We start from the raw sequence: 57671 nt of genomic DNA on the forward strand, positions 1-57671 counted from the left end.
TCCGCCGAAACGCCCTCCACAAGGGAAAGTAACCACCCACCCCCCACAGCACCACCAAACAACCACACCACACCCAAGACCACCCTGCCCAAAAAACGGTCAAAACACGAGGGGCCACCCCCGAACCTCGGGGGTGGCCGTCGTCGTGTTCGCGCATCCGGTCAGGCCGCCCGCCGCCGCCGGGGCGGTGTGCGCGCTGGCCGGTTGAACAACGCGCCCACGATCTCGCGTTGCTCATCGGTCAGCGGTGGCATCCGTTCCACGTTGGCGATCACGTGCGCCATCAACGCCTCGTTACGCAGGACCGCGCGTAACGCCGCCACCTCCTCATCGTCGTCGTCGCGGGGTGCGGACATCGCCGCGAGCCGGGCTTGCATGATCGCCCGGTCCGCCGCTGACACGCCCGGCGTCGCCGGTCGCGTCGGTGCTCGGTTCGTTGTGGTGGAGGGGTGTCGGGCCAGCGGTGACGTCCCCCGTGCGTGGGGCTGGCCGGTCGGGGTGTCGGTGGGGGCGGGGTCGCTGTCCGGCTTCGCCGCGCTGTTCAGCGTCCCCCGGTCGCCTGATGGGCGACGGCGCGGGTCAGGTGTCGTCTGGCTTGTGGCCATCGTCCTCCACAGTTGATTCCGCTGGTTTCCGGTGTGCTGCGGTCATGACTTCTTGCCCTTCCGTGAATTGAGAATGACGCGGAGGCGTTACCACCCGCGCTACCCGTAACCTCGGTGACAGCCGTTTCCGGCACGAGGCGGTACGGGACATTAAGGCCCGGCACGAGCCGGGAAATAGGGTGTGAGGAAGTCAACAGATTCGTTGTTGGTCGTTCAGGTCGAGGCGTTACCACGCCCTCGGAGGCGTTACCGCCGCCGGTTGACGCTACGGGGCTACCGGTAGCGCTCCACCGGGTCGAGCAACAGCGTTACCAGCACGGCAGCACCGATCCGGCCCCGTCACCCGAGCGGATCGGCGGTACCCGCGACACGCCCGCGAGGCTATCCGCGACTCGTTCTATGTTGTACCGTTGCGTATCGCTTGGTCCGCGACCCGTAGCGGCATTACGGTGACCATCCCCGTATTGCCGGGTCGGCTGAGCAAGTTGTAGTACCGGTTACCGGATCTGCGTACGCGCGTTTCGGCGCGTAGCAAGATATGGCGATTGCTTATCAATCTCGACCGGGCGCGGTCGAGATTCCGGGCGGCGAGCGCTGTCAGGGGTCGTCGGTTGTCTTGGCGAGTAGTGCGGTGATGAGGTCGGTCAGGGGGGTGGTGGTGTGGCGTTGGTGGTGGGGTAGGCGTTCGTGGTGGTGGCAGCCGGGGCAGTCGGAGGTGTCGTTGGTGGGGATGGTGAGTCGGCAGCGGGCGCAGGCGGTGAGGTGTTCGTTGTCGAAGGCGGTGGCGAGGGTGGTGCGGTCGGTGCGTTGGCGTTGCCACCACGACAGGTTGTTCCACTGGGTGCTGGTCTGCTGGTCGCGCCACTGTGGGTACGTCGGTAGTGGTGTGTGGTCGCGGTGGTGGTCGGGTGGTTGCCAGTCGCGCCATACCTGGGCTTGGGCTTGCTCGCGGGTGGGGGATTGGTCGAGGCGGTGGTGTTCGGTGGGGGTGAGGAGGCGGTGTCCGGCGAGGCAGGCAGCCGCCTCGTACCAGGCGGGTCGGTCGCCGTGGGTGGTGATCAGGTGGGCGAGGTGACGAACCTGGTGGGACCAGGCCATGTGGTGCAGCGTGGTGAGGGTCGCGCGGAGGGTACTGGTGGTGTCGTCGTCGGGGTGTGGGTTGTTCTGTGCCCAGGCGGCGACGGTGGTGAGGATCGTGTCGGTGTCGAGGTCGGGTGTGAACGGGCCGGCGCGGCGGGTGCGCGAATCCAGGAGGTAGCCGACGAGGTCGACGGCGGCGGGGCCGAGGAGCGGTCCGAGTTGTCTCAGCCGGTGGTGCAGCCGGCCGATCGTGTACTCCCGGTGCCGGCGGTCAGCGGCGTCCCGCTGGCGCTGGTAGGCGGGTTGGGCGGCGGCGCTGACGGTGGCGCGTTCGGTGAGGATGGCGGTGAGGGTCGTCTCGGCGGCTTCCGGGTCGGTAAGGGTCCAGACATGCTCGGCGGCGGTGCGGGCGGGGTCGCGGACGAGGCCGTTCGCGGCGATGACGAGCCGGGCGTGTTCGGCGATGAGGGCTTCGTCGTCCATCACGCGCCGGTAGTGGGCGGGTGTGTCGTCCTTGAGGTGGCGGGCGGTGGTGCGGGTGAAGGTGACGGCCCGGTGGGCGGTGGTGGTGAACAGCAGCAGGGGTGGGCAGTGCGGGAACCGGGTACGCCATGCCTCGTCGCGGGCGTAGGCGCGGTAGCGGTCGAGTTTGGCTCTGAGTTGGGTGTGGGTCATTGAGGCGAGGTCGATCTCGATGAACGCCGCGGTCGTCTGTCCGTCGGGGAGGGTGGCCTGGTAGACGGCATCGGGGGTGAGGCGCTTGGCGGTGGTGCCACCCCATGCGGAGGTGCGGCCTTCCCATTCCTGCCAGCCGGCCCGGTCGGTGGCCCACCCGGTCATGGTCAGCCCGGCGGGTGGGCCGTGGTCGCGTAGGGCGAGCCATACCTCGGTGATCGTGGCCGAGTGGGCGCTGAACATGGCCGAGGGACGGCGGCCGTCACCGGGAGCGGTGCCGGTGACCAGGCGGGCACCGGCGGGGCGCAGCCACCAGTGATGCGGTGCGCTACCGGTCTGCCGTCCGGGCCGGTCGTAGTCGACCAACCCGGCGGCACGGAGTTGTTCGAGCCGGTACAACACCGTCCGCGCCGGGGTGCCCGTGGCGCGGGCGGCCTGGTCGGTGGTCATGACCCGGTGGTCGTTGAGTAGGAGCAGAAGGGTTTCGCTGGGGCCGCCGGAGGCCCGCAGCCGGTGGGACACACCGGAGGACATCAGCCTTGGTCCTTTCGCTGTAGCGCTGATATAGCGCCCCTGGGGGAAAGAGATGACATATGTCAGTCGCCGGTCCCGCAATGACCGACGAGGCAGGGTTGACCTGCGTGTTCACGGCCTGTTGGGTTGCCGATCGGGTGCAGAGCAATCCGCAACCCCTGACAGACCGGGAAGAGGTGACACGAGCGTCAACCCCCACGGAGTTGACTTCTGTCAGAACCTGCACCAGGGCAAAACGCTCGAAGATTGCTGTTCAATAACGAAACATGCTGCTCAATACTCAATCGGACACGCCTCCCAGTCGACGCCTTCTGTCAGGCCGGGCCAGCGACAGCGCCCGCCCGGCCTGACAACCCCCACCTCCACCCCGACGACCATCACCCGAGACCGCGCGGTCGGGCTGTTGGGCGGAGCCGGGGGCGGGCTATCGGGTGGACAACAGGTGGCCTCCCGACCGTGCCGCAACGTCTCACCCTCATAGAGGGATTACAAAATCAGGCCGCCGATTGGAAACCTGCAGGCGAACAACCCCGATGCCCAGCAGCAGAACGGGCAATATTGGCACATACGTCCGATTGCCTAGGCAGGGACGGCTGCCAGTGCACACGCGTCGCAACCGACCTGCGCAGGGTGCTGAGTCATCCGGCCACCAAACGTGCGGATCCGGTCGATTGGAGCGCGCTCTCGATGAGGCTTTCTCACCCTGAGTAGCGCTTGGCTTAAACGCCGTGCAGGACGAGCATGATCAAACCGATCATCGCCGTTCCTCAATCTCGGGCACCCATGTCGGTCGACTGGGATCGACATCATTCGCCCAATCGTCTGCCGAGTAACCATTCCCACGGCGGATTGATCTCCGCGTTTCCCGAAACGAGGAGATCGAGGCGCATCGAGTTTAGTAGCCTCTTCTCCAGTTCAAAATACCGCTGCTGCCCCTCCTGGAATGCATCGCTACCGTGCCCCTTATAGCTTATCCAGGCGACCTCACGCACTTTACCGAGAGAATTGTGCGCTACTGATGCCACCTCCGCCGACGCATAGAGGCTCAGTTCATAGAGCTTCGGAAAGGCCGACTCTCCCCATGAATTAGGCAACGGCTCTCCACCTTCGAACGCGTTCTCCCGAGCCTTCCGCCATAGAGTGCTCAACTCTTCGTAGAACTTTGCGTAAGCCTCTCTGCGGTGTTCGAAGGTTCGCGCTTGGTCATCTCGCGCCCAACGTTCGCGTTCACGCTCACGTTCCCGTTCGTATGCGACCTTTTCGCGGTGAGCCGTATGCCGCTGTGTGAGCAGCACACCTCCCACTCCCGCAGCAACCGTCCCGAAGAAGCCCATCGCTGCAACGAGAAGTGGCACCCACAGTGGCGTCTGCATGCGTTCATGGTGCGGCACTGCCGCCGACCTCGACCAACCGCACCAAGCCCTCGCAACCGGTCACCGTCCAGATCGCGTCGGCGGCGCTGGACGCCTTGCGCAACAGGTCAAGGGTGGTGGACCCCACGGTCACCGGCAACGGCGCGGCGGCCAAGTCACGACGCAGCTCGGCCTCACGTCCGGCGCTGGAGCACAGGACCAGGACTGCGGTCACCGGAACCCCACGCGGGGCGTGCCGATAGCCCGCCAGGTCGACAGCCGGCGACAACCCTGGACTCCCGAACAGCGGAGTCCCCCCGTCGTGGTCGACGTGCACCACGAACCGCACCGCCAACCCGTCCTCGATCCACACGCCGAACGCGCTCGGCGCCACATCCGCCACGCCATGCTCCCGCAGCCACACCGCCGCCTCCAACGCCCGCCGCCACCGAAACAGCTCACCCTGCCCCCGCACCCGGGCATCCGCCACGAGACCAACGAAGAAGTCGTTCACCACAGCCAGGTCCGCACCCGGACGACCCAACGCCACCGGCACCGACCGACCCGCCTCCCGCAACCGTGCCGTCAACGCCTCCGCACCGGCCGCGCTCAGCTCGTAGAACGCCAGATGACTCGGATCGTCGTCATGCACGAACCGCCACACCACACCCGCCCGCACCAGGACACCCAAGTGACGGGCAGCGGCAGGGCGGCTGCCGAACATCAACGTCGCGACCTGCCCCGTGTGCAGCACCCCGTGCTCGGCCAGCAACGACAGCAACGCCCAATGTCGCCGCCCCAACCCGTGCAACCACACATCACCCGACCGCCGGGGCGGCGGGCTGAACTCGCTCTCGTCCGGCCCAACCACGTACCGACGCGCCACACCCAACCGCCCCCTTCCCGCAGCTTCAGAGCTTCAAGTCTCGACGCTGCGCGAGCGCGGCAACCACTCCCGGAACTGGCTACGCACCCCTAATACTGATCAGAAAGCGCTTTCCAGGTGTCCGCTGTTCACCAGATCAACCGAAAAGGCGAGCCACAAAAGTGGCATAGCCGGCGAAAGAGAATCGCTTGCGACCGAGTTGCAGCTGAGCCTTAATAGTAAACTATCGATGCGATGGGGTTCGCTTGCCTTGATGGGCGAGGCGGGGAACGTTCGGCTTCTGCCGAGCGTGCACCTCGCCCCGAGCCGCCTCGCCGGCACGCCGAGGATCCGAGAGGCAGCCGGGTGGGCTGCCTCTCGCCAACGTTGCGAACCTGCGCCGGGTGCGACCACACCATCTACTCGGCCGGGGTCGGACCCCTGTCGAGCTGGAGGCTACCGGTCATCTTGGAGGTTGCTCGCCAGGTTGGTTATGGTGGTGAATTCATCCGAGCCTAGTTGCTGGCAGGCGTCGAGGAACTGGGCCGCGAAGGTGGTGAAGGCTTCGTTGATCTCACCGCTGTCGTGGAGGAAGTCCCACCAGTGGAAGGTGATCACTCCCATCCCTGCTGGTCCGGCAACGCTCATGACGGACGACGCTAGATCGCGCGGGTTGGTACGGGACATATCCCTGGCAGCCACCGACGCAGTCTGGTACAGAACCATCGCGGGACCGGCGGGGTAGCGGGGGCGGCGTCGCTTCGCCTCAGCTCGATGATCCGGGGAGGTGGGGTCGAGGCCGTGAGCGGCGACTTCGTGGTTCATCAGCGCGCGGCTGAGGTGGAACCCTTCGGCCGTGTAACGCGCCACCACTACTTCATCGATGAAGTTGTGCGGTGGGATGAGTGTTGATGTACCGAACTCGGTGCGGAAGGCGTGCAGAACGTTCGAAAGCATGTCCGCCCGCCGCTGGCTTGGGGCGATGAGTTCCGGCGTTCCGGGTCCGTGGGCCGTGACATGGTCGGCATGCGTGAGACCGTGTACGGCGACCTCCGCTTTGCCGAGGCTGATACGGCGGTGGAGGTACGCACGAAGGTGAGGGCTCGCCAACGAATGCCGCGTAAATCCGCGCGCTTCTCGGCGTGTCGCTGTGTCGCCGAGACATCCAGGGGCAGGGTAAGGAACTACCCCCAGCACTACTGGTCGCTCGCGCCATACCCGTTGGTCGAGCGTAGCGAGAAGGCGCTGTGGTGTGCCGTCGTGGATGTCGTCCAGCCGTAGGCAGATTGTGGCCATAGTGCCTCGCAGGATGTGAGTGGTCGAGGTGGGATTGACCTAGCTCGCTGCCAGGGTGAGGTTGGGCTGCTGGGCGTGAAGGAATTGGGCGAGAGCGGCGATGCGCAGAAGCGGTGTCAAGTCCGGGGGCGGAAGAGGCTCGTCGCTGAGTAGCCGGGAGACGGCGTCGCGGACTGCGGTGTGCAGGGGCGAGTCGTCGATCACCGAGTCGTGCAGGAGACGGTCGCCGCGGTGAGCGGTGATCCGGTGCTGGTTGCGGTCGAGTTGCCAGCCGTCCGGCGCGGTGACGGGGTCGAGGTGCGCGACGAATCTGGTTTGCCCGGCGTGAACCGTGATGTGGCGGTGCCGGTCGTCTGTCGGCCGGCGGCCTCGGCTCCACCGGTTGTGGCCGAGCGGGCTGGTTCGGGGGGTGCTGCCGAGGATGACGGTTGAGCCGGTGATGGTTGAGGCGAGTTCGATGCTTACGTGGTGGCCTTCGGCCGCGATGGTCGTTCGCTCCGTGAGCGCGGAGACGAACATGCGCGGGTCGTAGGTGGCGGTCAGTTCGGAGCGGTGCGGGTCGCCCGCGAGGTATGCGGCCCAGACGTTGACGGGCAGGAACTGGCGTAGTGCGGTGAGCATATGCAGCCACTCGTAGCCGAGCACCCCGTAGGAGCGGTCGACGAACCGTCCGCGTGAGATGTCGACGGTGCGGTCCTTGCTGAACGTGACACCGATGTGGTTGATCTTTGCGTCGGGTTCAAGCTCGCCGACGATCTGCCGCAACGCGTCGAGGGCTCGGCTGTGTCGGTACTGGTCGACGAGGACCAGCCGGGCGTTGCGGTGGCTGGCCAGCAGTGCGGTCAGTTCGGCAATTTCGTGGCCTTGGCAGGCGGGCTTTTCCAGTAGCACCCGTGCTTGCGGATCACGGTCCAGGATCGATCGGAGGACCGGAAGGTGGTCGGCGGTGGGGCAGCACACCGACCATAGGGCGACGGCTGACGCGACGGCGTCGGGCAACTCCTCGACGCCGGTGGTGAAACTGCGGAAGTCTTTGGGAAGATCTTGGTGCTTGGGGTCGAGGATGGTGAGCGACGCGCCCGCTTCAGCGAGGATCTCCGCGTGTAGGCGTCCCGCGACGCCGTAGCCGACGACGCAGGCCCGCAGTCCGCCGACGCCGTGCGCGGTGCCGGCGACCTCGGTCCCGGTCTGGGTGTCGGCGGTGGGTCCGGCGAGGTAGGTGTCGTAGTACGCCTCGTAGAGACCGCTGCCTCGCGCGATGTCGTTGACGATCTCGACGTGCACGCCGGGCGTGAGTTGGTCGGCGTTTCGGCATAGCCATCCGGCGGCGATCAAGGTGCCAGCGCGGTATGCGTCGTAGCCCTGGTTGGGGATGGCGTCGGCTTCGTACAGGTTGAGCGAGCGGCCGTCGCCGAGCACGGTGACGTGGCGGCCGTCGTCGAGGCGGTATCTGCGACCGACGCCCGGGATGAGCGTCGCCTGTCTGTCGTACTGGGGCGTGGCGAGCAGGCTGAAGTCTCTGGTGGCGAACGGTGCGAGGAACACCTCGTCTGGTATGAGAGTCAGGTCGGTGGCGGTGATGGCGTCGCTGCCGGTGGTACCGATGACGAGGAACGGCGGAGCGGCCGTCAGCGCGTCGCTGACGCGGCGGTGGGTGGGATAGCCGGCTTCGGCGGCGGTGATAAGGGAGAGCGGATCGGTGTCGACGATGTGGACCTGCGCGCCTTGGCCGCGCAGGCTGTCAGAGAGGCGCGAACCAAGCTCGCCGAACCCGATGACAAGCACCCGACGTCCGCTGAGCTTGTGGGCGGGAAGCAGTGCCCGCAGGCGGCGCGCGCAGGATTCGGCGATCTCGGGGTATCCGAGGCGCGTCTTGAGTTCGGAGCGGGCGAGGTTGAGCACCGGGATCGCCAGCGGGCCAGCGGCGCCGATGCGCTTGAGCCCGGACACGGTCAGCTCGATGGCGGCGTCGACGCGGCGGGCGGCATCGCCGCCGCCGTACCCCTGGGCGATGAGCCCGCCGTCGTCGATGACGAGCACTCGCAGTCCGACTGCGTGGGCGTCGTCGATGAAGGCATCGACTGTGGCTCGCGCGGCTGCCAGTTCGGTTTCGTGGCCGGCGGGCGCGTTGATGGCGGTGTTGTCCAGGACGCCGCTGGCGATGCCGTGGGCGAGCAGGGTGGCGTGGACTCGGTCGCGTCGGTGGGTGCGGTCACCTTTGGCCAGGGCGTAGATCCGGTGCGCCGGGATTCCGGCGCGGTGGATGCCGAGCAGGAATCCGAGCGTGTTCTCGACGTAGTGATCCCGGAAGATCAGGGCCCATCCGTCGACACCGAGATCGCTGGTGGCGTACCGGCCGATGAGTGGTAGGTGAGCGCGGATGCGGTCCAGTTCGCTGCCGCTGTGGCGGCGCAACCGTAGCGTCAGATCGTTGACCAGGCTGGTTTTCGTTGCTTCGTCGGCGCGACAGTCGAGCAGGATTTCAAGGTGCCTATCGGGCTCCAGGTTGTGGGCCTGGGTGTCCGGGAGCGGCGGTCGGTGGGCGTGCCAGCGGACGGTGAGAGCCACTGACTGGTCCTGGCGGAAGACGAGGGCTGTGTCAGGGTGCGGGTACGTGACCGACAGGCCGTGCGCGGCGGCGATCTGCCCCAGCGCTGCGCGTAGCCCGTCCGGGGTTATCGGGCCGTGTAGGACGTGCCAGTTCAGGTCGGGCGGGGGGTTCTCGGCGGTCATCTTGTCCCTCACTGTGAGGAGATACGCGGCGTCAGCGGTTCGAGATGATGTCGTGGAGGAGGGCATCGGTGTCCGCCTGGTGGTCGAGCAGGACCCTTACCGCCTGGTGGCGTAGGAGCCAGAACTCGTCGAGGGCGTCCTGGAACAGGCCCGGCTTGAGGTAGTGCTGCTTGACCCCGTACAGACTGGTGAGTAGTTGCAGCAGCGCGACCCGGGCGCAGGCGTGGATATCGTCGTCGGCCACCGTGGGGTTGGCCCGTACGTAGGCTTCGATCAGCGTTCGTGCGGTGGCGGGCCAGTCCGTCGTGGTGGCGACCGTGTTGGGGTAGAACGCCACCCGGCCGACCTCGTAGGCGACGAAGAAGGGGTCCGGCGGTCGGAAGTCGATCACGGCGGAAAGCCGGTCGCCGTCGAAGATCAGGTTCACCGGGCTGTAGTCGCCGTGAAGGACTTGGGTGGTGAGTTTGGGTAGCTCCCCTATGAGCCGGGGAATCGTGCCGATGGAGTCTCGTCGTTCGGCGAGCGTGCTGACGGCCTGGGCATCGAAGGGGTCCGTCGGCCCTGTCGCCATGCGTGCCTTGGCGATGTCGGAGAGACGGTCGATGGTCGCTGCCATGTCGGCGAGGTCGACGGCCAGCCAGTTCTGCGCCTGCGGCGATGGTCCCGTACTGGCGGGCAGGGTCGCGAAGGCGGCGTGGACGCGACCGAGAGTCGCGCCAGCGGCCCGCGCCTGGCCGACTGTCAGGTTAGTGGTGACGACGGCTCCAGGCACCCACTCCCACACCGACAGCGCATACGGGGAGCTGGTGTCGATGGGGTCTCCGGCGTGATTGCGGAGCAGCCCGGCGACGGGCGTGCCGTGGCGCTCGGCGAGCGCCGACAGCTCGATGGCATCGGCTTCGCCGGCCAGGTCGGAACCGGGTGGGTAGTTCTTGACGAAGACGTCACGGCCGGCGCAGGTAGCTCGGTAGTTGGTCGTTCCCTGCCCGATGGGTAGTTGGACCAGGCGTTCCGGCACGATCCCGTAGCGGCGTTCGAGAACGTCGGCGATCGTGGGTATGGGCTCGGTCATCGGCGGGGCTCCTCTTGTCGTGTGTTGGTGTGCTGGGCTCCGGACGCCGCCGGGTCGGGTGGCTCCTGCGGCAGCAGTTCTTCGGCGAGCGTGTGGTAGATCTGGCCGATGCGTCTCCATCGATGGGCTGAGGCGCTTGGCGGCCTGTGTGCCGTTGGTGTGCCTGCTTGGCCTGGTGCCAAGAGCGCGGCCTCGGCTGCGGCCAGCGCGGGGCCGAGGTCACTCCCGGCTGGTGCGAGCCATCGGTGACGACCTCGGGTGATCTCCTCGATGGCGGGTAGGTCGGGGGCTATTACCGGCACCTGATAGCAGGTGGCGGTGGTGACGGAGCTGGGGTGCAGGACCTCGGCGAAGAAGCCGTAGTCGCCATCGGTTCGGTAGGGGCAGACAGCGGCGTCGGCGGCGGCGTAGAGGTGACCGACCTGCTCAGGCGGCACCCGGTGTGGAGACCAGATGACTCGACCGCCGGCATTGGCGACGACGCGACCGAGGTCGGCTGAGATCGCTGGGTCGCGGCTGGCACCGACGATGACCAGGCGTGCGCGGCTGGTGTGGGCGAGAAAGGTCGCGGCGGTGGCGGGTACGTCCTTGTATCCGGTGATGTGACCCAGAAGCAGGAACGCCGGCAGCTCGCCACGCATGTGATCGACCAACGTGGCGACTGCGCCGCTCGGGGGAAGCTCGCTGTCGTCCAGCCCTGCCCAACCGACCATGCGCACGTCCGCACTGGTGCGGGAGCGCAGCCAAGTGCTGTCTGTGTGCGTGTGGCACAGCACGATGTCGGCGAGGTCGAGAACACCTCGGGTCACGGTGTCATCGGTGTCCGTCACCGCGTCGCCGTCGATCGGCTTGAGGTTGTGGACCGTCCAGACCACGCGCCAGCCGGCCCGCCGCAGCCCGGCCAGTCGGGCCAGCAACTCGGCGGCGGCCCGTGGTGTGCGTGCACCCTGAGACGCGTCGTGGTAAAGCCGCTTGAGCCGGTGCAGGTTGAGCACTCCGGGCGGCTGCATTGCACTCACGCTGGGGATGTCCGGACGGAAGGTCAACGGCAGTGCCGGAGGGGCGTAACGGTGCAGGTGAGCGAAGTACGGGCTCGGCCAACGCGGGTAGTCCGTGACGATGACCCATTGGGGAGATGGCACGGTCGGTGTAGGCGTCACGGGTTCGCCTCCACCCTTGAGCACCACCAGGCGACGGCGCGGCGATACCGGGCCAGGCAGCTCTGCGGGCTGCGATCGGCACCGGTCCACTCGTACGCAATCTCGGCCCGGTTGTCGTCGTTCCCGTGCCCGAACGCCTGCGCCACGATCCGGAGGCCAGCACTGGGCACGTCATCGCCGCTCTCGCTGATGTGAACGGCGCGGGTGTGCGGTACGAGGGCAGACACCCGAGCGGCGAGGTCGTCGGGACGGTCCGAACATCGCCACGCCTCGTGGACCTGAGCCGTGTCCATCAGCAGGCCGAGCCACGGGGCTCGGCCGAGGTGCGCCGCCATCGACGCGACCGCTTGCGCCGTGAACCACTTCGGATCGTGTAGTTCGATCAGGGTCGTCAGCCCGTATCGGGCGGTGAGGTCCGGCACCGTGAGGTCGACCCACTGCCGCTGGTCGAGAGCACGCTTGGCCAGCAGTCGAATCGCGGGTGCTCCCAGCACGGCGGCGGCGTGGCCCAGCAGGTCAAGCTCGGCGCTGGCCTGCTGGTACGCCTGCGTGCCCGGCCGAGTGAAGTCGGCCAGGTCAAGATCAGCGGTGACGACGGTGATCGGCACGTTCACCTGGAGGCAACAACGCGCCCACCGAGTAAGGGTTGCCGTGTCTTGCCTGCCCAGGTCGAAGCCACGCGGGCCGCCGCGCAAGTGCAGAAACGGAACCTCGTGCGTGACCGCGAGCGCGAGTAGATCCTCTAGATCGATGCTGCGGATTCCGATGCTGTAGAGGCCGACAGCCGTCGGCGTCGACCTGGTCACGACCACTCCAGGATCACAAACGGTGCGGTCGGTCGCCGGCTGCTGGCCAGCGCGGCGTAGAAAGGAACGGCCTGCTCGCCGGGAATCCTGTTGAACCAGCCCGGCACGGAATCGATGTCGACCGTGGTGGTCACCTTACGCAGTACGGCCGCGAATGCCGCTTGCCTCGCCTGGTCGCGGTGACCAGCGAGTTCATGCATTCCCACCACCGCAGCCCCACGTCGGTGCACAGCGGTAGCCGACAGGGCCTCCTCGCCGTCCGAGGTGCCCAACAGGCCAAGGAACCCGCCCGGTGCGACCATCGCGAACGCCCGCCCTGCGCGCCCGGTGCAGTCGATCACGAAGGACTGCGTCTCGGCACCGGGCGAGTCTGCCAGGATGGTCACGCCTGGCAGAACTGCCGCAGCCGGCAGCGGATGCCGCGTCACCACCACCACACGGGCCACGCCTCGGTTTTTCAGCTCCAGTATGCAGCCGAGGGCGACCGGCCCGCCGCCCACGACAACGGCGGGCTCCGGGGGGCGGTGGTGCGACACCCAGCGGCTCAGCCCAAGGGCCGCCATCACCTGAAACCGGGCAACCGCGACGTGCTCCGGTCTGGTCGCCTGCGGAATCGGAAGCGCGCGGTGGTCGTCGGACCGGGTGGCGGCACCGTGAGGCACGGGTGCCAACCGCTTCTCACCGTCCAGCGAGTCGACGACGGTCATGTACCCGGCGGCATACTCGCCTCCGAGCGCTGTGGCGAGTAGGCGCCGCAGTTCGGTGCCAGGGCTGACCACGCTGTACCGTGCCGCGAACCAACCCGGCCGCGTAGGCAGAGGCGGTGCGAGGATGGCGGCACCTCGCCGGAAGACGATCCGGGCACCCACACCGTCCGGACCAATCATGGCCACTGCTCCAGCAGGCCGGGCAGTTCGGCCAGGTGGGCGATGACCGGAACGCCCTCGGGCAGATTCGGCGGCGGCTCGTCGCACACCAGGACAGCCCGCATCCCGAAGGCACGCGGACCGATGACGTCCTTGTCGAGAGTGTCGCCAACGAACAGGACTGACTCCGGCGCGACTCCGGCCGCCTCAGCGACCGCCGCATAGAAGCGAGGGTCGGGCTTGGGAATGCCGATGTCGCTGGACAGCACAAGGGCATCGAAGCAGTCCGCCAAGCCGGCGGTGGCAAGCGTACGCCGTCGGTAGGCGATCGGGCGTTGGGTGTTGCAGGCGAGGACGAGCCGCCACCGAGCGCGGTGAAGTGTCCAGACGACATCGGCGGCACGCGGATCGACGACAGCGTCGGGCACCGTCTCCCATAGCGCGTCAACCACCTCGGCGAGATTTGGCACATCAGCACCCACACGCCGCCAGGCGGCGGCGAGGATCGAGTCCCACGGTGTCTGGACACCTCGCCGGTACGCTGCCTTCGCCTCGGCCCGCGCTTCCTCGACCGCGGTGCCGAGCCCGGCAGGAATCGGCCAACCAAGCCGCCCCTCCAACGCCGCCACCACGTCGCGTCCACGCGGCGATGCCCCTGGAGTCGCCAACGTGCCGCCGAAATCCAGCGCCACCGTCGCCACCCTTAGCTCACCCACTACTGGTCCTCCTCACATGCAATGGCATTGACCGCAGTCGCCATACCGCTGGGCTCGCCACGCACCCACCAACAACGGACAGTGGATGCGAGCCGACGCACCAGCCGCAGCCGGCGGCGGGCCAACTCGGAACCCTCCAACAGCGATAACGGGTCCGCCGCCGCATCGTCGAGGATCTTGTCCAGCAGGTGGCCACTCGCCCGGTACAGCGCGTTCGCGGCCACCTGCTCCCCACAGGGAATCGGTGGTGACCCGAGGACGCCACCATCAACGTCCACCATCACGATGCCCGCAAGCCTCGACATCACATCGCCACTGTCACCAGGCAGGCTCACCGCGAGATCAACCCGCTCGCCGTCCACCTCACCAAGAGCAAGGATGGGAAACCACCGCGCGATCGTAGATCGCCGAACCACGTACGCGCGGGTTCCGCCAACGACATCAAAAAAGCCCCGATCATTCAGCCTGACGAGGCAGGTGTCTCCCGCGACGGGAGACCACCCCATCGACATGATCATGGCCAGCCCAGTGAGGCTCTTTCCCGCACCGTAGCCGCCGATCAAAAGAAATGCCTGTCCCGCCTTCTGCAATGCCACACCATGCAAGCTCAGCGTGTCATTGGAAAGGTGCTCAACGTGGAACCTGGCGTTGATAGTGCGACGTACGTCGTCCCGCGTTATCGCGTCAGGGAGTATGAGCGCCGCAACCTCGTCATCCGCTCCAATCGACCCGCCGCGCGCGGCGGGAATCTGCGCCAACAAGGTGGGCCACCACAGGCCCATATGTGGCGGACCTGCTACCGACAGCCGTCTGCTCCCGCTGCGAACAACCCACCTGGCGGTCACGGCGCACCCCCCATGATCCAGGGGATGTGGACGGCGAGAGCAGCCCAAACAGGCAGCGACGGCAATCGCGACATGTCCGGAATGCTGAGCCCGACCACCACGACACCGGCGTCACGGAGCCCAGCGAGCAAGCCAACCGGCGCAGTCTTCGTCGACCACGGCGTCTGGGCTGCCGGCCCAGCAACACCCAGAAGGTCGAGCATCATCAACCGCTGAGCGGGTATCTGAGCGGCAGCCGCCAACACTGACCCGAGTCGATCCGCGTTGATCTTTCCATCCACCCTCAGCCCATATGGTCCCGAGCAGGCGGCGTCGGTTGAACTGACCACGACGACCGCGCCCACCCTCGTAGGTCCGGCCCGCTCGACATCGAACATTGCCGCGTACTCAGGCGGACTGACCACCAAGCGGTGACGTCGAGAACCACCCGCAAGGCTGTCCAACGCCGCTCCGATGGAAGCCCTCTCACGCGCTGCCGTATCTACCAGTTCCGCCGGGATGCTGACCCGGGTCGGCCAGCCGACCGCGATCACTCCGTCAGAGCGGGGATGGAGGAGAACAAGATCATCAGACAAGAACTTGGCAGACAACTCGACAGAAGCCCGGTGCGCCAGCGTCGACTTGCCTCCACGCGAACCAGCCAGGAAGACCACCGCCCGAGGACCGACGTCTGTATCAACGCTCACCGCCGCAGCGTGCATCAGGTGCCAACCATCCGCGAGCAGTCGCGTACCAAAGAACATGCGACCGACCCAGTCCGGCCATCGCCGACTCGGCCCATCCCCGAACGGCAGAAGCACTCGCGTTCGCCGGGACTGCGCATCCACCTCGATAAAAGTCTCAGCGCAGCCCTTGCGATAGCGGCCAGCGAGAACAAGGAGACCGCTGGCCACCTCGACAATCTCCAGCCGCCGGCCGACGTCGGGCCAGCCGTAGACAGGATTCCCCCTGTGCCGACGACCAGCGTCGGCTGGACCGGAAGTGATGTGAACCGACCAACCAGGCTCCGCGCCCCTTGCCTCCGCAGCCGAACACGGCGGAACCAACACCGCCAAAGCGTCATCTGCCATGTGCTGCGCATCGGCTGTAACCCGCAGGCGATGCCCCGCAAGAACCACATCAACATGCGCACCCGACTGCGGGGGAGGCACAGCCGCGCTGGCCGGTAACGTAGCCATCGTGCTCCTCACTGGACGAACGATAATGGTGCGCGAGCCTATGCTGCGTCCACCCGTTTCTGTTCGTTGAAACGGCGGGCCACCCTTCTACCTGGGCCGTTTCTGGGTGTCAGAATGCCGGGTGCCTCCGGTGCGGAGGGCGAATCGGGCTGGCCCTGGCTGGGCTCGCGGGGTCGGCGTGCGCGTGAGTATCGGGGGTGTCGAGGAGTAGTCGGAAGCGGGCTGTGGAGTTGGTGTCGGCGAGGGTGAGGGCTTGATCCAGCAGCGACTGTGCCGCGAGCCTCGGCGGCGCGGGGGCGGTCCGGTGTTCCCAGTCGGCGACGGTCGTCATGGTCACGCCGAGGTGCTCGGCGAACGCGCGCACGCTCATCCGTAGCGCCTCGCGTAACGCGCGGACCTCCCGCCCGGTCCATCGGCCGACGACCGCCGGCCCGCACCCCACACATGCCGCCCAACCTGCCGACACGTCGGGAGCGAGCGGGACCGGCGGCATCCCGAACTGCTGGCGTTCCTGGTCGCGCGCGCGAGCGTTCTGTGCGTGGAGGCTCCGCACGAGCGCGTCCAACTGATCGAACAGGGACAGCAGGGCTCCGCGTGCGCCGAGGGCGACGTCGGCGTTGTACCAGAAGATGCGGGTGGTGTTGTCCCGACCGGCCTCAACGCCGGCGATCGCGCTTCGCGAGTAGCGGATGAGCTTGGCAAGATCGGCCTGCCTCAGCCCGACAGTCTTACGCCGCCGGGCCAGGTGCCGGCCGAGGTTCCTGCGCGCGTCGTCTATGTGATCCCGGGTGATCTCACCGGCCGCGCCGAGACGGCGCGGTGGAGGAGGAGCATGACGCGCCATCGGCTTCTGCCGTGCGAGTTGGGTAACCGCCATCGCTAACGCGCCCGTCGTGCGGCGAGCGAGTACACCCGCGCACCGCCGTCCACGCTCGGCCAGCTAGCCGGAGCCGGGGCACGATAGGCGGGTCCGGAGACGACTGGTTCGACCAGCAGCTCGACCGGTCCGGCCACGACAGCGACGCAGACGGGTGGCCCGCCGTGACACACCACCGTGATCGTCGCGCCCGCGTTCACACTCACCTGCACCACCGCCGCCGCCCCGGCCGACGCGACCGGAAGCCCTTCACCCGCACCGTCAAGCGCGCCCTCCGACAGGGTGGCGACACCAGGCGGCACGCCCGGGGAAGAGCCGGTCGTTGCGGTATCGGACGCGCCGGTAGGCGGGGCCAGCTCCGTCGGGGGCGTGTCAGCATCGCTGGCGTGTCCCTTGATGATGAAGAAGCCGAGTTCGGTATCCGTGGCCCTGCCCAGCACCGCGCGCAACGCCTGGCGGTAGTGCGCGGAGGGCCACCGGGTCTGGCCGCGTTCAAGGTTGCCGATGTAGTGGCCGGCGACGGCGACCATGCGCCCCGCATGGTCGTACAGGTATGCGTTGACCGCCTCGGCCAACTCCTGCCGCGACATCGGCCGACCCGATCCACTCGGGGAACGCAGCGCCAGCCGCGCCGCACGGAGCAGGTCGTTCGGCCCCGGACGATACGCCACTATGTGAATCCGTTCCTGGTCTGCAACCACATCGACGGGGACGCTGGCGAGACGAGTTCTCGGTCGCGCCCCACAGCGGTTTGCCGGCCGTGACGCCTCAACGCCGCCGATGCGCGATGGTGGTGCGGGTCGGTCGCCGGTCCGCGATCGGAAGGCGCGAACGCCGCCAAGCGGTCCGCTAGACTCCGCCGCCACGGTTGACACCTCAACCCGCCGCTCGCGCCGACAGCCAATCGAAGCCGCCTCGACCGGCACCAATCAACTCCGGCCGCGTCGCACCGGGCTGACGCCGAGGTAGACGGGCCGACAGCAGGAACACCTTGGTGGCCGCCTCGTTCTCCGTGCACGGGCCGAGCACCTTGCAGGCGACACACCGCCCGTCGCCACTGGACACCGCGTGCCTGTCGAGCGCTGCCTGTGCATGATCGATCCGGTCACCGCCGTGGTATGTCGTCATGTCACGTCCTTATCCGACCGTGGGGAGGAGAGGGCGTGTCGCTTGGTGTGTTCTGGTGAAGCCTCGCCAGCGCGGCCATTCGACACGCCCCTCCTGATCACCGCCCACCACGGAGATCCGTTGTCACGTAGCGGGAGGGCATCCATCGAGCTGCACCCCGACAGAGGGGCGCTCGCAGCCCGCCGCGCGCACCGGCACGGCGAACCTATTCCCATACGACCCGGCCCAGTTCGATCGCGTCGCACTTCTAGGATGGACGGCAAGTGACCGAATGGCAAGATGCCAAACCGTACATGCCATTGGGTCTATTGCCTGCCGAGTCGATCGCGCGGCACACTGACGAGGTCAGACCCGCTGTCGAAGGAGATGCACCATGGCCGCGTCAACAAGCCCAACGCTTCGGCGGCGGCGCCTCGCCAGCGAGCTACGACGCCTGCGGGAGCAGGCGAAACTCACCTGCGACGAGGTCGGCGCACGGATCGGCTGCACCGGCAGCCGGATCAGCCGCATCGAGAATGGAAGGCTCGGCATCCGTCCTGGCGACGTCCACGAACTTCTGGAGATCTACCAGGTCGCGGGCGCTCTTCACGATCAACTGGTCCAGCTCGCGCGGGAGGCCCGTAAGCGGGGCTGGTGGCAGGCGTACAACGACGTGCTCACCGACGAGATGAAGACGTTCGTCGGGCTGGAGGCCGAAGCGACCTCGATCATGAACTACGAGGCCCACTACATCCCCGGCCTTCTCCAAACCGAGGCGTACGCCCGTGAACTCTTCCTCGCCTGGCGTCCCAGCGTCACCGCTGACGCGGTCGAGCGACTGACCCGAGTTCGCATGGCACGCCAGGAGGTTCTTGCCAAGAGCGACCGCCCAGCCCTGTGGGCGGTCCTCGACGAGGCCGTACTCCAACGCACAGTCGGCGGACCGGGCGTGATGCGTGAACAGCTGCACCACCTCCTCACGCTCAGTGAGCACGGGCAGGTGACGCTCCAGATCTTTCCGTTCCGCTCCGGGGCCTACCACCCCATGGGCAGCGGGTTCATCGTCTTCGAGTTCCCCGAGCCGCAAGATCAGCCGATCGTCTACCTGGAGAACCTCGCTGGCGGCCTGTACTTGGAAGACCCGGCCGAGGTAGCGCAATGTATCGTGGGCTTCAACCACCTACGCGCGAACGCCCTACCCGACCACGAGTCGGCCGCGCTCATCGCGCAGGTGGCGAAAAGCCTGTAGCGAGCCGAGAGGAAGGCGCGGGATGAGCCCCGACCTGACTAGCGCCATCTGGCGCAAGAGCACCAAGAGTAACGGTCAGAACGCCTGCGTCGAGGTCGCCACCGTCGACCGCGCCGTCGCGGTCCGTGACTCCAAGGACCCGGCTGGCCCGGTCCTGATCTTCAACCACCATGACTGGACCAGCTTCATCACCACCACCAGGGCACGCCCCACCGACGTCGCCTGACGGCAACTCGGCACCAGCGCGGCTCCACGGTGGGGAGTCGCTTTTTGCATATAAGGACGAGATCAAAGCGGGTCTGCGTGCGGGCAGCGCGTGGGGTTGGGTGGGTACTGCCGTATCCACCCAACCGCGCACGGACTGCAAGACACCTCGTCTGAGGTTCAGGCCACCTCGCCCGTACGGCAGAGAAGCTTGAGTTCGTCGAGGGTCAGCTCCTGGGTCCGGTCGGCAGCTTTGCTGCTTGTCCAGTTGAGCACGTGGGTGCCAGGTAGGTCGTTCGATGTTCCCGGTGTGATGTCGTATCCGTCCGACCCGATGATCTTTTCGATCATGCTGGCGAGTTCAGTCGGGCCTCCGCCGCCGTAACCCACGTTGTACCCGTTGCCTTCTTCCTCGGGGAGGAAGTGCAAGACGCCGTGATCAGTGCGGACCCAGAACACCTCCGCCTCACGATCGATGATCAACGACTGGAGGCGTTGCCCGTCAGGCAAGCCGAGCGGTGCGTACGTGTTGTGCGTCCAGTGCTCGATGTTGCCGCTGACCGTGCGGTAGTGGTTCGCGGCCACCGGCAGCCCGGTGACCGGATCGCGGGAGGTCTGCCAGCACAGGCAGCCGGCACCACCGACTGCCGACGGCGACTCGGGATCGTCATAGACGCAGTCGTGCCACAGCCTGGGAGCATCGTCGGGGCCGACGAGTGTGACGTGGAGAGCGTCAGGGGCGCAGGAGACCAGTCTGTTCATCCACTCGGCCGCGTAGGGGCTGCTGGAGGTGCATAGGCTCTGCGAGGCATTGCAGGCGCTGCCCACCATTCCCGGTTCCAGGTAGAGCACGAAGTGCCAGTAGCCCCGTTCCTCGTTGTAGGTCGGTTGCAGATCGTTGGGCTGGTAGGGCATCGAGGGATGGTTTCCTTCCTGACCGCTGCTGATCAAGGCGTGGCAGAAGTGCTCGCGTCAGCCCTTCGGGCGGGCCGGACGCCTCGGCCACCATCGGCGGTGACCGCACCATCACTCTATGGCTCGTGTCGATGGCTCGTTGATGGCGGATGGTGTAGCGCGGCGGCGATGCGTCGGCCACCCCGGTGAAGATCCTCTTTCTGAAGACTGCGACCCGTTGCTACGGAGCTGCGCCCGCCGTCCGTGCACAACCGCAACAGCACCAAGCGAGGCGTCCCCCTCCTCTCGAAGGATCTTCAACAGCAGGGATGCGCGGGCGTTGGACACGCCGTGTCCGTCGTCGCGCATCGCGTCGGCCAGCCCGTCACGCGACAGCGACCGGCCTTCCCGCGCCAGCGCGGATCGGGCCGCCCGCGCCGCCGGAATGAGGTGAGCGACCGCCCGCATCTCGGCCGATGCGGGCGCGTTGCCGGACTCGGCCGACTGGACCGAGGTCGAGCCGGCCCCGGGCGCGGACGGGCCGTCCGCGCCCGTCCACCCGTCCGCTGTCGGCCCGGACGACGGTCCCCGGTCCGGGGCTGCCCCCCGGACCGTCCCCGGGACGGACGGACGATCAGCGGACGGCCGCTGATCGTCCCGGACCATCCGTTGATCACTTTCGCCATGGTCGATCATGCTGAACAGAAGCTTCACCGACACGAGCATCGACAGCGCCGGCCACCCCGCCAACGCCTTACCGATCGGATCGTGACCGCCGACCGCGACGTTCGCCGCGAGGCTGGCCACGGTGCCGACTACGAGCGCCACCCACGGAACCCAGCCCGTTGGGCGACCGGCGCGACGCTGCGCCACCAGGTACAGACTGGCGACGATCTCCAGACCATCCACGCTGATGGGAAACGCGTACGCCTTCCAACCGGTCTGACCGTGCTCGATGGCAAGTTCGGTCATATGCGCGAACGAGATCGCCCCCGCCACGACGGCCAACCCGGCGACCGTCAGCCCGGTCAACACACGCAACGCCTTGTCCGTACGGTTGCTCACGGCGTCACCCCCTCACCCGAGGGAGCCGGCATCGCGAGCACGAACGCCGCTGCCAGTAGCAGATTCGCCCCGGACCGTGAACACCCTGGGCAAGTCCTGGTGGGGCCATAGGCAACTGCCCATTCCGGGCAGAAGCTATCGAAAGAACCGGGAAAAAATGTGTCACATTCCGGGATGGGGCTTACCGACTCCGGCCGTACCCGACAGGGTCATCGTGGTGGTCGACTCGCCGGACCCGGGCGTGCCGCTGCCGCATCCGGCGTCGAGCTGGGCGAGCTGGGCGGCCCGCCCGACGAAGCCGGGCAGCGCCGGGGGCAGTTGACGCGGCACCGGGAGCCGGGCCGTCGGCGTACCGGCCCGGGTGCCGCCGGCCCTGGCCCGGACGGCCACCCGCCCGGCCCGGCCCGCGGGTGGATGGTCCGGATTCGTGTGCCGGCGGCGCTCCTCGACCCGGTCCCGCGCGGTGGCCAGCGCCCCCTGCTCGGCGGGGGTGGCCCCGAGCAGCCGGATCAGGATGTCGAACCGCTCCGGCGGAGGCAGGACGTTGCCGGCGAAATACTCCCCGATGACCCCGCGCGACCAGCCGGTCTTCGCCGCCAACTGCCGGTACGTCAGCGGGGTCTCGCCCTGCTGCCGGGCCTCCCGGCGGCGCAGTTGGCGCAGCAGCCCGGCCAACTCCTGCACCGTCCGCGCCTCGGCGTCCACCGGGGACACCCATCCCGGACGAGTCGTCCCGGGCGTCACCTGCCGAACGCCCGAAGGTACCCGTTGGTCCGACATGCGGCCTCCACCCCCCGGTCATCCCGTCACCCCGGATGCCGACACGGGGAGGGTAGAACCGGCCGCGCGACGCCCGGTAGGTCACCGCCCGATGTATGACAGTTCCCTGTCGAGCCGGTTTCACCGACCGCTGTCCGATCGCGGTCGGTCCGGCGGTGTCCGACGGTGTCCGACGGTGTCCAGGATGCGCCGCCGGAACCCTCGAACCCTGCCAGTGTCCCCAGGGCGGGGCTGAGGCCCACGCCACGAAACCCGGGGAAAGGAATAACCCATGAATCGTCCACACCCGACCGTACGGCGGTCGGCAGGGGTGCTGCGTCGCGTCGCCGTCGCCGCGTTCGGCGTCACGATGCTCGTCGCCGGGGTGACCGCCACGCCGGCCACCGCCGCACCCGGCACCGCCGCGCCGGGAGGCAAGGCGGCCACCGCCGGCTCGTTCGTCGACAGCACGCCGGTGCCCGGCGGCTTCGCCTCCTGGGCGGAACTGCTCGAACTGCAGCAGCGGATGAACACCGCCGCCGCCCGGATCACGAACGTGGCGCAGCGCAGCGTGAACTCCGGCTTCGCCGGGGTCGTCGCCGATCCCACCACCCGGCAGTTGCAGGTCTACTGGAAGGGCGAGCCGCCGGCCAGCCTGGTGGCCACCAGTCGGGCCACCGTCGCGACCCGGGTGCTGCCCGCCGCGTACTCCCGCCGGGAGCTGATGGCCGCAGCCACCCGGCTGCGGGCCACGGCCGGTGACAAGATCACCACGGTCGGGCCCCGCGCCGACGGCGCCGGCCTGCTCGTCGGTACGCAGAGCGGGCTGCTCGGCGCGGCGAGCCTCGCCGGCGTCCCGGTGACCGTGCAGACCGGCGTCGCCGCCGCGCCAGCCACCCGATGGGACGACACCGCGCCGTGGTGGGGCGGCGCCGCGTGGCGCAACACCTCCACCGGTGGCGGCTGCTCGACCGGCTTCGGGGTCTTCCAGGGCGGGGTGGCGCGGGTGCTCTCCGCCGCGCACTGTGCCAACCTCAACGTCCTCGCGACCGACCCGACCGGGCAGACGATCGGCATCGTGGGCACCCGCAACACCGGCACCGACACCCTGCTCCTCGCGGGCAGCTCGGGCGGCCGGGTCTTCAACAACAGCACCGACGCGGCCGGCGCGGTGGTCAGCGAGTTCAGCAACCAGGTGATCGGCGCGTCGGCCAGCCAGGTCGGCAACTTCGTGTGCACCTCCGGCGCGTACTCCGGAACCCGCTGCTCGATCCAGGTCAAGGCCCGGGACCTGTGCATCAACGTACGCAACTTCGGCACGGTCTGCGGCCAGGTGCAGGCGGAGAACACCACCCACACCAACGCGGTCGGTCAGGGCGACAGCGGCGGCCCGGTGGAGATCGTCAACGCGGCGAACACCCTCCAGGTCTGGGCCACCGGCACCAACACCGCCATCGACGACACCAACACGGCGACGGCCTGCACCGGTTACGTGACCACCGGTCGGACCTGCGCCTGGCGGATGTACTACGAGGACATCTTCTCCGGCCTGGCCGGCGTCGGCGCCTCGGGCGTCGTCCTCGGCTGACGACCCTCGGCGTCCGCCGATCGACCCGACGGCCGGGTCGGTGCGCACTGCGCGCACCGGCCCGGCCGTCCCTCCTGTGCCGGCCGGCTCCCGCGGCCCGGGTCCGTCCGCCCGGTCACGGCAGGGCGGCGAGACCGATCAGGTTGCCCTCCGGGTCGGTGAGGTGACCGACCACGAGACCGGCGGCGTTGCGCTCGGGGCCCATGACCCGCTTGCCCCCGAGGCTCTCCGCCCGTTGCAGGGCTGCCTCCACGTCCGGCACGTTGACATAGAAGACGACGTGGCTGTCGAAGCCCGGTCCGCCTCCGATGCCGCCGGGTATCCGCTGCCCGGTCTCGTCGGTGGCGTCCATGAAGCCGTACCGGCCCGCCTCGGAGACCGTCGGCGCGACCGGGCCACCGGTCTCGAACTGCCACCCGAACAGTTCACCGAAGTAACCCCGGAGCAGCTCCGGATCCTTGCCGATGATCTCGAAGTGAACTACCGGGTTGCCCATCGTCTCGACCGGTCCTCTCCGCTCCACCATCCGACCTGCACACTCACCGTAGCCACGTCAGTTGCTAAAAACAACCATATGGTCCTACCTTGGCATCGAGTCGTACGGGGAGGACACCATGCCGACCAACCGCAGTTATGGCGACGGATGCGGGATCGCCCGCGCCCTCGACGTCGTCGGGGAGCGTTGGGCGCTACTCGTCGTACGGGAACTGATCCTCGGCCCGCAACGCTTCACCGACCTGCAACAGAGCCTCGCCTCGGCCAGCAGCAACCTGGTCGCCGACCGACTCCGGGAGCTCACCGAACGGGGCGTCGTCCGGCGGCACCGGCTGCCACCGCCGGCCGCCTCCTGGGTCTACGAACTCACCGACTGGGGACGGCGACTGGAACCCATCGTCATCGCCCTCGGCGAATGGGGGTTGCTCGCACCGTTCCCGCCCCGGCCCGTCGTGGGCGCCACCTCGGTGCTGCTGTTCCTGCGCGGAACCGGCCGCCCCGATCCCGGCGACCCGCCCTCGACCGGTCGGGTCGAGCTGACCGGACGGGTCTGGACCGTCCGCACCGCCACCGGCCGGATCGGGATCGAACAGGGCGGGCCACCCGCGCCGGACTTCGACCTCCGGACCGATCCGGCGACCCTCAACGCGGCGCTACACGAACCGGACATCCTCGACGTCGCCCTGGGCGACGGCCGTGCCACGGTCACCGGCGACCGCGTCGCCCTCGATCGACTGCTGCACTCGGTCGCCCGCCAACCACCCGCCACCGAATAGCCGGCGGGTGCGTCCCGACGCCCCGCCCCGTGCCCGAGCAGGAAAGATCACGCTGAGGACCGATCTCGGAAGTTTCGAATATCCCGAACCCGGCTGACCCACTGTCGGCCGGGGTGGCGGCTGATCATCGACGACCCGGTCCGCCGACACCGCCGACAGGCAGCGGGAACCCGCCAACGGGTGGCCAATCTTTGCGACGAAGTTTCGGGAAAATTTCGGAAAGTCGTTGACAGGTACAGGATCGACGCCCTACCGTCGCCATCGACGGCATTCAATGCCGTCGACACCACCCCACCGCGACCTGTCCCCCGGTTCCACTGGACGACTCCGCGTGGTGACACACACCAGAATGACCGGCTGCCGTACCTGGCCACCGCCAGCCCGCCGGTACGCACCGCGTCGCTGGCTCCCGCCAGCTGTCACGAGGAGGAACACCTACATGACCGACACCTCGACCAGACCGAAGAGGCGCAGCCGCCTGCGGCTGTTCCTCGGTGCCGCGTGCGCCGTAGCGCTCGCCGTCAGCGGCACGGTCCTCGCCGCGCCGAACGCGGCGTTCGCCGAAGCCGACCGGACCCTCACCTCGAACCTCACCGGCACGCACAACGGCTACTTCTTCTCGTTCTGGAAGGACAACGGCAACGCCAGCATGACGCTGCGCGCCGACGGCCGGTACTCCAGCAGCTGGGACAGGAGCACCAACAACTGGGTCGGCGGCAAGGGTTGGGCCACCGGCACCCGCCGGACGGTCAGCTACTCGGGCACCTACAACCCGGGCAACAACAACACCTACCTCGCCCTGTACGGCTGGACGCGCAACCCGCTGATCGAGTACTACGTGGTGGAGAACTTCGGCAGCTACAACCCGAGCAGCGGCGCCACCCGGCTGGGCACGGTGACCACCGACGGCGGCACCTACGACATCCTGCGCAGCCTGCGGACCAACGCCCCGTCGATCGACGGCATCCAGACGTTCTACCAGTACTGGAGCGTCCGCCAGCAGAAGCGCAGCAGCGGCACCATCACCACCGCCAACCACTTCGACGCCTGGGCGCCCGCCGGCCTGAACCTCGGCACCAACCACAGCTACCAGATCATGGCGACCGAGGGCTACCAGAGCAGCGGAAGCTCCGACATCACCGTCCGGGAGGGCGGCGGGAGCAACCCCACCCCCACCACCGGTCCGACGACCCCGCCCGCAAACGGCAACTGCACCGCGGTGCTGTCGGCCGCCGAGCAGTGGGGTGACCGGTTCAACCTGAACGTCGCGGTCAGCGGCACCAACAACTGGGTCGTCAGCCTCGGGTTGAACGGCGGCCAGAGCCTGCAGAACAGCTGGAACGCCTCGGTCAGCGGCACGACCGGCACCGTCACCGCCAGACCGAACGGCAACGGCAACAACTTCGGGATCACGATCATGGCGAACGGCAACTGGACCTGGCCGACAGTCACCTGCCAGACCGGCTGACGTCGGCAACCAGCTCACAACCACGCGGGTGGCGCGGTGGCCGGGGCCACCGCGCCACCCGCGCCACTTCTCCCGGCACATGACGTGGTGGAGCACCCACATTGCTTGACAGTCGTCGATGTTAACGTGAACACTTCTTCGTGACGAAGAGGTGAACAGACCTGTCGGCCCAGCACCCGTTCCGGCCTTCTTTCGACCCCGCGCGCCCGGCCGCCATTGCGGTCGATCCGATTACCGAAAGTGGACTCGTTCTCCTCATGGTGGTCGCCGGCAGCGCGGCCCAGCGTCGCGGGCTGGGCCAACCAATCGAAGGAGGTTTCGATGACGAAGGTGGATCCCCTGCCGCGGACGGCTTCGCGGCGGCGTGGTTGGCGGGCGGTGGTCACCGGCGCGGCGGCGGTGACGCTCGCGGGGGCGGCGACGATGGTCGGGCTGCCGTCGGCGTCGGCGGCGACCGTGGACACGTCGGCGTCGTACGTGTTCGTGAACCGGCACAGCGGCAAGGCGATGGACCTCTATGACTGGTCGACGGCGGAGAACGCGCCGGTGAACCAGTGGACGCGTAACGACCTCGCGGTGCAACAGTGGCAGTTCGTCGATGCCGGTGGCGGATACTACAAGGTACGGTCGCGGCACAGCGGGAAGGTGCTGGAGCTGCCGAACGCCACCGACGGCACCCAGCTGGTCCAGACCACCGACCGGGGGTCGACCACCCAGCAGTTCCGGTTACAGGACTCCGACGGTGGGTTCGTACGGTTCGTGAACCGGCACTCGAACAAGGTCATCGACGTGTGGGAACGGTCGACGGCCGACGGCGGCCGGTTGGCGGGGTACACCAATCTCGACGGCACCAACCAGCAGTGGCAGTTGGTGCGGCTCGGCGGTGGCACACCCACCACCACGCCACCGGCCTACCCGCAGCCCGGCACGGTCTCCGGAGACATCGGCGTCCACGACCCGACCGTGGTCAAGCGACCTGACGGCACCTACCTCGTCGCGCACACCGGTGACGACATCACGCTGAAGACCTCCACCGACCGGGTCACCTTCCGCAACGCCGGCACCGTCTTCCCCAACGGCGCGTCGTGGACCACCACGTACACCGGTGGCGCACGCAACCTGTGGGCGCCGGACCTGTCGTACCGCAACGGCCGCTACTACCTGTACTACTCGGCGTCGACCTTCGGCTCCAACCGTTCGGCGATCTTCCTGGCCACCAGCACCACCGGCGCATCCGGAAGCTGGACCAACGAGGGTCTCGTCGTCGAGTCGCGGACGTCGGACAACTTCAACGCGATCGACCCGAACCTCATGGTCGACGACCAGGGCCGCTGGTGGCTCAGCTTCGGCTCGTTCTGGTCCGGGGTCAAGTCGATCCAGATCGACCCGAGCACCGGACGTCGACTCGGCACCTCGATGCAGAGCCTCGCCAACTACAGCCCTGGCATCGAAGCACCCGTCATGGTCAAGCGCGGCGCCTGGTACTACCTGTACGTCTCGTTCGACCGCTGCTGCCAGGGGGCCAGCAGCACCTACCGCGTCATGGTCGGCCGGTCGGCGAGTCCGACCGGACCGTTCGTCGACCGCGCCGGCAAGGACATGCTCTCGGGCGGGGCCACCCAGGTCCTCGCCTCGCACGACAGCATCCACGGCCCCGGTCACCAGGCACTCCTCGCCGACACCGACGGCGATGTCCTGTTCTACCACTACTACGCCGACAACGGCGTGTCGCTACTCGGCATCAACCGCATCGGTTACGACGCCGCTGCCTGGCCCTACGTGTACTGATTCCACCCGTCCCGGTGGGCACGCGGGTGCCCACCGGGACGGGTCGAGCGCGGGCGACCTCCGGGGCAGGGCGTGGACGGGCCGTCGACCCAGCCGCCACCGGCGTGGCGGCGGCGCGGGTCGACGGCCCCCGGCATCACCCCCGAGGGGTGTCGGTCAGCCCGGCAGGACCACCTGCGCCGGGGCCGACCGGTGGGTGGTGGTGCCGTCACCCAACTGCCCGGACATGTTGTTGCCCCAGCACCACAGGCCACCGTCGGTGCGCACGTCGCAGCTGTGGTAGCTGACGGCCAGGCTGTCCGTCCAGGTGGTGGCGGTGCCGACCCGGATCGGGGCGGACCGGTGGGTGGTGGTGCCGTCACCCAACTGCCCGAACGCGTTGTTGCCCCAGCACCACAGGCCACCGTCGGTGCGCAGCGCGCACGACGAGTCGACGCTCGCGTCGACCCTGGCCCAGGTGGTGGCCGTGCCGACCTGCACCGGACTGGTCTGGACGCCGGTGCCCCCGCCCACCTGCCCGTACCCGTTCTCGCCCCAGCACCACAGCGTCCCGTCGACGCGGACCGCACAGGTGTGTGCGTGCCCGGCCGTCACACCGGTCCACGTGGTCGCGGTGCCCACCTGCGTCGGCGTCGCCCGGTAGCCCAGGATGCCGAGACCGAGCTGCCCGTCCGTACTGTCGCCCCAGCACCACAGGGTCCGGTCGGTGCGCACGGCGCAGGTGTGCGCGTAGCCGGCGGTGACGCTCGCCCAACTGGTCGACGTGTCCACCTGCACCGGGGTGGTCGCCCGGGAGGGAGTCGTGCCGATGCCCAACTGCGCGTTACGGTTCATGCCCCAGCACCACAGGGTGCCGGTGGTCTGGACGGCACAGGTGTGGTTGGCTCCGGCGCTGACGCTGGCCCAGGTGGTGGCGGTGCCGACCTGCACCGGACTGGTCCGGCTCGTGGTGGTCCCGTCACCGAGCTGCCCGTTGTAGTTGCCACCCCAGCACCACAGCGTTCCGTCCGTCCGTACCGCGCAGGTGTTGCTGGTGCCCGCGTCGACCCGCGCCCAGGTGGTGGCGGTGCCGACCTGTACCGGGCTGGTCCGGTTCGTGGTGGTCCCGTCACCGAGCTTGCCGCCGTAGTTGTCGCCCCAGCACCAGAGCGTTCCGTCGGTGCGGAGCGCACAGGTGTGCAGGTCGCCCGCGGCGACCCGGGAAACCGGCGCGGCGGCGAACGCGGCGTTCACCGGTGCCCGCTCAGCGGACCCGCCCGCGACGGCCGCGCCCGCGGTGAACCCCACGGCGAGTACGGCGAGCCCGAGAGATGCCGCCATCGTGGCGGTGACGGTTCGGGCGGCCCGCCGCCATCGAGCCCACAGCCGACCGTTCTGCTGTCCGTTCATGTTCCCTCTCCCCAGACGACGTCGATTCCTGCAGGTGGAGGCGGCATTGCCCCGGCGGGTCGGCATCGACCCGCCACTTCACAGCAGTGACCACATGTAGTGGCTAACATCAATGCAATATCCACCCTGGGCGCAGCCGGAGCCATCGCTGCCGCGCGCCGGGCGTCAGCTGCGGCTCCACCGCTGGCTGGCCGCGCCGTTGCAGTCCCAGATCTGGGCACGCGTGCCGTTGGTGGTCCCGTTGCCGACCACGTCCAGACACCGGCCCGAACCGACCCCGGTGATCGTGCCGTCGGCGTTGAACCGCCACCGCTGGTTGGACTGGCCGTTGCAGTCCCAGATGATCACCGAGCTGCCGTTGGCAGTGCCGGCGCCGTTGACGTCGAGGCACTTGCCGCCGAAGACCCGCAACTCCTGGGCAGCCGTGGAGGTCCAGCTCTGGTTGCTCTGGCCGTGGCAGTCCCAGATGATCGCCGCCGCCCCGTTGGTCTGCGTGGCGCCGTTGACGTCCAGGCAGCGTCCGGAGGACGAGTTGCGGACGGCCGACGTGCCGCCCGGCGGCGGGCTGGTCGGCGAGGCGGTCGGGCTCGGCGTCGGGTCGGTGCTGCCGAACTGGGTGAAGAACCTCCACACCTCACCCTTGGTCCAGGTCCTGACGCCGCTGTCCCCGCCGCCGTCCACCGGGCCGGGGGTGTGCCCACCGTCGAACGCGGCCCACACCACCGGATAGCCGGACCGGCAGCCGGAGTAGGTGGTGGTGATGTGGGTCAGGCTGCCGGACCTCGGCTCGGGGGGATTCTGCGCGGTGCACCCGTTGTTCCGCACGAACGTGTCACGCAGCGACCGGCCGGCGGAGACGTTGAGCACCGGGTCCCCGATGCCGTGGATTCCCAGGTACGCGATCGGCTGGGTGCCGCCGCTGCACCCGCTGAGCTGCCCGCCGGAGTAGACGGCGACCGCCCGGAAGACGGTTGCCCGGGAGCAGGCCAGGGAGTAGCTCATGCCCCCGCCGTAGCTGAAGCCCAGAGCGAACAGTTGCGTCGTGTCGACGCACAGGTCCGCCTCGATCAGCCTGACCATGTCGTCGACGAAGGTGACATCCTGACCGCCCGGGTTGGCCCAGCCGTTGCCGTTGCCCTGCGGCGCGACGAAGATGGTGCTGTTGTTCGCCTGCTGGCGCAGCCCGTAGTAGGACCAGGCCGCCCCGTCCGACCCACCGGAGTCGACGTCGTTGGCGGTGCCACCGTTCCAGTGGAATCCGAAGATCAACCGGTGGGCGTGGTTCCGATCGTAGTTGTCGGGGATCCTCAGGATAAAGCTGCGGTTCTGGCCGCTGCTCTGGATGGAACGCTGACCGCTGGTCAGGGTGGGCGCCTTGCCGCACCCGGCGGTCGCCGCAGCCGCTGCGACGCTCGCGGCCGACGCGGTGGCGTTCAGGCCACCGGTCAACGCGGTCGCGCCCACGGTCACGACCAAGACCGCCACCGCCGCGAGAGAACCAAGGATGGGTCTGCGCCTTGCCATGATGGGGCTCCTGCCACTCGGCCTGCACTGATTCGGGTACGGGGGTTCACGGAGATCCCCACACCGCCACGATGTGCAGCTCCCGGACACCCCGCCGACCGCTCTCGTCGCGCGCGGGGGGCCAGGGAACGTACGTGCGATGTGCCCACGACGGCCGGCCGCTCATCGCCGCAGGTAGGTTCCAGCCTCCGGTCTCGCTGCCCATGCAGGACCAGCTGGTCGTCGAATCGTCGGCGGTCCGCATCATGCTCGCCCGAACACCACCCGGCCGGCTCCGGTGCCGGAACACCAGGCTCGACGCCAAACCGATTCGGCCAAACCCTAGATCGTAGAGTGATCCATGTCAATGTCAGGTCGAGTGGACCGCGGTCCGGGATACCTGCCCGGGGGTGGCGGGGAGAGAGTCGACGCCGTCGGTCAGCCGCGGTCGAGGATGTTCGCCCGAGCCGTGGCGTACCGTTCGCGGACCGCCGGCACGGCATCTGTCTCGTACACCTCGACCTGTCCGACCGTCCACGGCGGCGGCCGCTGCCCGCCCGACACCACCCAGGCGGCCTGGCGGGCGGCACCATCGGCGACGTACTCCCCCAGCGGCGGGACGAGCACGGGGCGGCCGAAGACCGTGGGCGCGATCCGGCGCACAGCCTCCGAGCGGGCGCCGCCGCCGACGAGGATGACCCGGTTGACCGTCGTGCCCTGGGCGGTCATCGCATCCAGCCCGTCGGCGAGCGCGCACAGCATGCCCTCCACCGCCGCACGCGCCAGGTGCGCGGGGGTCGAGCTCCGCAAGGTCAGACCGTGTACGGCTCCCGTGGCGTGCGGGCGGTTCGGGGTGCGCTCTCCCTCCAGGTAGGGCACCAGGGACAGCCCGTCCGCACCCGGCGGAGCAGACAGCGCCAGCCCGGACAGCCCGGCGTGGTCCACCCGCAGCATGGCCGCGGTCGCGTCCAGCACCCGGGCGGCGTTGAGCGTGCACACCAGCGGCAGGAAACGGCCGGTCAGGTCGGCGAACCCGGCCACGATCCCACTCGGATCGGCGGCCGGCACATCGGAGACGGTGGACACGATGCCGGAGGTGCCGATCGACACGATCACGTCGCCCGGCTCGGCACCGGCACCCAGCGCCGCGGCGGCACAGTCGCCGGCACCGGGGCCGAGCGGCGCACCGGTGCGCAGCTGACCGGCCCGACCGGTCGGCCCGAGCACCGGCGGCAGCAGCACGTCATCCCGACCGAACGCCAACCGGATCAGGTCCCAGCGGTACTCACCGGTCGCGGCCGACCAGTACCCGGTCCCGCTGGCCTCGCTGCGATCGGTGCGCAGCGCGTCCAGCCCCGGCGCGCCGGCCAGCCGCCAGGTCAGCCAGTCGTGCGGCAGACACACGGCAGCCGTACGGGCGGCGTTGTCCGGCTCCGCCGAGGCCAGCCAGCGCAGCTTGGTGACGGTGAAGCTGGCCACCGGGACCAGGCCGACCGCCTCCGCCCAGGCTCGCTGCCCGACCTCGCCGCCGCCGAGCTCCGAGATCAGCTCGGCGGCGGCGCCAGCCGAGCGGGTGTCGTTCCACAGCACGGCGTCCCGGACCACCGCGCCTGCGGCGTCCAGGCACACCATGCCCTGCTGCTGCCCGGCGACCGAGGCAGCCGCCACGTCGTCCAGACCGCCGGCCTGCGCCACCGCGTCGGACAGCGCCGCCTCCCAGGCGGCCGGCGGCACGGCGGTGCCGACGGGGTGTGGCGCGCGGCCCTCACGTACCAGCTTCCCGGTCTCGGCGTCACGGATGACGACCTTGCACGACTGGGTCGACGAGTCGACACCGGCGACGAGCGGCACCGGTCCTCCCGGGGGTTGTCGGTCACGGGGTCCGGCTGGAGCTTCATGACGGACCTCCGCCCCGCCGGTGGAACCGGGCGGGGCGGCATTTGTTCAACGGCTGAATTATTTGACCGAGCCACGGCCCTGTCAAGGTCGTGACCCGGCCAGCCGGTCGGGGGCCGCCCAGGACCGACACGAACCGGGAGCACCGACCGACGACGGCGCGACGCCTCGAACGACGAGCCGACAACAGCCGGACGCGGTGCCCGCCGTCGATCGGTATGCCGCCTCGCCAGGACGCCGGCTTGCTGACCGGCCGCCGACCAGAGCGACAGGTGGATCTCAGCGGATTCCGCGTCAACTCCGATGTGCGGTGGAGAGCTCCGCCCGGCGTCGTCGGGTCAGTAGCCCTCGTATTCGCTCACGGCGTCGGGGTGGGCGAAGAAGGCGCCGGGATAACGCGGCGGGTGCCGCAGAGCGACGTCGCGGTCATCGGGCGGAAAAGCCCGGTTGATGCCGAGTGCCACCTCGTGGCTGCCGTGGAGGAGCAGCTGCTTGGCTCCCGGAATGTACTCGTTCTCGACCTGGTACCGCAGCTCGGTGAACCTGGCCCGTACCGCGTTGTCGAGCGCCACCAGATCCAGGGCCTCGGGACCGCCGTCGACCCCTGCCTGAAGTGCTCCGGTGAGGGTGCTCGTGAACGGGTCGATCTCACTGCCGAACAGCATCACCCGGCCAGCGCCCAGCAGCGACAACCGCGCGCCGTGCCGGTGCACGGCCGGTGGATCCGGCCGGGTGAAGCACCGCGCGGCGATCCGCGCCGACCCGCAGTCCAGCAGGACGACGAGTCGGGTGGCCGCACTGTCCCACATCAGGTCGGCGACCCTACTGAGCACGGACCGCCGGCCGCCCGGCTCCTCAATCCACTGCTCCGTGCCCCCGGGGGTCTCCGAGTGTTCCGGGCCGGTCGCGGCGTAGGAGAACAGCAACGTGTCCGACGCCGCCGCGGCGGCCCGACGCACGGCGTCGATCACCACATCGGGGGACTCCCCGCACACGAGCAGCTCGGTGTGCGCCTCGAGGAAGGGCGTACCGACGTTCGGGGAGGCGAGGGTGCGGGCCAACGCCCTGGTCGCCGCCACCGCCGACTCGTAGCCGTGGCCGAAGCCGTAAGCGGCGTCGGGGTCGGGGGTGTCCCGCCCGACGAGGACCGCTCGGGAATTGGCGAGGACGGGCAGGAGCGGATGTCGTCGCGGGATCGCTTCGGCTGACATCACTCCATTCTGGAGGCCGAGCGCCAGCCGGTGTCCCCGACCCGGTCGGCGTCCCAGGACAGAGCGTCAGCAGTAGGGGCTTCCGAGTCGGAAGCGATCCGGTTTCGCCGCTTCGTCGATGCCCTGGAAGTCGTCCCGTAGCGCCCAGATATGCTCGTAGCTGACATGCCCTTCACTCAACAAGCTGCCGTCGGCACCTGACCCACTACTGTCGACACACCTCGCCGGAGTGAAAGAAAATGGGTGACCGTCATCATTTATGATGGCAGATTTCGCCTGATCTCCGATGCGGTAGTCGATGCGAATATCGAAGGACACCGCCCAGCGTGTGGCCACGGAACGGATCATGAGGACGTCCTCGACGGCGTCCTTGATAGTGACGGTCCTTCTTCGGAAGAACGGCTCGCCAGGCTCGTACCCTGAGCCCTCGCCACCCACAGCGGTTCGGGCCTGCGGCTCGACCTCATCGAAGTTGAACATCATCTCCACCACGGTGCCCGACTCCTGAGGCGGAACGAGGAGAAGGGTGCCCCCATACGGCTTGTCATGTCGAACATTGACAGGCTTCACACTGTCGATCCGAATGGGCTGGTTGCGACGGCCCTCGATGGCCAACCGTATGGTCTGCTCGGGGATGTCAGCACCTCCCGCAGCCCGCATCTCTTTTGCGAGCCGGTCAAAGGTGTAGCCATCGGCAGCAGGATTGTCGAGCGACCACTTCTCCAGGAAGCCCTTCTGCCGAGTCGTCAGATCAGCGCCGGCTGGAAGCGCGACGATCCAACCCTCCTCTTGATGCGTGACGGTGTAGCGAAAATCGTCCTTCAAACCGGCGGCTTCACGAACCCCGTCCTTCGCCGCAGGGCCGTCGACAGTCTCGGGTCCGGCCCACAACAGCAGCGCACCGAAGGCGCCAGCAACCACAGTTGCCATCACACCGGCAATCCACACGGACGCCGGCCTGCGCAGACGCCGCCATAGCGGCACAGCGCGGCTCTCTCCGCTCTGTTCCGTCGGCCGCCGCGGTCTGCCGCTGCGCGCCCCTGCTCCACGCTTCCTCCGTGACATCCGGCCCCTCCCTGCGCCAGCATCCCCGCCCGACGCCAACGAACATCGCCTGCCCATCACGTGCTAAAGGCGGAGGGTACACAGCGCGTCCCACCCACCGAAACACCGTGCGTACCGGCCGCTGTCAGCGTTCCATCAACACGCGTGGGCACCGGGAGATCGTGCCGTGACCGACGGTCGGCGCTGTCGCGATGTTCGGGCAGCGCCGCCCGTCGGCGGCTCGCCGGAATCGTCACCCCGGCGACGGTGCGATCGCCACCCGTACCCTGACCGCCCGGCGTCACTGCCGTTCGGCGGCTCCGAGTGCCGCGAGCCGGATGCGGCGACCCCGCTCACCTGGTCCGGCCGGAATCAGAAAGTGTCGCCGCGTTCGTGGTAGAACCTGCGCCTGTCCAGATAGCCTCGGTAGAGGCCAGGCAGGTAGACATGCTCCGGCCCAAACTCCTCAACGCTCTCGCCGGTGGCCTCCCGGAAACCGGTGCCGTCCACCGACGCGATCCTGAGGCGGGTTTCCGACCGTTCCAGGTAGTCCTCGCTGATCTGCCACCCCTTCTCGCCGTCATCCACCAGCCTGTTCCGCCAGTTACGGCGAAAGCGGCGACGCGGCTCATAGGTCGTACGGGACAGGGCGTCGGCCAGTTCGGAGCCCGTCAACGACGGCAACGCCAGTCCGTCCGACTCCAGGGCCGCGTCCACCCACTGGGCGAACTGGGCTGTCGTCATCACCTCCACGCGCGCCCGCCGGCGGGTCTTCTCTGCCGCGAGGATGATCGCGGTCTCGTCGTCGTCCCAGGTCACCTCTGCCGCGTCGAGGTCGGGGAAGGTGAGCTCATGCGCCCAGAGCAACAGCATCATCCGGCGCGTGCACAGGTCGGCGAAGCGCTGCGCCTCATCGCGGGCGTCGACCCGAGCGGGATCGTCGGCGTAGCGGCTGACCCCGACCCTGCCCAGGGCACTCGGCGTCTCAATCTCACCCAGGGTGACGACGGTACGCATACGCACCGGCGCCGACTCGCTCACCGCGACCGACTGCCAGACGGGGAGCGCCATGGACGTGTGGAATGACGGCCCGACCGGACTGAGCGTCAGGAACACCGGATACGTCACCGGGAACTCCGTGCCCTCGTACGCGCTCAGTAGCGTCATGGACTCGAACGCCGCGAGCAACCAGGCCCGTGGCGCCTCGGCCGACCCCCCGTCGTGCCGCTCGTCCAGCCCGGGGTTACCGACCGCCCCCATGATCGAGACGAACAGCTCGACCCGAGGCGACAGGATCTGCCGAAGGGCACTCTCGAACTCGACAACCCACCGGGTACGCGCCGACAGCGCACGCTGTTCCCGCTGCTCACGCGCTCGCCGTCGAAGGGAATCGACATCGATCGGCTCCATGACCCCACCTTCCACCCTCCCACGTGCCAGGCCGGTCAACCGCAGATCAGATCGGCCAGCCGCATCGGCAGTAGTTCCTCAGGAGCGGAGCTTGCGCACGAAGCGAACCAGGGCCAGGTCGGCCAGACCGGCCCGCTCCCGACCGGGGAGCGGGCCGGTGGGGTTCCTCAGGAGTCCAGCGGGCCTCCGGCGATGGCGTGTCGACAGAGCAGGCACCCGGCGTCAGGGCAGTGGGTGATGTTCTGCTGGGCGGCGATGGTGGCTGCCGCCACGGCAATGGCCTGCCGGGCCGGAAAGGCACGCCAGCGCGAGGCGCCGACCATGACACTCTGGGCAAGAGGACCAAGGACTGGCTCCAGCTTCGGGAACCCCGCGGAGCAGGAGCCGACCTCGACCATGCGGACCGCGCCGTCGACGTCACGCGCCCATCTCTGGAACATTCGGCGGCCGGACCGCTGTTCGGCCAGGTGCAGGGCGGTCATGCAGTCGTGGCCCACACCGATGAGCAGGATCACGCCGTCTCGGTCGGCCAGCTCGCGAATCGGCCCGTACACGTCATCGGGGCTCTGGACGTCGATGATCTCGGCGGACTCCGGGCCGATCGCGGCGAAGGAGTTGAGCGGATGCCTGCCGCGTACGGCGTCATCGCGCCCGACGAGCACGGCCGGGAGCAGGCCCAGTGCAGGGTTGATCAGTCCGCAGTCGACGCGGTAGGGATCGACCTCCGGCACGGTGTCGCTCACGGGCGGGGCGGTGTGGTCGACGCCGTTGCGCGCCGGACGCATGTCGACGGGGGCAGACACTCCGAACTGGGGTTCCGTGAAGGCGGGCGTCATCACGGTGCAACCGCGGCTGAGCAGTGCGTCGAGTATGGCGTCAGCGCCGCCGTCGATCACCGTCCCGAAGGACCGCAGTGACGTGTGCAGCATGACTGAGCGATTCGTCAGGTGCAGGCAGCTGATGGCGGTGGCGAGGTGTTCGCCGAGGATCATGTGGACCTCCAGAAGGTCAGGCGGGATGAACGGCGTCGACGATCCGCCCGTGCAGAAGCTCGCTCAGCGCCCATCGGGTCGTCTCGGTCTCGGGATGGTCGTCGCCCAGGGCACGGCTGCGGCGCTCCAGGACCTGTCGGTAGATGGACTCTGCCTCTGCCCGGCGGCCCTGACGCGCGATCGTCCAGGCGAGTTCGTGCAGGGTGAGCAGGACGTGGGGATGGTCGGTCTCAAGCACCTGACGCAGGTCGAGGAGTTGGCGGTACATGGCCTCGGCCTCTGCCCATCTGCCCTGCCTGGCGGTGATCCAGACGAGCGCGTGCTGGGTCTGGAGGGTCTGCGGAGCCAGTTCGGGGAGGACGCGTCGCCGGTCGTGCAGGACGTCCTCGAAGACTGGGCGAGCCTCGTCGATGCGACCCTGCTTGGCGATCGCGTACGCCAGCTCGTGACGCGTGGTCAGGGTGTCCGGCGAGTCTGGACCGAGGTAGCGCAGGCAATCGCGAAGCGTGTCCCGATAGCGCTGCTCGGCCTCGGCCCATCTGCCCAGCAAACCGGCGATCCACCCGAACTCGTGCCGGCTATGGAGGGTATCGGGGTGGGAGTCGCCGAGGACACCCTGCCGGATGCCGAGGACATCCTGGTAGATGGCCTCCGCCTGGGCCAGATCCCCTCCGTCGGCGACCGTCCAGGCCAACTGGTGCCGGACGCGCAGCACCGCGGGATGTTCCTCGCCCAGCGCCGCACAGCGTGCGAGGGCGATCCGGCACAGCCTGCCGGCGGCACCGCCCGCGCCGCTGTGGTTGAAGGCCCTGGCCACCCCGGCTGCGGCGTCCGCCAGCAGGGCGAGGTGTACGTGGTCGCCGTGTTCGGCGGCGGTGTCGAGCAGGGCCAGCAGGTGTTGGCCGAGCAGCCGATACTCCGGCCAGCATTCCGGCTGGCCATGGCTGAGCTCCCGCAACGCGTCGACCAGATGCGCGACTGCGGTGTGCCAGACCTCTGGTCCCTCGAGGCGGGCACGGTTGGTGTCGGTGACGACAGGGTGGAGGGTGATCGCGGCGGAGCCGCTCTGGATCAGACCCACACCCCTCAACCCGTCGAGCGCCTCCTGCAGGCCGGTCATGGACAGCATGCGCATCGGGATCGACCTGGGCGCATAGCAGCTGGCCAGCTGTAGGAGCGTCCGAGCCTGGGGTACGCCCTGGTGGGCGAGCCCGTCCAGGGAGATCTCCGCAAGACGGGCCACCATGGTCCCCTCACGGCTGTCGAGGGCCCGATCGTAGGCGGCGAAGGTGGGCGACTGCGCGACCCCGGAGCCCAGGTAGGTCCCGGCCAGGTGCAGGGTGAGCGGCAGACCACCGATACGATGCGCCAGGGCCTGTGCCTCGGTTTCGTCCCCCGCCTGCGGAGCAAGATCGCGTAGGACCTGTGCGGCGTCGGCCATGGCCAGATGTCCTACCGCGAAGAGCGTGGCTCCCACCCACATCCGTGGATCAGTTTCCCGGCTCGTCACCACGACCAGGCCGCGCCGCGACGCCCGCACCCAGCCCAGACCGTCCTGGATCCCCGCAGGCGAATCCGCTGCGGCGAGCGTCCAGGGATCGTCGGCGTTGTCGATGACGAGCAGCCACCTTCTGGACGAGCGTTCCAGCAGACGCCAGAGCCGGTCCGGGCCGTCAGCCGCCCCCCTGGCAATCGACTCCACATCCGTGCTGGAGCCGCCCAGGTCCCGCGCCACCCTGGTCAGACCGACGGAGAACCCAGCCGGATCGGCTGCGGAGACCCACCACACCTGGCGGTCCCAGCCCTTCGCCCGCTCGGCCAGAGCGGCAGCCAGCGTGGACTTTCCCGCGCCGCCCATCCCCACGAGGGCGGCAGGGCCACCGCCCCCGGGCCGGCGCGCCAGTGCCACCAACTCCTCCAGCAGATCCTGGCGGCCCCGGATTTCCCGCTGCGGGCTTCGCACCGTGGCGGAGGCGAAGCTCCCTTCCGCCTCCGCCACGACGTCGACTTCCCGGTCGATCCAGGTTCTCAGGTCGTTCAAGCCGCGCTGAAGGTCAAAGGGCGGGAACGCCTCGGCCCCGGCGGCACGGGCGCGTCGGTACACCTCGGCGAACGTGAGCGGAATCCGCTCCTCGTTGTCGGTCATCACGCAGACTCCTGTTCTTCCTCGTCATCGATGAACGGCACCAGGTGGCCGACGTTGGCTCTCAGCTGCTTCCGTGCCTCTCGCAGATGGCCACGAACCGTGCTGTCCGCCAGTGCGAGGTGGTCGGAGACGCGCTTGACCTCCCACGCCTTGCCCCAGACCAGGTACGCGACCGTCCGTCGAACCGGTGGCATCTGTTCGATCGCCCTCCAGCAGCTGGTCAGGGCGATCACCAGCTCCACGTGCTCGGCCGTCTCGTCGTCGGATGTGGAGCGCAGGTGGGAGACGTCGACGGCCAGGTCGACCACGTTCTGCTTTCTCCAGAGGTCGACTGCCTTGTTCCTGAGCACCTGACGCAACCACCGCCTGCGCTCGTCGGAACCGAGAGGCTCGACCTTCTCCCAGGCGTGGATCGCCTCGTGAAACGTTGTCTGGACCAGATCCAAGGCATCCGACGTCCGGACCCACGAGCGCGAGCGGGCATACCCGTACAGGTCGTCGGCCTCCTGTACGTATAGGCGCTCGATCTGCTCGACCTGGTTCCTGGTCAGCTTTGGCCTGGACTCGAAGGACCCCACATCACGTCCTTGCCTGCTGTTGGCACCGATCCGACTCGACGGTCCACACCAGCCGGACAGTCTGCGCCGCAGCGGCGTCCCAGTACGTGATCCGCCATGCGAGGGCCGCGCGGCTCGTGGTGATCAGGTGGCCTCGTGCCTGCCACTCGGCGAGCAGGCCCATCGCGGTGCAGACGGCCAACACGCCTGCCACCAGCGTGGTCGGCTGCCAGGGCAAGATGCCCGCAGTCAGGGTGGCCAGCGCCGCCCGTGCTCCGTATCTGAGGATTGTCGTCATCACACCTCACTGTCGGGCGGCACCCCCTCCGCGTTTGGTCGCTGCCGTGAGAAGCTCGGCCCCAACGACGCTGTCGCCCCACCGAACCTGGTGCAGGAGCCGGGCCGGACCAGCTGTTCTGCGGCGTTCGCGGGCGCTCACGTGATTCCTCTGAAGTTGGCTCACGTGTTCTGACCAGGCCGAGGGCTGCGAGTTCGGCCGGCTGGCCTGGGTAAGTGTGTACCGTGTGGTGGCGCGAGTGCGGATACGGCGCCGGTGGCCGGTTCTGCGTCGCCTCAACTGCTTCGACCCCGTGGCCAACGGCTCCCGAGCATGCGACACATCAGTCAGCAGCGAGCCCGGGCTTTGTCACAGACGCGAGTGAACTGACGCCGCTGTTGGCTGCGGGCCCCTGGCCCGGCGGTCGCCGCGCCGGCGGTGGAGGTGTTCCCGCAGCCGCCGGCGCAGGTCGCCGACCGGTCCGGTGGCGCCGAGCCGGCGCAGGAACTCCGGCACGCTCCAGGTGACGAGGGCACCCTGCCGGGACAAATACAGGCCGACCCGGTCGATGCCGTACCGGTCGTCGTAGTCGAGCAGCAGGTAGCTGGCGAGCTGGTAGATCTCGTCGCGGCCCAGTCGGCGGGGTTGGATGGCCGCCTTGCAGTCCAGCAGCAGGCCGTCGAGGATGAAGTCGGCGTCCGCTCCGCCGATGTCCTGGCTGCCGAGGAACGTCGGACCGCAGACCCGGGCGGTGGCAGGCAGTTCGAGGAGCGGTCCGAACGACTCCTCGGCGATCGCCAACTGCCGGTTGACGTCCTCGATGGCGTAGTCGGGGACCGCCGTCAGGAGATCGTCGAGAGTGGTGGACGGGGTGGCACCGGTCAGCATGCTGTACCGCCGGATCTCACCGGTCCGGTAGATGTCCTCGTAGTAGGCGGCCAGGAAGCACAGGCGGTCCAGGATCTCACCGTCGAGGTCGTCGTCGCCGTGCAGGTACCTGTCCACCATGGAGACCATGTCGCGTCCCGCCCGGTGCAGGGCGTCCCGTACGGGTGGCGCGGGTGCGCCCCGGAGGGGCAGGCCGCTGCCGACGGCGTCGACGCCGATGTCGACCGGCACGCCGAACGGACTACCCAGGCAGAGCCTGAACCGGAAGTCGATGGCGTGGCCGAGCGCCGACCAGTCGGGGTACTTCACGTCGAGTGGCTGCACCGGGCGGGGCAGGTCGTAGATCCGCCGGAGGTAGTCCTGTACGACACCCGCGCTGTTCGGTAGGTGCTGGGCCAGGAACTGCGACATCGGGGAGTTCGGGTACCTCAGCTGGCGGGTCAGGCTCAGCTCGATCATCGGCCGCCCGGCCACCGTGCCGTCGCCGGCCGCCTCGGTGGCCTTCTCGTAGTCGTCGATCCAGGTGATCCCCGCCGGGTCGAGGTGGTGCCGGGCCCGGGTGACCGCCACGTAGATCAGGCGGGCCTCACCGGCCCGTAGCGGGCGCGGCATCCCGTCGTCGTCGACCGACGGTGCCGCGAAGCCGTCGCCGATCCGTACCCGCGACCACTCCCGGCCCTTGGCCTTGTGCGCGGTGGACACGGTGACCTTCGCGGTGCGCTCGTCGGTGAGACGGTCGACCGCGTCGATGATCACGTCCGGCCCGTACGTGTCGACCAGCGTCACGATCGCCTTGAGGTCCTGGCCGGCGGTGTCGTTCTCGGCGTACTCCTGCACGTCGGCCCAGGAGGTGAACAGGAACAGCTCCGGATGGGTGGTACGCCGACCGGACTTCAGCGCCTGGGCGGCCTGCGCGATGTTCCGCAGCGCGCCACCACCGCCCGTGAGCGCGACCGGTACGCCCCGCTTCAGGAAGCCGAGGACCTCCTGCATCGCGTCGGCGTTCCCCCGGCACAGCACGGCATCGATCTCCGCCGCCGAGCCGACGCGGGAGTCGGTGGCGCTGTTCCCGGTCAGTTGCAGGTCCGACTCGGCGTGCCGGAGCCACCGGTTGGCCGTCCGGGCGATGCGTGGGCCGAAACGGAACGACTTCGTCAGGTACAGGTGATCCGCCGGGAAGCCGGTCATCACGTCCCGGGCGTTGCGCCAGGCGTAGATCTGCTGGGCCGGGTCGCCGACGCACACCCGCTGCGCGTTCTGGGCGAGGAAGACCTCCTCCAGCACCGGATTGGTGTCCTGCGCCTCGTCGAGCAGAACGAAGTCCGCCGCCAGCGTGGGCTCGGTCAACGCCCACATCTTCAGGTAGTGGTCGTGTTCGAAGCGCAGTCTGCCGGTCGGTGAGCAGATGTCGTCCCAGGCCCGGCCCGCGTACGGCAGGAGCATGCGGGCGACGTGGTCCTGGGCCGTCGGGTCCAGCCCGTTGACCCGTTCCAGATGCCGGGCCGTCAGCTGGCGGTCCGTGCTGTAGCAGAACCGACGGATCATGCCCATCACCAGGCGTGCCTGGTGTGCGCAGGTGATCGGACGGGAGCTGACCCACAGATTCTGGTGGATGCCCAGCAGCCGCGCGGTCTCCTTCGAGGGTATCCGGGCCGACCGGCTCAGGCGTTCCTGGTAGTTCCGCCCGACGGCGCGGTGCGCCAGCGAGTGCGCGGTACGGCAGTCGACATTCGCCCCGAAGCGCTGCCTGGCCTCGTCGGCGATCGCCTTGTTGAACGCCACGTAGAGGCCGCGCTTCCTGGTGACCCCGGCCATCAGGACCAGCGTGGAGGTCTTACCGGTGCCGGCCCCGGCCACCAGGGCCAGTTCCCTGCCCGCGAGGAACGTGTCCCGGGCGGCGAGCTGCTCCTCGGTCGGCTTGACGTCCATACGCCCCTTCCAGGACCGATTCCCATGCGCACCCCGTCGTTGTCCGGTGGACCGCCGGACGGATCCGCCCAAGCCCGAAAGCTGCTCGCGGAACCAGTGGAGCCTACTTCGAAAGCGAGCGCGATGTGATCACTCCGCTACCGCCACCCCGCGCGATCCACAGCGTCACCAGGCACTCGGAGAGCCAAGATTTCGACGGCGAAGTCGAGAACCCGTGCCGGCTCCACCCCCGTGGGAAAGGTGACCAGAATGGGGGCAGATCGTCGAGTGGAACGACGAACTCGCCCGCCTGACCGGCAACCCGGTCGTCCGACTCGACCGGGCAGTGGCCGTCGGCGGGGCCGACCGTGTGCCGATGGTCAGCAGCCTATGGTCGCACCGGATCCTGATGCGGTAGCGCGGCCGCCAGGACCTTGAAGTAGCGCAACGTCGACCATGCCTGCCGGTCGCCGATGACATAGAGCCGGCGCTTGGCCCGGCTCACCGCGACGTTGAGAAGGTTGGGCCTGCTCGACGCCCAGCGGCGGGCACCCACCCGGTCCGGCGCACCGCCCAAGACCAGCACGACGATGTCGGCCTGTTTGCCCTGTGCGGTGTGCACGGTGCCGGCGACCAGGCCGGGATACCGCCGGGCCCGCTGACTGACCTCGCGGGCGACGTCCCGGAACGGGCCGATCACCATGACCTCGGACATGTCGAAGTCCAGTTCGGCGAGCGCGCCGAGGATCCGGTCGAGCTGCCGGCCCTGGTCGGGGATCCAGTGGCCCTGCGCGCCGGTGCCCGCGACGTCGATCCACTTCGACTGGGGCAGGGTCGGGTAGACGAGGTGGAAGCGTTCACCTGCCCCGGTGCCGGTGCCATCGATCATCAGGCCGCCGTAGGCGACCCGGTTGACGACGTCGAACATCGGTTGGTCGCAGCGCCGGTGCACGGTCAGCGGTACACCCACCCACGTCGGGTCGCTGTCTCCGTCGCCGGTCAGCCAGGTGCCCAGCGGCGTGAGTCGGTCGGCGAGGCGCTGGACCGAGGTACGGCTGGTCAGCCACTGCTCGTCCACCGCCAGTTCGGTCCGGATCGCCTGTTCGGTGCGGAACGGCAGGGTGGTGATCGGCTCCAGTTGCAGCGGGTCGCCGACGACCACTGCACGCCTGGTTCGCCAGAGCGCCCCGACGGCGTTCTGCGGCGTCGCCTGACCAGCCTCGTCGATGAGCAGCCAACCGAGCGCCTCCTTGCCGAGGTGACCGAACACCCGGTCGTACGAGGCGAACGTCGTGGAAACCACCGGTACCACGAAGAAGAGGCTCTGCCAGGCTGCCAACGCCGCATCGGCGGGCAGCTCGGCGGGCGCGTCGCCGCCGACGAGATCCATCGCAGCCTGCAGGTTGCGCCGTAGCCGGGTGGCGTTGTGTCGCAGAAGCGCCTTGTGCAGCGCCAGGGCCGCCAGGAACAGCTCGCTGCGCGCCTCGTTCCACTCCCTGTCGGTCCAGAGCGCCGCCAACTCCCGGCGCTCGCGGTCCTCGTGCCATTCGGGGTCGGGAAAGTGGCGACCGAGTGCGCTGGCCGCCCGCCTCAGCCGAGCATCCAGGGCGGAGAGATCGGCCTCGGCCGCCCGTACCGCGTTCTCGGCCGCACGGTGGGCCTGGTTGGCCGTGGAGATCTCATGTTCCGCCAGCGCCACCGTCCGCCGGGCCGCCGTCAGCGGTGCATGGTCGACCTGCGGCGTGGGTATGCCCGCAGCCAGCATGCGCCGAATCTCGTCCGCCTGCCTCCGGGCGGCGTCCACCGCCCGCTGTACGACGTCGATCTCCACCTGCACGGCGCCCCGCTCCGCGCGGGCTGCGTCCAGTGCGCCCTGGGCCGCACGGACCTCGGCCAGGAGCCTGCCGTCGTCGTGGGCCCAGCGCCGTTCCGCCTCGCCGAGGGTGCGCAACCACTCCCACAGGCCGGGCTGCGACCGCTGATGGGCTGCGTGCGCAGTCAACCGCCGACTCAGCTCCGCTTCCCACGACCACAGGGTCCGCTCGGCGGTGGCCTTGCGGCCGGTGACCAGGTGCTCGACCCGGCGTTCGGCCGTCACGAGGGTATGGTCGGCAGCCGCCGCGCGACGGCGGGCATCCCGTTCGGCCGCGGCCTGAAGAGCCAGCGCGATCCGGTCGGCCTCGGCCGCCCGCTCGCGCTCGGTGTCCAACGCCGCCCTGTGTCGAAGCCGTGCCGACTCGACCGCGTCCTCCGCCGCCTTCAGAGCGTGGCGCAGGTCGGCAAGGCCACTGTCGGGGTGCGCCCCGCGCTCGACGTCGCGGTACACCCCGGCGCGCTTCGTGCGAATGGCCTCGACCCGTGCCGCGGTGGCGCGGAACCGTGACACCGCCGTCGACCACGGGACGTCCGGGCTGGTCTGCTCGTATCCCTTGAGCACCGCCAGCAGGCCCGACCAGGTGTGGCCTTCGCTGGGCTTCTCCGTGGGCTCGTCGGGGGTGTGGTACCAGAACGTGTTGACGAATCGGCTCCGGTTGGCTTTGTTTCCCAGCCGCGCCGCGACCAGAGCCCAGGCTTCTTCGACGACCTGCGGCTGCTCGTCGTCCGGCTGCCCGGCCAGCAGTGCCGTGGCGATGTCGGGGAAGTAGTCCACCGCCGCCGCCCGTTCCCGCCACGACTCGTCGATCGCATCGGCGGCGGGGATCTCGTCGGTGACGTTCTGCACGGCACCGTTGTTGGTCGAGGCGACAACCATTTCGAAGCCCGTGAGGTCGGGCTGCCACACGTCGATGACCCGTGTGCGTTGCCCGGTGCTCCAGCGCAGCTGCCGACCAGTGAACGCCTTGCCCGGGTCGGTCAGCGCGGCCAGTCGCCGCGCCCGCTCGACGACGAGCGCCGCGACGAGGTCACGCAGCATCGTGGTCTTGCCGGTGCCCGGCGGGCCGTTGACGCCGAGAATCCCGGCGGTGGTCATGCCCAGCGCGGTGCTGACTGCCAGTTGCTGGTTGAGCGCGAGCGCGTGCTCGGGATGGCTGGGCCACCGTCCTGCCGGCACCGCCTGCGGTGCCGTCGCCGCCAACACGGCGTCGATCCGGTCGCGAACGTCCACCCGGCCAGCGGTGGCGAGGTCGGCCTCGGGGCGCAGATAGTCGCGCAGCGCGCCGCCGATGGCGCCCTTGGCAACCCTCTCCGCGACCCGGTCCAGGTCGTTCATGATGAAGCTGTTGAGAAACTCATGGCCGGCGGTGCCCTCCGCATTGCGGCGGGCCACGATCTGGCTCCTGACCCGGATGTCGGCACAGGACAGTGCCACACCGACCCCGGCCGCACGAACGGCCAGCGCCAGACACTCGGAGAGTAGATTGTGGTCCACCACCCGCGGGACCACCTGCGGCGCGCAGTCCTCTGAGCCGCCGATCTCCATTGTCACCAGTTCCCGGATCACCTCGTCCATGTCATCACCGGCGGTGTGGAAGCGGGACAGCCAGTCGGGTCTGGCGCGCCTGTCCCGCAGCAGTTGGCCGGTGGCCCAGGCGCAGCTGGAGAGGACTACCGAATCGAGCAGCACATGGCCCTTCTCGTCGACCACGAAAGCGCCGACAGCGCTCTCTCCCGCTGGCCGTTCGTCATAGCTGTCCGGGTCCGGCTCGAACACCCGGGACAGCACCTCGAACAGCGCGTCGAGACGGTAGATGCCCAGGTATACGACGTGCCGCCAGGCCTGATTCGGGCGCAGCTTCCGTCGCGAAAGCTCATGACCCGCCTCCCACGGCAACGGTTGTCCCGGATGGACCGCGAAGACCTGCCGGTCCCGACTGATCCTCTCGACGCTTTGTGGACTGAACATCTCCACGGTCCGCCAGAACCTGACAACCTCTGCCTGTGCGGCCTGCGCGCTCCGTCCCAACACCACTCCGATCGTCGATCAGATCGTGCCCGAGCGGAGGATCCTATCGTTCGCAGACCACCGGCCGGCACCCTCACCGAAACGATCAGAATCGCCGACAATAGCCAATCTTGTGGCGCTACTCGAAGCGGTGGACGTTGTCGCGGCGGTTCGATTCGAGGCTGCCCCGGCTGGTGATCGACACCGTCATCCACCTGATCGTGGACAAGCCCAGGGCCGGCCCGGACGGCAGCACGGCGTCCGCCACGCCTCCGTCCTGGGCCGCCCCGGCCAGTCGCTCAGTGTCGGTGCTGCGGCAGGACGAGCAGCGTCACGGAGTTCGCCGGGTACGTCGCGCTGACGCCGCCACGGGTCACCGGGAGATCCTCACCCCGGACGATCGAGGTAAGATCGGCCGGACCATAGGTGAACCGCTGCGCCTTGTCCCTGCCGTGGAATCCGGCGAGTGCCATCCGTGACGTCAGATCTTGGCCCGTCTTGTTGACCACCATGACGGTGAGCGCCTTGTCGGACGAGCGTTGTGCGGCGTAGACCGCGAGCTTCCCCTGGTCGCTGCTGACCGCCGACACGCTCACGTCCCCGAACCTGCTCCTGGCTCCGTCGTAGTTCCGGTACATCCGGAACGCGTACGCACCGGGGTCGGTCGGTCGCGGTTCGCCCCAGATGGTGGCCAGGTCCAGACCCTCGCGCCCGAAGATGCCGAGCACGTCAGCCTGCGCGAGCGCGCCGTTGATGTCGTCCAGCGCGCCCCAGTTGTATTCGGTGATGGCGACCTTCGTACCGGGGTAGTACTGCGCGACCCACGCCTTCATCTGGCGGATGAACTGCAACGGCGGCGCATTCACCCCGCCGGGACCGATCCACGACTCGTCCACGTACGTCGGATCCCACAACGACCGGGTGGACCGCAGTCGCAGCGCGTTGGCATCCGGGTCCTTACCCCCGCTGATCTGCGGGTAGTAGTGCTGGTCGAAGTAGTCGAGAAAGCGCTTCCCGCCATGGGCGTCGCTGAAGTCCTTCATGTTCTTCAGGTACCACTGGGACAGGTTGAGCCCGCCGTGCGCCGCCGCGTCCGCACCTGGCGCGCAGCCGTCCACGCCGGAGGCCACCCATTCGCAGTAGCCCCAGCCGGACGGGCCGAGGACCGCCGCACGGGGGTCGGCGGCCTTGATGGCCGCGGCGGTCGCCGTACCCTTGCCGCCCAGTTCGTCGTAGCTCACCGGCTCGGGATGCACGTCGCGGTGGGTGGAGTTCCACAGGACCGGCTCATTGTCGAGTTCGTAGATCGACACCCCGCCGCGTGCCGCCGGACCGAACTGCTTGACGAGATGGGACACCATCTCGCCCGCGAACGACGCGCCGGCCGGGATCGAGGTGTCCGTGGGGACCGCTCCGGTCAGGTTCGCGTCGGCGTGCCGGCCGTTGCCACAGTTGGGATCCCACTGGTCGAACGAGTCCTGCTCCGGAAAACGGGTGGCCGGGAAGCCGCAGGCGAACGGGTGCGACGAGGGCGAATCCTTCGCCACCCAGCCGATCAACGGCACGGCGACCACCTGTTTGGTCCCCTGGTCCCGGTTTCGCTGGACGAACGCCTCGACCGTGTTGTCGGGGCCGGCCACGATGTTCTCGAAGTACCAGTCGCTGCCCGTGTTGTAGGTGTGGTTCTTGAAGTTGTAGCGGCTGCTCGCGTTACCGCCCCAGCGGGCCACCGGCGTGCCGAGTTCAGCGACGAGCGCGGGGTCGCCACCGTTCATGCCGTAGATGTCGGGGCTGATCGCGTGCCGGGCGGCGGACGCGTCCACGGCCAGGGTGAGCCCGGCGGCGGCCGCCGGACCAGCGACCGCCGGTGCGGTCAACAGCCCCACCACGAGAGATCCGGCCACACCGATCGCCGTGGTCGGACGTGGCTTTCGCCGTCGTTGCACACCCATCAGAGACTCCCGCCGCCGATCAGCCCAGGACGGACCAAACTCGTATATATATTACTGATCGTCAATGTAATGTCAATTGCCAAGAATGCAATCGTGATCGTCGTGGTGGCACCGTTCAATTGCGCGGCGTTGAACTGACCGGCCTGCGGAGGCGTGAGGTGCCTGCGCAGGGTCCGACCAGGGACACGCCGAGACAGCAGCACAGCGAGCGGCCGCGGTAGCCGTCCCCGTCAGCACCACCCGAGGACGCTGAAGTCCGCGAGCACAGCGACCATCTGATCGGGGGCGATCCTGCGCCGGTGCCCGGTCAGCCCACGCCGAGAAGATCGCCGCCCCCTGTCCGGCATCAGGGTGAGTTGAGGTCAGCGGGTCAGACCGCGGTGGGCCACTCGTCCTGTCGCCAGTTCTTCTCCGGCGCCGCGAGGTGTGCCGCGCCTGAGCCGGCCAGGTAGGCGGCGACCGAGGTGGGTAGCACGTCCGGGTAGTCCGTGTTGCGGACGTCCCGCAGCGAGGCCGATCCGTCGAACATGGCGATCTGGTATTGCAGGGCAAGGTACTCGAACATGCTGGACGCCGTGAACTGGCGGCGGGCGATCTCCGCGCGTAGGTCCCGCAGGGTGCCCTTGCGCACCAGGTTCCACCGGCGTCCGGAGGCCGCTTCGACCTCGTTGCGAAGTTCCAGCATGGAGAGCTGCTGACCGACCACGTGCACCTCGCGGCCGGCGGTCCCGGGGTCGAGCGCGATCGCGGCCGTGTACGCGGCGGTGTCCGGGATCGTGGTGATGTCGATCGGACGGGTGCCGTCGCCCCACACCGAGAAGGTGCCTGCCACCGGGTCGAGGATCTCGTGGACGTCGGCGAGGAAGTACTCCGGGAACGCGCCGATCGACACCGACGTACGCGCGACCGTCGATGAGGCGAACTCGTCGGCGAACGTGCGGCGCAGGTCGGACAGCACGTTGACGCCGTACCCGTAACCGTAGAGGTTGATCGAGAAGTCCGACGGGATCATCCGGTGCACACCTGCGCGCTCCGCGGCCCGCAGCAGTTCCCGTTGCCCGTCGATGATGATCTCCGGGCCGCCCTGTACCGCGGAGACCACGACCTCCACGCCGTCGACGAGCGGCTGGAGCGCGGCGGCGCCGTCGGTCAGGTCGCCGACGTACGGCGTCAGGCGGGGATGGGTCGGCAGTTTGTGCTTCGACGACCCGCGGACCAGGGCCCGGACGTCGGCGCCTCGTTCCAGCAGGTTCTTCACGATCAGGCTCCCGAGGCTTCCGGTCGCACCTGCTACCAGGACTGTCGTCATTACTGCTCCTCAGGTTTCTCAGCTGCCCGCAGGCAGGCGCGTACGGCGCGGGATGCTGCCGAACTTTCCGGAGTGGAAGTCGCGGTAGGCCTGTTCGATCTCGGCCCGGGTGTTCATGACGAACGGGCCGCTGGCCACGACGGACTCACCGATCGGCCGGCCCGCGAACAGCAACACGGTGGTCCGCTCGTCCCCGTCGCCGGTGGCCAGCGTCAGTGTGGTCGGGTCTCCCTGACCGGACACCGGATCGGACCAGGCGGTCTGTCCGGCGCCCACGGTGCGGCCTCCGACGGTCAGCCGCCCCGCGATCACGTACGCGAAGGCGCGCTCGGCGCCGTCGATGACCTGCCGGTACTCGGTTCGCGGGTCGAGGGTGATCACCGCGCCGAGGATGGGCCACCGGTTGACCGCCGGACCACGTGCGGCCCCGGTTCCGCCCGAGATCACCTGGACGAGCACGCCCGGCTCGGTGTGCACGGCCTGCCGGCCGGCCCGTAGGTCCTGGTACCCGGTGGGGACGAACTTCAGGTGCGACGGCAGGTTGAGCCAGAGTTGGATCACGCGAGCGTGTTCGGCGCGGGCGGCGACCTCGCGGTGGATGACGCCCCGGCCCGCGGTCATCCACTGCACGTCGCCCGGCCCGAGCACTCCGGCGTTGCCCAGGGAGTCGCCGTGTTCGAGGGCACCGTCCAGGACCAGGGTCACGGTCTCCAGTCCGCGGTGCGGATGCCAGTCGAACCCCGGCTGGTTGACCAGTTCCTCTCCCATCAGCAGGAACGGGTCGGTCCAGGCGTCGTTGCCGGGGGCGATGGCCAGGGTGCTGCGCGCTGACATGGGCGTCGGGCCCAGGTCCACCTGGTCGACGACCCGATTCACCCGCCGGGCCACCGGTGCGGAAAGTGCGGTCATGATGCCTTGCCTCTCGTCGGTCGGAGGAAGCGTCCCGCTTGGCGGCGGTGTTGGCAAAGAGCACCAAAGTTGCTTACTTTGAAGAAGTGACTTCGCTATCCAGTACGACCGTCGACGAGGACAGCTGCCACCGCATCCTGCGCGCCATCGCCATCATCGGCGTCCGTTGGACCGGGCCGATCCTGCTCGCCGGGGCCCGCGGGGCACGCCGATTCAAGGAGTACCGGGCTCTCGTCCCGGGCATCTCCGATCCGCAACTGACTCTGCGGCTCAAACAGCTCCAGGAACGCGGGCTCATCACGCGCACCGTCGTTCCCAGCACCCCGGTCCAGATCACGTACGCCCTCACCGCCGACGCCAGAGAGCTGATCGCCGCCCTCCAACCCCTGTCGGACTGGAGCGAACGGAATCTCCCGAGCAGCGACGGGTGAGGTTCTACCCTCGAACTACTACTCGACGACCGCATCCCCGAGGCAGCAGTCGTTGCCCACGAACCCCCGGCACCAGCCTGAAACCAGCAATCGAAGATCCCCGCTGCCGGAGCGCCAGGTGCACCGACGTGTGCCCCGGTCCACGCGGGCGCGCAACGGTCCAACAGCTCCCGAGCACCCACCGAGACACCGAACCACCAACAGAGACACCAAAAGGCTCCGACCCAGGGTGAAACCCCAGGTCAGAGCCTTTTTGGTGGTGCGCCGCCAGGGACTCGAACCCCGAACCCGCGGATTAAGAGGTTGATCTTGATCGAGTCGTCTGGTCCAACGGGGTCGCGTGAGTCCATCTGTTCACGGTCGGGCCCCAGCTTCACGGGACGGCGTCCGACCCAGTCCATCGCGCGCTGGCCCCGTCCCATCGCGCCCGAGCACCCACGGAGACACCGCATGGATCATGACAACCAGCTGTCCACGGATCACGGTAGTCCCTGGCCATGCTCGCGCAGAATCACTCACACGGACTGGGCCCACTCTCACTCACCGATCCGGGGGGTCACGCGTACCTGAACGTCCTACAACGACGGTCGGTCGAGCCATGTCTCGACGCAAGGGCGGCACCTAGAGTGTTGCGGTGCTGACCCTCGGCGTCGACCTCGCAGCGGCGGACAAACGTACGGCGATGGCAACCATCGAATGGCTGTCGGACCGCGCAGTGGTGCAAGAGGTGGCCCTCGACGTCGGTGACGCCCAGATTGTCAAGGCCAGCCAGGACGCGGACAAGGTCGGGCTGGACTGCCCACTCGGCTGGCCGGAACCCTTCGTCGCGCTCGTCACAGCCCACCGGTCCGGCCACGTCACCGTCGCCGACGGCGATGCCGCACGGTGGCGGCGTCGTCTGGCCTACCGGTTGACCGACGAGGTGGTACGCGAGACGACCGGCCTCATTCCGCTCAGCGTCGCCGCGGACCGCATCGCTCATGCCGCCTTCCGGGGTGCCGGGCTGTTGGCGATGCTGGCCGCCGCCGGCCAGGACGTCGACCGTTGCGGCGACGGCAGAATCGTCGAGGTGTACCCGGCCGCGGCCCTGCGCCGCTGGGGGCTGACGTACCGCGGTTACAAGGGACGGGGTCAGAAGACGCAGCATGCCGACCTCGTGACCGCGCTCTGCGCGGCCGCACCCTGGCTCGAGCTGGGCGCTTCCGAGCCGCTGTGTCGCCGCAGCCACGACGCCTTCGACGCGGTCGTCGCGGCCCTCAACGCGCGGGCCGCCGCGATAGGCAGGACGATCCGGCCCGACGACGAACAGCGGCAGGTCGCAGGGGCCGAGGGCTGGATCGCCCTGCCCACGGGGCCGCTCAACGACCTTGCAGACGGCACCGGAACCGGCGGGAGGCGCTCATGACCTCGGGGCTGAGTTGGCTGGACACGTCTCGCGAGGATCAGCAACGCATGCGCGAGTTGCTCAAGCTCTTCAGCGACACGGAGAGCCGGGACGAGCTGGGCGTCGGTCAGGTCCGCGACGCGTTCAGCGACCTGCTGTTTCCCGGCACGTCGGTCCTGCAGAACCGGGCACGGTACCTGTTGGTCGTGCCCTGGTGTTACCAGGAGACGCAGAAGCGTGGGCCACGTGGTGACCGCCTCGCCGCGCGGGTCGACCGCAACGAGCGCAAGGTGATCGCCTCGCTGCTGCGCGGAGAAGACACGGAGGGCATGATCGGCAGGCGCGCCGGGGTCGGGGTCCGCACCCTGCCCTCGAACATCTACGCCGTTACTGCGCAAGCGGATCATCGACAGATCGGCTCCGCCTCGGCCAGCGCCACCGGGTCTGTCCCACGCGCATCACCATCCGCCCCAGGATGAAGGGCGGGATCGAGCAGGTGCGCCAGCACAGTGCCAGGCATTGCGTTCCCTGGCTCGGAACGCGCAGCGCTTCAGCCGCCTGCCCACAAGAGCGGACCAGGAAACCGACAATCGGCCGCTCGGCCCATAGGACTGCACCATGGGATCGACAACAATGAAGTCCGTCTTGGGGAGGTCATAGATGGTGGGGCTGTTCGACGGGTTCGAAGGCTATCGCGTGGTAAGCGAGGCCGAGTCGCGCCAGGCGTTGACCACCGCGCTAGTCGCGGTAGACGCAAACGTACTTCTCAACCTCTACCGCTACAACGCTCGCACGACGGCGGACCTGTTGACGATCTTCGAGAAGCTCGGTGACCGTCTCGTCGTGCCGTACCAGGCAATGCGCGAGTTCCACCGCAATCGTCTCCGGGCCATCGGCAATCCTGAACAGGCAACGGGCGAAGCGCGCGCCGCCTTGGAGAAGAGCCGGGCAACGGCAGCGCGGGCTCTCGAGACCTGGTCGAAGCACCTGGCCATCGACGACGCCGAACTGCAACGTTTGCATCTTGACATCGACGGCGTGTTCCAACGCCTGCGAGACGCGATCGACCGAGCCACGCCCGACCGCGTTCACCCCTCCACACCGGCCGACGCGGACCCGGTACTGAGCAGACTCTCCGAGCTCTTGTCCGGCAGGGTCCTCCCACGCCCCGAGGAAAAGGTCTGGGACGCGCTGATCGCCGAGGGCAATCAGCGCGTCGACGAACTCATTCCTCCAGGCTATCTAGACGCAGAAAAGGGCGACCAGTATCCGGAGGGCGCTGCCGGCGACTTCCTCGTCTACCGACAGGCATGCCACGAGGCGAAAGCGCGGGACATGGACCTCATCATCGTCACGAACGACGAGAAGGAGGACTGGTGGTGGCGCCGTGGACCAGACATGATCGGCCCGCGACAGGAGATGACGAAAGAGTTCTTCGACAGCACGGGGCACCGCCTGTTCCTGATGCGGGCCAGTGACCTGCTGAACCGATCCCAGGCTCTCGATGTCGAGGTCAATCCCGAGTCCGCCAGAGACGCCGACGTCAACCGTGCAGACATTCATGAGCTTGGCAAGTGGACGGCTGAAGCGGTGGACATGCTGCTTCAGAAGCTACGCGGCGAAGGACGAAGCGACCTGGCCGACGTGATCACTGCCGCCGCGTCCGCAGGCGGCACCATCAGTCGCGAAGACATCTATACCCTCTGCGGCTACCGCGAGGATCGCATGCTGCGCGGAATCACCCGCCCAACCACCCGGATCACCGGCGACCTGCAGGCCGCGAGGATCCTGCCGCCCTCCGTCACACCGATGATGAAGCCGGTTTACATCGACGCAGGTGCCTTGAGTGCCATCCGAATCCCGTCGGAGGTCGTGGACATCCTCGATCCGAACTCAACACCGCCCAGCCCAGGGCTGGATACAGAAGCGGCCGGCAAGTACCAACCCCTCGCTGACTATCTGGCGGCGCTGGATACCGAGTCGACATCGATGACCTTCGGTGAGATTGAAGACATCCTCGGCGACACGCTCGCACCCTCTGCCCGCAAGCACCTCCCCTACTGGTACTCCCCGCAAAACTCACTGGGCAAAGCGGTGGTATCGGCGGGATTCAAGGCTCGCGGTGTACGGATCGAGACTGAAACGGTCGAGTTCGTCCGGCGCTCCTAGGCCAATCGACCTGAGACGGCCGACCGCCGCGACGGAACGCCTGCGACGGCCTTGCAAGTCCGAACGACGCGGGCGGCGATAGTTGCTGTCGCCGCCCGTGACTCCGCGAAGTTCAGCCGGCGTTCACAAGGGCTAGCGGCCCCTACGAATCTGTCAACACCGGCCACCTTTGGTAGACCGGGCATTCCCACTGCTACTCCGCGCATTCGTGGACTGGCCGGATGGGGCAGGCACGCGACATGACGCCCGAAGCCGGGGTGCGACACTGGTCGATTGTGGCTGGCTCGAACGACTTTCGTCGCACCAGGTGCACCGGTCTTCCGCAGGCCGGTCGGGCACCATACGACCTGCCGGTTCACCTTCGCCAGCGCTACGTTGAACAGTTCATGCGACGGCTGTGGACAGCGGAACGGAACTAGGCACGGTGGCCGAGAAGGGCCGAGATTTGGCACCCCGTCGTGCTGGTCGGATCGACGCTTCGACGGCTTCTACATGCTGGACGATCGCTTCGCCCACTGCTTGAGCCAGCTTCGGCGGCACCGCATTGCCGATGAGCCGCCCAAGAGGAGCGAACTGCACCGGCTTTCCGGGAGCGACGAACTCGTAGTCACGCGGGAAACTCTGAAGGATCGCGGCTTCGCGCAGCGAGACGGCCCGGTCCTGTTCAGGATGGCCGAAGCGACCGGCTCCGAAGTTGTAGGACAGTGTCGTGATGGTGGGTGACGGCTCGTTCCACACCATGCGGGCATAGACGTTGCGGAAGGTGGATCCTGACGACCTACGATGACAGGGTGCGCGGAGCTCTTCCTGCCAGTCTTCCCAGGTGCCGCCTGGTTTCGAACTCTGGATTCTCTCCAGGTTGATCGGAGTCAGGCTGCGGCTCTTGTGGAGACGATCGGCAGGGTCGGTCTCACCATGTCGAAGGGGTGGAAGCTCACCGATGGCTTGTTCGACGGTAGGGTAGTCGGCTACCGCGACTCCACCCTTGGGTACGCGGATCTCGCCGAGGAGAGAGGCGACGAGAACCATGCGCCGTCGCTGCTGGGGGACTCCGTAGGCCGGGCAGTAGCAAGACTCGTACCGCACCCGGTAGCCGAGTTCCTCGAGCTTGGCAACGAATGTCTGGAAGATCGGAGTGCTGCCGATGCGGGGAACGTTCTCCATGGTGACGATCTCGGGCATGGCACCCTCGACCAGACGACTGACTTCGTCGATCAATGGCCACTGTGCTTCCTGCGACGTGTCGGTGCCGCGGCGGTACGAGGAGAACGGCTGGCAGGGTGCACATCCAGCCAGAACACGGATCGCCCCTTTCGGCCACATCGCGCTGAGTTCATCGGCGTCCAGGTCGCGTACGTCCTTTTTGCGGAAGGGGGCGCGGACATTGACCTGATAGGGATACTCGCAGGCCGGATCGATGTCGAAACCTGCAGCGATACCGACACCAGCCGTTTTGAGCCCGTACGACAAGCCCCCCACGCCGCAGAACAGGTCGACTGCAGAGATCTTGACGGTACGCGGGGCCATGCCAGCGACTGTAGTGGGTCGACGGGCACCGGCACCGACCGGCTTCGAGGGTCGTACCTTCGGCCCCGGTTCGGCGGCGGATGGTCGGATCACGGACAGCTACACGACAGGGATGCCTCCAGAATCCTGGTCGACTGATAGGAATGCTCGCATCTGATCCCGACCGATGCCAGGCGCCACCGTCACGATCGGAGGGTCGAGCCCCTACCGCAGCTAAAACGCATGTTCGATTCGCCTGCTTTGTCACACTCCGGCTCTACGCTCGGATCCTCGTAGAGGGGGAGGGATTCATGGCTACGGCCACACGGTCTTCCACCAGCTTTCCGCCAGCCCTGGTCGACGAGCTGCGAGAGATCGTCGATCGCCACGACAGGAACCGGGTGCAGTCCATGGTGACGGCCTTCGTCGCTCGCCATCGCCTGACCCACGGAGATGTCGACGACCTGCTGGCGCTGTTGACCAGGCAGCGAACGTCGGGTTACCAGGCGGTTTCGTCGAGCGGTTCCGTGGTCCAGCCCTCCACGTCGCCCGACCCCGCACCTGCGGACCTGGCCGGAAGCCACGTGGCTGGAGGTGAACCGCACGAGTTCTCGACTGCAAGCGGGGCAGCCCCGGGGCAGTCACCGGACGAGGCGACGACTGACGACGGCCCGGACTGGCTGTTCGGTGATGCTCCCGAGCAGCCTGCCTCGTCGGCATCCGACGGTGCGGTGGGGGCAGCGTTCGAGGATCTACTCGGTGACTGGTTTCGCACCGGGGGGAAGCTGACGCGCGCCGAGGTCGCCTTGATCGCGACACGACGGGCACTGTCCGCAGGACAACACGGCGAACTG

48 protein-coding genes (1 of these 48 running past the window's edge) are annotated in these 57671 nt (G+C 68.4%); 12 read left to right on the top strand and 36 right to left on the bottom strand.

Annotated elements, in window-relative coordinates; translation table 11 throughout:
* Nucleotides 1-161: 161 nt before the first annotated feature.
* The 5 genes from ACIG87_RS28515 to ACIG87_RS28535 form a co-directional block, all read right to left on the bottom strand.
* Nucleotides 162-356, bottom strand: coding sequence for a hypothetical protein (locus ACIG87_RS28515; protein WP_396854678.1), 195 nt, complete (start codon nucleotides 354-356; stop codon nucleotides 162-164).
* Between the two features lie 846 nt (nucleotides 357-1202).
* Nucleotides 1203-2894, bottom strand: a complete 1692-nt coding sequence (locus ACIG87_RS28520; RefSeq protein ID WP_396854680.1) for a replication-relaxation family protein — start codon at nucleotides 2892-2894, stop codon at nucleotides 1203-1205.
* Between the two features lie 806 nt (nucleotides 2895-3700).
* Nucleotides 3701-4267 (bottom strand): hypothetical protein, encoded by a 567-nt coding sequence (locus ACIG87_RS28525; RefSeq protein WP_396854681.1) that lies wholly within the window; start codon nucleotides 4265-4267, stop codon nucleotides 3701-3703.
* A gap of 4 nt (nucleotides 4268-4271) precedes the next feature.
* The gene (locus ACIG87_RS28530; RefSeq protein WP_396854683.1) at nucleotides 4272-5048 is read right to left on the bottom strand and encodes a replication-relaxation family protein; all 777 of its coding nucleotides are present in this window, start codon (nucleotides 5046-5048) and stop codon (nucleotides 4272-4274) included.
* 519 nt (nucleotides 5049-5567) lie between these two features.
* Nucleotides 5568-6068, bottom strand: coding sequence for a hypothetical protein (locus ACIG87_RS28535; RefSeq protein WP_396854685.1), 501 nt, complete (start codon nucleotides 6066-6068; stop codon nucleotides 5568-5570).
* Nucleotides 6069-6137: 69 nt separating this feature from the next.
* Between ACIG87_RS28535 and ACIG87_RS28540 the strand changes: the two genes are divergently transcribed.
* Complete coding sequence (locus tag ACIG87_RS28540; RefSeq protein WP_396854687.1) at nucleotides 6138-6392, top strand: hypothetical protein; 255 nt, start codon at nucleotides 6138-6140, stop codon at nucleotides 6390-6392.
* Nucleotides 6393-6446: 54 nt separating this feature from the next.
* Here ACIG87_RS28540 and ACIG87_RS28545 read toward each other — a convergent pair whose 3' ends face one another.
* From ACIG87_RS28545 to ACIG87_RS28590, 10 genes are all read right to left on the bottom strand, one after another.
* Nucleotides 6447-9140 (bottom strand): hypothetical protein, encoded by a 2694-nt coding sequence (locus tag ACIG87_RS28545; RefSeq protein ID WP_396854688.1) that lies wholly within the window; start codon nucleotides 9138-9140, stop codon nucleotides 6447-6449.
* Nucleotides 9141-9171: 31 nt separating this feature from the next.
* The gene (locus tag ACIG87_RS28550; protein ID WP_396854689.1) at nucleotides 9172-10158 is read right to left on the bottom strand and encodes a phosphotransferase enzyme family protein; all 987 of its coding nucleotides are present in this window, start codon (nucleotides 10156-10158) and stop codon (nucleotides 9172-9174) included.
* A 50-nt stretch (nucleotides 10159-10208) separates the two neighbouring features.
* Nucleotides 10209-11207: a glycosyltransferase family 4 protein gene (locus tag ACIG87_RS28555; protein WP_396854691.1), complete on the bottom strand. Its 999-nt coding sequence runs from the start codon at nucleotides 11205-11207 to the stop codon at nucleotides 10209-10211.
* Nucleotides 11208-11368: 161 nt separating this feature from the next.
* Complete coding sequence (locus ACIG87_RS28560; protein WP_396854692.1) at nucleotides 11369-11980, bottom strand: hypothetical protein; 612 nt, start codon at nucleotides 11978-11980, stop codon at nucleotides 11369-11371.
* Between the two features lie 194 nt (nucleotides 11981-12174).
* Complete coding sequence (locus ACIG87_RS28565; protein ID WP_396854693.1) at nucleotides 12175-12885, bottom strand: hypothetical protein; 711 nt, start codon at nucleotides 12883-12885, stop codon at nucleotides 12175-12177.
* A gap of 176 nt (nucleotides 12886-13061) precedes the next feature.
* Nucleotides 13062-13736, bottom strand: coding sequence for an HAD family hydrolase (locus tag ACIG87_RS28570; protein ID WP_396854695.1), 675 nt, complete (start codon nucleotides 13734-13736; stop codon nucleotides 13062-13064).
* 23 nt (nucleotides 13737-13759) lie between these two features.
* Nucleotides 13760-14521 carry a hypothetical protein gene (locus tag ACIG87_RS28575; protein WP_396854697.1) on the bottom strand — a complete coding sequence of 254 codons (762 nt, stop codon included), beginning with the start codon at nucleotides 14519-14521 and terminating at the stop codon, nucleotides 13760-13762.
* A gap of 80 nt (nucleotides 14522-14601) precedes the next feature.
* Complete coding sequence (locus ACIG87_RS28580; protein ID WP_396854699.1) at nucleotides 14602-15291, bottom strand: hypothetical protein; 690 nt, start codon at nucleotides 15289-15291, stop codon at nucleotides 14602-14604.
* A gap of 601 nt (nucleotides 15292-15892) precedes the next feature.
* The gene (locus ACIG87_RS28585; RefSeq protein WP_396854701.1) at nucleotides 15893-16627 is read right to left on the bottom strand and encodes a helix-turn-helix domain-containing protein; all 735 of its coding nucleotides are present in this window, start codon (nucleotides 16625-16627) and stop codon (nucleotides 15893-15895) included.
* Nucleotides 16628-16662: 35 nt separating this feature from the next.
* A complete protein-coding gene (locus ACIG87_RS28590) occupies nucleotides 16663-17331 on the bottom strand; it encodes a hypothetical protein (RefSeq protein WP_396854703.1) in 669 nt (222 codons plus the stop codon).
* A gap of 830 nt (nucleotides 17332-18161) precedes the next feature.
* On the opposite strand from ACIG87_RS28590, the gene ACIG87_RS28595 reads away from it, so the two are divergent.
* Nucleotides 18162-19016, top strand: a complete 855-nt coding sequence (locus ACIG87_RS28595) for a helix-turn-helix domain-containing protein (protein WP_396854705.1) — start codon at nucleotides 18162-18164, stop codon at nucleotides 19014-19016.
* A 22-nt stretch (nucleotides 19017-19038) separates the two neighbouring features.
* Nucleotides 19039-19242: a DUF397 domain-containing protein gene (locus tag ACIG87_RS28600; protein ID WP_396854707.1), complete on the top strand. Its 204-nt coding sequence runs from the start codon at nucleotides 19039-19041 to the stop codon at nucleotides 19240-19242.
* Between the two features lie 158 nt (nucleotides 19243-19400).
* Here ACIG87_RS28600 and ACIG87_RS28605 read toward each other — a convergent pair whose 3' ends face one another.
* The 3 genes from ACIG87_RS28605 to ACIG87_RS28615 all read right to left on the bottom strand — a co-directional run bounded on the left by ACIG87_RS28605 (nucleotide 19401) and on the right by ACIG87_RS28615 (nucleotide 21884).
* Nucleotides 19401-20135: a hypothetical protein gene (locus tag ACIG87_RS28605; RefSeq protein ID WP_396854709.1), complete on the bottom strand. Its 735-nt coding sequence runs from the start codon at nucleotides 20133-20135 to the stop codon at nucleotides 19401-19403.
* A gap of 111 nt (nucleotides 20136-20246) precedes the next feature.
* Nucleotides 20247-21179 (bottom strand): DUF2637 domain-containing protein, encoded by a 933-nt coding sequence (locus ACIG87_RS28610; RefSeq protein ID WP_396854711.1) that lies wholly within the window; start codon nucleotides 21177-21179, stop codon nucleotides 20247-20249.
* Nucleotides 21180-21341: 162 nt separating this feature from the next.
* Nucleotides 21342-21884 carry a helix-turn-helix domain-containing protein gene (locus ACIG87_RS28615; RefSeq protein WP_396854713.1) on the bottom strand — a complete coding sequence of 181 codons (543 nt, stop codon included), beginning with the start codon at nucleotides 21882-21884 and terminating at the stop codon, nucleotides 21342-21344.
* A 346-nt stretch (nucleotides 21885-22230) separates the two neighbouring features.
* On the opposite strand from ACIG87_RS28615, the gene ACIG87_RS28620 reads away from it, so the two are divergent.
* Nucleotides 22231-23526: a hypothetical protein gene (locus ACIG87_RS28620; protein WP_396854715.1), complete on the top strand. Its 1296-nt coding sequence runs from the start codon at nucleotides 22231-22233 to the stop codon at nucleotides 23524-23526.
* A gap of 115 nt (nucleotides 23527-23641) precedes the next feature.
* Here the strand turns inward: ACIG87_RS28620 and ACIG87_RS28625 are convergent, their stop codons facing one another.
* Nucleotides 23642-24052: a VOC family protein gene (locus tag ACIG87_RS28625; RefSeq protein WP_396854717.1), complete on the bottom strand. Its 411-nt coding sequence runs from the start codon at nucleotides 24050-24052 to the stop codon at nucleotides 23642-23644.
* A gap of 88 nt (nucleotides 24053-24140) precedes the next feature.
* Here ACIG87_RS28625 and ACIG87_RS28630 point away from each other — a divergent pair, with 88 nt between their 5' ends.
* The 3 genes from ACIG87_RS28630 to ACIG87_RS28640 all read left to right on the top strand — a co-directional run bounded on the left by ACIG87_RS28630 (nucleotide 24141) and on the right by ACIG87_RS28640 (nucleotide 28053).
* Nucleotides 24141-24797: a winged helix-turn-helix transcriptional regulator gene (locus ACIG87_RS28630; protein WP_396854719.1), complete on the top strand. Its 657-nt coding sequence runs from the start codon at nucleotides 24141-24143 to the stop codon at nucleotides 24795-24797.
* A gap of 439 nt (nucleotides 24798-25236) precedes the next feature.
* Nucleotides 25237-26265, top strand: coding sequence for a glycoside hydrolase family 11 protein (locus ACIG87_RS28635; protein WP_396854720.1), 1029 nt, complete (start codon nucleotides 25237-25239; stop codon nucleotides 26263-26265).
* Nucleotides 26266-26586: 321 nt separating this feature from the next.
* Nucleotides 26587-28053: a family 43 glycosylhydrolase gene (locus ACIG87_RS28640; RefSeq protein ID WP_396854722.1), complete on the top strand. Its 1467-nt coding sequence runs from the start codon at nucleotides 26587-26589 to the stop codon at nucleotides 28051-28053.
* 156 nt (nucleotides 28054-28209) lie between these two features.
* Here ACIG87_RS28640 and ACIG87_RS28645 read toward each other — a convergent pair whose 3' ends face one another.
* From ACIG87_RS28645 to ACIG87_RS28720, 16 genes are all read right to left on the bottom strand, one after another.
* A complete protein-coding gene (locus ACIG87_RS28645) occupies nucleotides 28210-29442 on the bottom strand; it encodes an RCC1 domain-containing protein (RefSeq protein ID WP_396854723.1) in 1233 nt (410 codons plus the stop codon).
* Between the two features lie 165 nt (nucleotides 29443-29607).
* Nucleotides 29608-30966 carry a ricin-type beta-trefoil lectin domain protein gene (locus ACIG87_RS28650; RefSeq protein ID WP_396854724.1) on the bottom strand — a complete coding sequence of 453 codons (1359 nt, stop codon included), beginning with the start codon at nucleotides 30964-30966 and terminating at the stop codon, nucleotides 29608-29610.
* A 417-nt stretch (nucleotides 30967-31383) separates the two neighbouring features.
* Nucleotides 31384-32796 carry a xylulokinase gene (locus ACIG87_RS28655; protein ID WP_396854725.1) on the bottom strand — a complete coding sequence of 471 codons (1413 nt, stop codon included), beginning with the start codon at nucleotides 32794-32796 and terminating at the stop codon, nucleotides 31384-31386.
* A gap of 383 nt (nucleotides 32797-33179) precedes the next feature.
* On the bottom strand, nucleotides 33180-34052 hold the full coding sequence (locus ACIG87_RS28660) for a hypothetical protein (RefSeq protein ID WP_396854726.1): 873 nt from the start codon (nucleotides 34050-34052) through the stop codon (nucleotides 33180-33182).
* 66 nt (nucleotides 34053-34118) lie between these two features.
* Nucleotides 34119-34982, bottom strand: a complete 864-nt coding sequence (locus ACIG87_RS28665; protein WP_396854727.1) for a hypothetical protein — start codon at nucleotides 34980-34982, stop codon at nucleotides 34119-34121.
* A gap of 486 nt (nucleotides 34983-35468) precedes the next feature.
* Nucleotides 35469-36506: a hypothetical protein gene (locus tag ACIG87_RS28670; RefSeq protein ID WP_396854728.1), complete on the bottom strand. Its 1038-nt coding sequence runs from the start codon at nucleotides 36504-36506 to the stop codon at nucleotides 35469-35471.
* A gap of 167 nt (nucleotides 36507-36673) precedes the next feature.
* On the bottom strand, nucleotides 36674-37498 hold the full coding sequence (locus ACIG87_RS28675) for an AAC(3) family N-acetyltransferase (RefSeq protein WP_396854729.1): 825 nt from the start codon (nucleotides 37496-37498) through the stop codon (nucleotides 36674-36676).
* Between the two features lie 16 nt (nucleotides 37499-37514).
* Nucleotides 37515-39644, bottom strand: coding sequence for a tetratricopeptide repeat protein (locus ACIG87_RS28680; protein WP_396854730.1), 2130 nt, complete (start codon nucleotides 39642-39644; stop codon nucleotides 37515-37517).
* Nucleotides 39644-40222: an RNA polymerase sigma factor gene (locus tag ACIG87_RS28685; RefSeq protein ID WP_396854731.1), complete on the bottom strand. Its 579-nt coding sequence runs from the start codon at nucleotides 40220-40222 to the stop codon at nucleotides 39644-39646. The genes ACIG87_RS28680 and ACIG87_RS28685 overlap by 1 nt, the downstream gene beginning before the upstream one ends.
* A 1-nt stretch (nucleotide 40223) precedes the next feature.
* Nucleotides 40224-40499, bottom strand: coding sequence for a hypothetical protein (locus ACIG87_RS28690; protein ID WP_396854732.1), 276 nt, complete (start codon nucleotides 40497-40499; stop codon nucleotides 40224-40226).
* A 348-nt stretch (nucleotides 40500-40847) separates the two neighbouring features.
* On the bottom strand, nucleotides 40848-43295 hold the full coding sequence (locus ACIG87_RS28695; protein WP_396854733.1) for a UvrD-helicase domain-containing protein: 2448 nt from the start codon (nucleotides 43293-43295) through the stop codon (nucleotides 40848-40850).
* A gap of 367 nt (nucleotides 43296-43662) precedes the next feature.
* Entirely contained in the window at nucleotides 43663-47118 is a 3456-nt protein-coding gene (locus tag ACIG87_RS28700; RefSeq protein ID WP_396854734.1) for an AAA domain-containing protein, read from the bottom strand.
* Between the two features lie 178 nt (nucleotides 47119-47296).
* The gene (locus tag ACIG87_RS28705) at nucleotides 47297-47425 is read right to left on the bottom strand and encodes a hypothetical protein (RefSeq protein ID WP_396854735.1); all 129 of its coding nucleotides are present in this window, start codon (nucleotides 47423-47425) and stop codon (nucleotides 47297-47299) included.
* Between the two features lie 31 nt (nucleotides 47426-47456).
* Nucleotides 47457-49061, bottom strand: a complete 1605-nt coding sequence (locus tag ACIG87_RS28710; RefSeq protein WP_396854736.1) for a glycoside hydrolase family 44 protein — start codon at nucleotides 49059-49061, stop codon at nucleotides 47457-47459.
* Nucleotides 49062-49479: 418 nt separating this feature from the next.
* Nucleotides 49480-50418: an NmrA family NAD(P)-binding protein gene (locus ACIG87_RS28715; protein ID WP_396854737.1), complete on the bottom strand. Its 939-nt coding sequence runs from the start codon at nucleotides 50416-50418 to the stop codon at nucleotides 49480-49482.
* An 18-nt stretch (nucleotides 50419-50436) separates the two neighbouring features.
* Nucleotides 50437-51327, bottom strand: a complete 891-nt coding sequence (locus ACIG87_RS28720; RefSeq protein WP_396854738.1) for a pirin family protein — start codon at nucleotides 51325-51327, stop codon at nucleotides 50437-50439.
* A gap of 47 nt (nucleotides 51328-51374) precedes the next feature.
* Here ACIG87_RS28720 and ACIG87_RS28725 point away from each other — a divergent pair, with 47 nt between their 5' ends.
* The 4 genes from ACIG87_RS28725 to ACIG87_RS28740 all read left to right on the top strand — a co-directional run bounded on the left by ACIG87_RS28725 (nucleotide 51375) and on the right by ACIG87_RS28740 (nucleotide 55311).
* Nucleotides 51375-51758, top strand: a complete 384-nt coding sequence (locus ACIG87_RS28725) for a winged helix-turn-helix transcriptional regulator (RefSeq protein WP_396854757.1) — start codon at nucleotides 51375-51377, stop codon at nucleotides 51756-51758.
* A gap of 634 nt (nucleotides 51759-52392) precedes the next feature.
* Nucleotides 52393-53163, top strand: coding sequence for a DUF429 domain-containing protein (locus ACIG87_RS28730; protein WP_396854739.1), 771 nt, complete (start codon nucleotides 52393-52395; stop codon nucleotides 53161-53163).
* Nucleotides 53160-53621 carry a DUF6361 family protein gene (locus ACIG87_RS28735; protein WP_396854740.1) on the top strand — a complete coding sequence of 154 codons (462 nt, stop codon included), beginning with the start codon at nucleotides 53160-53162 and terminating at the stop codon, nucleotides 53619-53621. The genes ACIG87_RS28730 and ACIG87_RS28735 overlap by 4 nt, the downstream gene beginning before the upstream one ends.
* A 181-nt stretch (nucleotides 53622-53802) precedes the next feature.
* A complete protein-coding gene (locus ACIG87_RS28740) occupies nucleotides 53803-55311 on the top strand; it encodes a PIN-like domain-containing protein (RefSeq protein ID WP_396854741.1) in 1509 nt (502 codons plus the stop codon).
* A gap of 384 nt (nucleotides 55312-55695) precedes the next feature.
* On the opposite strand, the gene ACIG87_RS28745 is transcribed toward ACIG87_RS28740, so the two are convergent.
* Nucleotides 55696-56838: a DNA cytosine methyltransferase gene (locus ACIG87_RS28745; protein ID WP_396854742.1), complete on the bottom strand. Its 1143-nt coding sequence runs from the start codon at nucleotides 56836-56838 to the stop codon at nucleotides 55696-55698.
* Nucleotides 56839-57128: 290 nt separating this feature from the next.
* Between ACIG87_RS28745 and ACIG87_RS28750 the strand changes: the two genes are divergently transcribed.
* A protein-coding gene (locus ACIG87_RS28750; protein WP_396854743.1) for an RNA polymerase sigma factor RpoD/SigA crosses the window boundary here: on the top strand, nucleotides 57129-57671 show its 5' end (the start). Its footprint extends 1065 nt past the window's final position; only the first 543 of its 1608 coding nucleotides appear in the window; it begins with the start codon at nucleotides 57129-57131; its stop codon lies beyond the right edge, outside the window.

This window comes from Micromonospora sp. NPDC051925 (assembly GCF_044548625.1).
Taxonomy (GTDB): domain Bacteria; phylum Actinomycetota; class Actinomycetes; order Mycobacteriales; family Micromonosporaceae; genus Micromonospora.

Bases quoted from the DNA above. Each gene is read 5' to 3' on its own strand.
- ACIG87_RS28605 (WP_396854709.1), bottom strand. From the start codon at position 20,135: ATGCCCTACCAGCCCAACGATCTGCAACCGACCTACAACGAGGAACGG.
- ACIG87_RS28630 (WP_396854719.1), top strand. From the start codon at position 24,141: ATGCCGACCAACCGCAGTTATGGCGACGGATGCGGGATCGCCCGCGCC.
- ACIG87_RS28740 (WP_396854741.1), top strand. From the start codon at position 53,803: ATGGTGGGGCTGTTCGACGGGTTCGAAGGCTATCGCGTGGTAAGCGAG.
- ACIG87_RS28520 (WP_396854680.1), bottom strand. From the start codon at position 2,894: ATGTCCTCCGGTGTGTCCCACCGGCTGCGGGCCTCCGGCGGCCCCAGC.
- ACIG87_RS28645 (WP_396854723.1), bottom strand. From the start codon at position 29,442: ATGAACGGACAGCAGAACGGTCGGCTGTGGGCTCGATGGCGGCGGGCC.
- ACIG87_RS28545 (WP_396854688.1), bottom strand. From the start codon at position 9,140: ATGACCGCCGAGAACCCCCCGCCCGACCTGAACTGGCACGTCCTACAC.
- ACIG87_RS28535 (WP_396854685.1), bottom strand. From the start codon at position 6,068: ATGCTTTCGAACGTTCTGCACGCCTTCCGCACCGAGTTCGGTACATCA.
- ACIG87_RS28635 (WP_396854720.1), top strand. From the start codon at position 25,237: ATGACCGACACCTCGACCAGACCGAAGAGGCGCAGCCGCCTGCGGCTG.
- ACIG87_RS28670 (WP_396854728.1), bottom strand. From the start codon at position 36,506: ATGGAGCCGATCGATGTCGATTCCCTTCGACGGCGAGCGCGTGAGCAG.
- ACIG87_RS28675 (WP_396854729.1), bottom strand. From the start codon at position 37,498: ATGATCCTCGGCGAACACCTCGCCACCGCCATCAGCTGCCTGCACCTG.
- ACIG87_RS28585 (WP_396854701.1), bottom strand. From the start codon at position 16,627: ATGGCGCGTCATGCTCCTCCTCCACCGCGCCGTCTCGGCGCGGCCGGT.
- ACIG87_RS28540 (WP_396854687.1), top strand. From the start codon at position 6,138: ATGCGTGAGACCGTGTACGGCGACCTCCGCTTTGCCGAGGCTGATACG.
- ACIG87_RS28690 (WP_396854732.1), bottom strand. From the start codon at position 40,499: ATGACGACAATCCTCAGATACGGAGCACGGGCGGCGCTGGCCACCCTG.
- ACIG87_RS28735 (WP_396854740.1), top strand. From the start codon at position 53,160: ATGACCTCGGGGCTGAGTTGGCTGGACACGTCTCGCGAGGATCAGCAA.
- ACIG87_RS28640 (WP_396854722.1), top strand. From the start codon at position 26,587: ATGACGAAGGTGGATCCCCTGCCGCGGACGGCTTCGCGGCGGCGTGGT.
- ACIG87_RS28745 (WP_396854742.1), bottom strand. From the start codon at position 56,838: ATGGCCCCGCGTACCGTCAAGATCTCTGCAGTCGACCTGTTCTGCGGC.
- ACIG87_RS28620 (WP_396854715.1), top strand. From the start codon at position 22,231: ATGAATCGTCCACACCCGACCGTACGGCGGTCGGCAGGGGTGCTGCGT.
- ACIG87_RS28565 (WP_396854693.1), bottom strand. From the start codon at position 12,885: ATGACCGTCGTCGACTCGCTGGACGGTGAGAAGCGGTTGGCACCCGTG.
- ACIG87_RS28700 (WP_396854734.1), bottom strand. From the start codon at position 47,118: ATGTTCAGTCCACAAAGCGTCGAGAGGATCAGTCGGGACCGGCAGGTC.
- ACIG87_RS28660 (WP_396854726.1), bottom strand. From the start codon at position 34,052: ATGTCAGCCGAAGCGATCCCGCGACGACATCCGCTCCTGCCCGTCCTC.
- ACIG87_RS28515 (WP_396854678.1), bottom strand. From the start codon at position 356: ATGTCCGCACCCCGCGACGACGACGATGAGGAGGTGGCGGCGTTACGC.
- ACIG87_RS28720 (WP_396854738.1), bottom strand. From the start codon at position 51,327: ATGACCGCACTTTCCGCACCGGTGGCCCGGCGGGTGAATCGGGTCGTC.
- ACIG87_RS28665 (WP_396854727.1), bottom strand. From the start codon at position 34,982: ATGGCAACTGTGGTTGCTGGCGCCTTCGGTGCGCTGCTGTTGTGGGCC.
- ACIG87_RS28595 (WP_396854705.1), top strand. From the start codon at position 18,162: ATGGCCGCGTCAACAAGCCCAACGCTTCGGCGGCGGCGCCTCGCCAGC.
- ACIG87_RS28625 (WP_396854717.1), bottom strand. From the start codon at position 24,052: ATGGTGGAGCGGAGAGGACCGGTCGAGACGATGGGCAACCCGGTAGTT.
- ACIG87_RS28600 (WP_396854707.1), top strand. From the start codon at position 19,039: ATGAGCCCCGACCTGACTAGCGCCATCTGGCGCAAGAGCACCAAGAGT.
- ACIG87_RS28650 (WP_396854724.1), bottom strand. From the start codon at position 30,966: ATGGCAAGGCGCAGACCCATCCTTGGTTCTCTCGCGGCGGTGGCGGTC.
- ACIG87_RS28715 (WP_396854737.1), bottom strand. From the start codon at position 50,418: ATGACGACAGTCCTGGTAGCAGGTGCGACCGGAAGCCTCGGGAGCCTG.
- ACIG87_RS28680 (WP_396854730.1), bottom strand. From the start codon at position 39,644: ATGACCGACAACGAGGAGCGGATTCCGCTCACGTTCGCCGAGGTGTAC.
- ACIG87_RS28695 (WP_396854733.1), bottom strand. From the start codon at position 43,295: ATGGACGTCAAGCCGACCGAGGAGCAGCTCGCCGCCCGGGACACGTTC.
- ACIG87_RS28525 (WP_396854681.1), bottom strand. From the start codon at position 4,267: ATGCAGACGCCACTGTGGGTGCCACTTCTCGTTGCAGCGATGGGCTTC.